Genomic DNA, 56,080 nt, shown 5'->3' on the forward strand with positions numbered 1-56,080 from the left:
CGCCCTCTTGCGATGGTGGCTGCTACGGATACCACTCCTACACACAAACCCCCCCGCGCGGGGGGGCCGGCTGGGGGGGGTGGGGGGGGCCGCCCCCCCCCCCCCCCGCCCCTCTTCGTCTCCGGAGCACCGCCGTTTACCGCGGGCCGCCTCGGGAACCCGTCGCCGATCGGGTACGCCGGGGGACCAGCGGGGAGGGACTCGTGGCCGTGAACCAGCCGCCGCCGGAGCACGTGCGAGCCGGGCCCCTCCGGATCGCGATGGTGGTCCCGCCGTGGCTGTCCGTGCCGCCGCCCGGCTACGGCGGCCTGGAGACCCTGGTGGCCGGGCTGGTCGACGCGTTGATCGACCGCGGGCACGCGGTGACGCTGTTCGGCGCCGGCACCGAGCACGGCACCGCCGCCGAGTTCGTCTCCACCTGCGCCGAGCTGCAGTACGACCGGATGGGCGAGTCGCTGCCCGAACTGGCCCACCTGGCGCACGTGGACCGGCTGGTCGACCCGGCCGACTTCGACCTGGTGCACGACCACACCACCATCGGCCCGCTGGTGGCCGGCCGGCGCCGGGTGCCCACCGTGGCCACGGTGCACGGCAACCCGGTCGGCGAGTACGGCACCGTGCTCAGCAACACCGACCGGGGGGTCGGCCTGATCGCGATCTCGCACGCCCAGCGCCGGGCCAACCCCGGACTGCCGTGGGTCGGCACGGTGCACAACGCGATGCCGCTGCGGGACTTCCCCCGCAAGCGGGCGCCGGGCGCCGGCCCGGTGCTCTGGCTCGCCCGGTTCAGCCCGGACAAGGGGCCCGACGTGGCGATCCGGGCCTGCCGGGCGGCCGGCCTGCCGCTCACCCTGGCGGGCAAGTGCCACGAGCCGGCCGAACGCCGCTATCTCGAACAGGTGGTGGAGCCGCTGCTCGGCGACGACGTCGACCTGGTGGTGAACGCGGACCGCGACACCGTGCTGCGGCTGCTGCTCGACGCCCGCTGCCTGGTCATGCCGATCCAGTGGGCGGAGCCGTTCGGCATGGTGATGGTGGAGGCCATGGCGACCGGCACGCCGGTGGTGGCGCTGCGCCGCGGGGCGGTGCCGGAGCTGGTCCGTCCCGGGATCACCGGGCTGGTCTGCGAGCACGCGGACGAGTTACCGGCGGCGTTGCGCGCGGCGGCCGACCTGGACCCCGCCGACTGTGTCGCGCACGTGGCGCGGAACTTCTCGGTCGAGCGGATGGCCGCCGACCACGAGGCGGTCTACCGGGGGTTCCTGGCCGGACGGGCGACGGCGGACGTTCCCCGGACGGCCGTCCCGCTCGCCGGTTGACAGGCGTCAGGTCTGCCCCGCCACCAGCGCCGCCGCGGCGGCGTCGAGCTGTCGCGCGTACCCGGGGGTGATGCTGCCCTCGCGCCGACGCTCGACGATCTTGCCGCGGAGCCGGTCCACGGCGACGGTCACCGCCCCCTCGTCGGGCGCGGCCACCGCGTTGCGCAGCAGGTTGCGCAGGTCCACCCCGACGTCCTCGCGGATCGCGCCCTCCGCCAGCCCCGCCGCGATCAGCCCGTCCACCCGCTCGGCCGCGTCGGCCGGTTCCCCTGCCGACGCGGTCGGCGCGGCGGTGGCGGGTCCGCCGGTCGGCGCGGCCGGCGCGGCGCCGGTCGGCTCCCCGGCCGGGGACGACGCCCCGGTGGACGCCTCCACCGGCCCGGCGGTGGGCAGCACCCGCGGGTGGCTCGGCCGGTCCGGGGTCAGCACCGGCGCGAGCAGCGCGCCGGCGGCGACAAGCGCCACGCCGGCGCCGGCCAGCACCAGAGCCCGCCGCCGCGCCGGCGTGGCCGTCGCCGGACGGGTCGGCGCGGACGTCAGCGCGGGCAACGTCATCGTCGGCGCCAGCATGGTGGTCGCCTGCGGGTCGGCGGGCAGCAACTGGTCGCGCAGCACGGCCGCCACCCGGTGCGCGCTGGGCCGCTGCCGCGGATCGCGGGACAGGCAGCGCAGGCAGACGTTCGCGACCGGCCGGGGCAGCCCGGGTACGCCGTCCAGCGTGGGCGGCGGGCTCTCCGCCAGCGCGGCGCTGAGCTGCTCCCAGGTGTCCGCCGGGTACGGCGGCTGGCCGGTCAGCGTCTCGAACAGCAGCACGCCCAGCGAGTAGACGTCGGTGGCCGGCTGGGTCGGTGCGCCGTCCAGCCGCTCCGGCGCCACGTACGCCGGGGTGCCGAACGTGCCGCCGTCCTCGTCCTCGTCCGGCGCGCCGACCCGGGTGGCGATGCCGAAGTCGAGCACCTTCGCGCCGACCGGCGTCATCATCACGTTGGCCGGGGTGACGTCGCGGTGCACGATGCCGAGCCGGTGCGCCGCGGCCAGCGCCTCGGCCACCTGCGCGCCCGTCTCCACCGCCGCCGGCCAGGGCAGCGGGCCCTCGGTCAGCCGGTGCTCCAGCTCCTCGCCGCTGAGCAGCTCCATCACCACGAACGAGGTGATCGAGCCGTCCGGGGCGACGGTCTCGCCGTAGTCGTGCACGGCGGTCACGTGCGGGTGGTCGAGTTGGGCGGCGGAGCGGGCCTCCTCGCGCACCATGTCGCGGAACCGGGCGTCGGCGGCGAGCGAGGGGGCGAGGACCTTCACCGCCACGACCCGGTCGAGGACCTCGTCGCGGGCCCGCCAGATCACCGACATGCCGCCGGCGCCGATCCGGTCGATGAGCCGGTACCGCCGGGCCAGCAGGCGGCCGCCCTGGAGTGTCGCCATCACCTCGCACCTGCCCTGGGCTCGGGAGCGCTACCAAGGTTGCGGGAATGTGTCCGGCCTGTCAACGGGCGTCGATCCGCGGTGGCGCTGCGCGCCGCCGCGATGGCACGGCGTGACCGGGCGCCCGGTCCGGTGGCACGGACGGGCCCGACCGCTGCCCGCGTGCCAGGATGAACGACATGGCAGGCGGTCCGGTGGCGTTCGTGCTCGGCGGCGGGGGAGTGCTGGGCGCGGTCGAGGTGGGCATGCTGCGGGCCCTGTTCCGCGCCCGGATCCGCCCCGACCTGGTGCTCGGCACGTCGATCGGCGCGGTCAACGGCGCCCTGGTCGCCGCCGACCCGACCGAGGCGGTCACCGACCGGCTGGTCCGGCTGTGGGCCTCCCCGGAGGCGAGCGAGGTCTACGGCGACTCGGTCGCCCGGCAACTGCGCCGGTTCGCCGCGCGGACCCACCTGCACTCGCCGCGCCCGCTGCGCCGGCTGCTGGAGATCGAGCTGGGCGAGGCGACCACGTTCGCCGACCTGGCCGTGCCGTTCCGCTGCTGCGCGGCGAACATCGAACGCGCCGCCGAACACTGGTTCTCCGCCGGGCCGGTGGTGCCGGCGGTGCTCGCGTCCGCCTCGGTGCCCGGGCTGCTGCCGCCGGCCCAGATCGCCGGCCAGCACTACATCGACGGCGGGGTGGTCAACTCGATCCCGGTGGGCGAGGCGGTGGCCGCCGGGGCGACCCGGATCTTCGTCCTCCAGGTGGGCCGCATCGAACGCGAGCTGAGCCCGCCGCGCCGGCCCTGGGAGATCGCCCAGGTCGCGTTCGAGATCGCCCGGCGGCACCGGTTCGCCCGGGAGATGGCGGCGCTGCCCGACGGCGTCGAGGTGCACGTGCTGCCGACCGGCGGGCTGGACCCGCGCGACGACAGCCCGTGGGCCTACCGGGACATGGCAGCGGTGGGGCGGCGGATCAGCCGGGCGTACACCGCCTCCCGCCGCTACCTGGACACCGCCCTGGACCACTGATGCCGCTGCCACCCCGCTGGGTACGCCGGCTGCTGTTCGCGCCCGGCGTCGTGCTGCTCGCCGTCGCCGTGGTGATCACGCTGCCCGGCTGGGCGCTGCTGGCGCTGGCCGCGTCGCCGCTGGTGCCGGGGCGGCTGCGACCGCTGCGGCTGCTCTGGATCGGCGCCGTCTACCTGGTCTGGGACGCCGCCGCCCTGCTCACCCTCTTCGTGCTCTGGCTGGCCTCCGGGTTCGGCCGGCACAAGCGGTCGCCGGCCTTCCAGCGGGCCCACTACGTGGTCGCCGGCCGATTCCTGCGGGTGCTGTTCTGGCAGGCCCGGTGGACGCTCCGGCTGAGCATCGACGTGGTCGGCACAGACCCGGACACCGCGCTGCCCGGCCGGCCCGAGCTGGTGCTCTGCCGGCACGCCGGGCCGGGCGACTCGTTCATCCTGATCCACGCGCTGGTGAACTGGTTCCACCGCGAGCCCCGGATCGTGCTCAAGGAGAGCCTCCAGTGGGACCCGGCCATCGACGTGCTGCTCAACCGGCTGCCCAACCGGTTCATCGCGCCCGGACCGGACGGCCGGGACTCGGCGGTGCGGCAGATCGGTCACCTGGCCACCGGCCTGGACGACGACGACGCCTTCGTGATCTTCCCGGAGGGCGGCAACTTCACCCCGTCGCGCCGGCTGCGCGCGATCGCCAAGCTGCGCGGGCTCGGCCTGGAGCGGATGGCGCTGCGTGCCGAGCGGATGCAGCACGTGCTCGCGCCGCAGCCGGGCGGGCTGCTCGCCGCGCTCGACGCCGCGCCGGACGCCGGGGTGATCTTCGTGGCGCACACCGGCCTGGACCAGATGCTCACCGTCGCGGACGTGTGGCGGGAACTGCCGATGGACAAGCGGATCGTGATGCGGTTCTGGTCGGTGCCGCCGGAGGAGATCCCGGCCGGCGAGCAGGAACGCATCGACTGGCTGTTCGACTGGTGGGCGCGGATCGACAGGTGGGTCGCGGCGAACCGGGACGGCGCGGCCGACTCCTGAGCGGCTTTCGCGCCCGCTTCCGGCGTGCCGGCCGGGTCGCCGCGTAGGGTGCGCTGGTGGAGCAGATCTGCGTGGTGACGACGGTGGTGGACGCCCGCCGGGTGGCGGACGTGTTGGCGGCCGCGGCCGTCGCCGGCCGCCTGGCGGCGTGTGCCCAGGTCGGCGGGCCGGTGGACAGCACCTACTGGTGGCAGTCGGCGATCCAGACCACCGCCGAGTGGTCGGTACGGTTCAAGACCATGCCGGACCGGGTGGACGCGCTCGTCGACCAGCTCCGCGCCAGCCACCCGTACGAGGTGCCGGAGATCCTGGTCAGCCGGGAGGACAGCGGCAACCCCGACTACACCGCCTGGGTACGCGAGCACACCCGACCCTAGGTACGCCTACTCTGTCCGCCCACCGCGCCGTCGGTGAGGCTGGCGGGGTGGAGAACACCGGCTACCCCTGCCCCGGCTGCGGCGCACCGGCCGACCTCGTGGTCGGCTGCCGCACCTGCGGCCGCCCGCCGTACCCGCCCGCGGCCGAGGTGGTGCGGCTGGACCGGGAGATCACCGCGCTGGCCCCGCGGGTGGACGCGGCCCGGCTCGCGTACCAGGAACTGGCCGGCCGGCTGTCCACGGTCCGGCAGCGGCGGGCGGAGCTGGCCGCGCGGATCCGGGCGGAGATCCCCGCCCCGCGCCCGGCGGCCGTGCCGGTGCCGATGCCGGTGCGTCCGGGGCCGCCGGTGGCCGGGCCGGCGCGCCCGGGCGGCGCGGAGACCTCCGCCCGCGCGGTGCAGGGCCTGCTCTTCGTCCTCGGTGGACTGCTGCTGGGCGCCGCCGCGGTGGTCTTCACCGCGGTCGCCTGGGCCGCGTTCGGGGTGGCCGGCCGGGCGCTGATCCTGCTCGCCGTCACCGTCCTGGCGCTCGCCGCGCCGCTGCTGGCCCGGGCGCGCGGGCTGCGCGGCACCGCCGAGACGATCGCCGCGGTGGGCCTGCTCCTGGTGCTCCTCGACGGGTACGCGGCCTGGTCGGTGAACCTGTTCGGGGTGGCCGGCTGGCCGGGCAGCCGGTACGCGGCGCTGGTCGCGACCGGGAGCGCGGCGGTGGCGGCCGGCTACGCGCGGCTGAGCCGGCTCACCGCGCCGTGGTTCGCGGCGTGGCTGGCCGCGCAGCCCGCGCTGCCGCTGGCCGTGGCGGCGGCCGAACCGACGGCGGCCGGTTGGGCGCTGGTCCTGACCGCGCTGGCGCTGGGCGACCTCGTGGTGGTGGTCGTCCTGCGGCGCCGGGCCACCGGCGGCGCGTCGCGAGGGGGCGACGCGGCGCCGGTGGCGGTGCGGGCCGGGACGGTGCTCGGCTGGCTCGGGTACGGCGTGGCGCTGGCCCTGGCGGCCGGCTGTGCGCTGGTGCCGCTGGCCGTCGGGCGCGCCGCCGGCACCGGGCTGTTGGCCGGCGGCCCGTTGCTGGTGGTGGCGTCGGCTCTGGTGGTGGGCGCGTTCGCGGCCGGTGGCCGGGTGCTCCGCGCGGCGGCCACCGGCCTGCTGGTGCCGGTGCTCGCCGCCGCGCTGGTGCGCCCGGTCGCCGCCGAGCGTCCCGGGCTGCTGCTGGTCGCGGCCGGGCTGGTGGCGGCGACGCTGGCCGGCGCGGTCCGGGCGCTGCCGAGCCGGGTGCGCACCGGGCCCCGGTTCGGGGCGCTCACCGTGGCGGCCGGCCTGGGGGCGGTCGCCACGGTGCTGACCGGCCTGGTCGCCGCCGCGACCGCGATCGCCGCGTTCCCGGCCTGGCAGGGCGGCCGGGCGGTGCCGGCGCCGTCCTGGGGCTGGCAGTTGCCGTCGGCGTTGCTGCTCGTCGCCGCCGCGCTGGTGCTGCTGGCGCCCCGGGCCGCCCGGCCGCTGGTCGGGGCGCTCGCCGCCGGGCTGACCGCGTTCGCCGCGCCGGCCGTGGTGGACACGCCCTGGCCGGTGGTGCTGGTCGTCGACCTCGCGGTGGCCGCCGCGCTGCTGCTGGGCGCCGTGCGCCGGCCGCGCCGGGGCCCGCTCGCGGTGGCGGTCGCCGCGTCCACCGCCGCGCTGCTGACCGGGCACGCGCTGCTTGTCGGCTGCGCCGCGCCGGCCGGGGCCGGTGCCGTGCTCGCGGTGACCGCCGGGCTCGGCGTGACGGCGGCCGCGCTGGGCCGGCGCGGGTCGGGGGCGCAGCCGGTCGTCGCCGGGGTCGCGCTGGCCGTGGCGCTGCTCGCCGTACCGGCGGCCGTGGTCGTCGCGCTGTTCGGCCTGGGCGCGCCGCCCTGGTGGCAGTCGCGGGGCGGGACCGCCGCCGTCGTGCTGCCGGTGATCGCCGTCGTCGCGGTCCGCCGCCGCTGGCCGGACCTGAGCGGGTACGCCTCGGCGGGGCTCGCGGCGGCACTCGCCGGGATCGGCCTCGGGCCGCTGGTCACCTCCGGCGCGGAGCCGGTGGCGCTCTACGCCGTGACCGCCGCGCTGCTGGCGCTGGCCGCCGGTGGCGGGAACCGCCCGCCGGTCGCGCCCCGGGTGGTCGGCGTCGCGTCGGCCGGCCTGGCGGTGCTGGCCGCCGCCCCGGCCGCGCTGGCGGTCCTCGGGAACCTGCCGGTGCGGCCCTGGTCCGGGGCGCCGGGCACGGCGGTTCCGGTGGGGGCGGGCCGCGCGGGACTGGTGCTGGTGCTGCTCGGCGTCGTCGCGGCGGGATACGCCCGTGCGGCGAGGCGGCCGGCCCGGGTGGTGGAGCCGGCTCGGGTCCTGGCTGATCCGGCTCGGGGTGGGGCGGGCGCGACGGCGGTGGTGAGCCCGGCTCGGGAGGTGGCGGGTCGGGTCCGGGCGGGCCGCGGGGCTCCGGCGGACACCCGGGGTTCCGGCTGGTGGTGGCCCGCGCTGCCGTTCGGGGCGGTGGCGCTGCCGGTGCTGCTCGCCGCGGCCGGGGCGCCCTGGCCGGTGGTGCCGGCGGTGGCGTTCGGGACCGGGCTCGCCGCGCTGCTCACCGTCGCGCTGGCGGGCTGGGGGGCGCTCCGGCCGGCGGGCGCGAGCACGCTCGCCTCGTCGACGGGGTCGGGCGGGGTGCCGCCGGTGGCGGCGGCGGTGCTGCTGCCGCTCGGGGCGGTGCTCGGCGGGTTCGGGTTCGCCGGGCTGCTCGCCACCCGGGCCGGGACGCTCGTCGCGCTGGGCGTACTGGTGCTGGCCGGAGTCGTGGTGGGGGCGGCGGGCCGGTCGGTCGCCGTCCGGCTCGCCGGTTGGCTGGGCGGCGTCTCGGCGGCCACCGGCTTCGCGGTCACCGCCCCGCTGGCCGCCGGGCTGCCACTGCGTACCGCCGCGTTCACGGTCCTGGCCGTCGCGACGCTGACCCTGCACGCCGCCCCGACCCTGCGGTCCACCCCTCGCCTCGTCGATCTCGGACGTGTGGTCGGTCGGGAAAGGCGTGATCCCGGCAACCTGGGCGCCACAACTCCCAGATCGACGAGCTGGGGGGTGTTGGAGGGAGTGGCCCAGGCGGGGGCGGTTCTCGCGGTGGTGCTCGCGGGTGGGGCGCTGCGGTATGCGGCGGGAGTCTGCGTGCTGTGGGGACTGGCGGTGGCGGTGCGGGTGCTGCGTCGAGGGGAGACGCCGGCCGGGCGTACCGGTCTGGCGGTGGTCGCGGCGGGCAGCGAACTGCTCGGCGGGTGGCTGCTGCTGGCCGCCGGTCAGGTGGCGGTGCTGGAGGCGTACACGGTGCCGGCGGCGTTGCTCGCCCTCGGCGCCGGCCTGCTGGCGCTGCGTCGCCGACCGGGGCTGACCAGTTGGCTGGCGCTCGGCCCGGGGCTGGGCGCGGCGCTGCTGCCCAGCCTGGTCTCGGTGCTGGCCGCGCCGGACCCGCAACCGGTACGGCGGCTGGCGCTCGGCGCGGTCGCGCTCGGCGCCGTGCTCGGCGGGGCGGTCCGGCGGTGGCAGGCGCCGGTGGTGCTGGGTGCGGCGACGCTGGTGCCGCTGGCGCTGCACGAACTGGCCCGGGGCTGGGACCTGCTGCCCCGCTGGATCTTCCTGGGGCTGGGCGGACTGCTGCTGATCGGCCTGGCGGCCACCTACGAGCGGCGGCGACGGGACCTGGCCCGGCTGCGCTCGGCCGTCGCCCGGCTGAGCTGACACCCGGCCGGCTGAGCCGCCGGGCCGGGCGGCGGGTCCCCGCGTCCGGCGGCCGGGTCAGCTCAGGACGCGGTCGCGGCCGGCTGTCCGGTGCGGTCGGGGGCCGGGCGGCGGGTCAGCACCCGGGGGCCGGCCTCGGTGACCGCGACGGTGTGTTCGGAGTGGGCGGTCCGGGAGCCGTCGGCGGAACGGATGGTCCAGCCGTCGTCGTCGACCCGGATCTCGTCGGTGGAACGGCACAGCCAGGGCTCGATGGCGACGGTGAGGCCGGGGGTCAGCTTCATGCCCCGACCGGGGCGGCCGCTGTTGGCGACGTGCGGCGCCTCGTGCATGGTACGGCCGATGCCGTGGCCGCCGAACTCGCCGTTGACGCGGTAGCCGTAGGAGTGGGCGACCTCGCCGATCGCGGCGGAGACGTCACCGAGCCGACCGCCGGGTCGGGCGGCGGCGATGCCGGCCTCCAGCGCGACCTCGGTGGCCTCGATCAGCGTCAGGTCTGCCGGGTCGGGGGTGCCGACGACGAAGGAGAGCGCCGAGTCGGCGGCCCAGCCGTCGATGGTGACCGCCATGTCGATGCTGAGCAGGTCGCCGTCGCGCAGCACGTAGTCGTGCGGCAGGCCGTGCAGCACCGCGTCGTTGACCGACAGGCAGAGCACGTTGCGGAACGGACCGCGGCCGAACGAGGGGGAGTAGTCCCAGTAGCAGGACTCGGCGCCGCGTTCGGCGATCCGCCGGCGGGCGTGGTGCTCGATGTCCATCAGGTTGACGCCGACCGCGGCGACGCCGCTCAGTTCGGCGAGCAGTTCCCCGACGAACTGGCCGGTCACCGCCATGCGGTCGATCTCGTTGGTGGACTTGAGCTCAATCACGGTATTTTTATACCACGCCCGGTCGGGGCGCCCCGGAGGGAATATCCTGCTGCCATGGTTCGCCAGCCACTGACGCCCGAACAGATCGCCGCCGGCCGGCGTCTCGGCACCGCCCTGCGGTCCGCGCGGGCCGGCCGCAGCCTCGTCGAGGTGGCGCTGGCGGCCGGCATCTCCCCGGAGACGCTGCGCAAGATCGAGGCGGGTCGGCTGCCCGCGCCGGCGTTCGGCACCGTGGTCGGCCTCAGCCGGGCCCTAGACGTCCCGCTCGCCGAGCTGGCCGACGTCTGGTCGGCCGAGGCACCCGCCCGCCAGGCGTCCTGACCGCGGCGGTAGGGGCAGCACCACCCCGAACGCGGGGGCTGGCGGGATTACCCAGCGCTATCCAGATTGCCAAGATTGGTGACGGAGAGTCGCCTACCGGAGCGCGGCTCGCGGCCCCGGGGGCGACATGAGTTCATCGACGTTGACGGCACCGAACGCCCGGCGCGGCAGTGACTACGCGCGCCTGTCCCGCCGGGTCGCCGAGGCGGGGTTGTTCGACAGGCGGCCCGGCCGCTACGCGGTCCGCATCGCGCTCACCCTGGGCGCCTTCCTGGCCGGGTGGGCGCTGGTGGCGGCCGTCGGCGACTCCTGGTGGCAGCTCCCGCTGGCGGTCGTGATGGCGGTGGCCACCACCCAGGTCGCGTTCCTCGGGCACGACGCCGGGCACCGGCAGATGTTCCGCCGGCGCGGCCCGAGCGAGGCGGCCGGCCTGGTGGCCGGCAACCTCGCCGTCGGGCTCAGCTACGGCTGGTGGGTGGACAAGCACAACCGGCACCACGCCAACCCGAACCACGCCGACGAGGACCCGGACGTCGGCGCCGGCGCGCTGGTCTGGACGTACGAGCAGGCGCGGGCGACCCGGGGGCTGAGCCGGTGGGTGGCCCGCAGGCAGGCCTGGCTGTTCTTCCCGATGCTGCTGCTGGAGGGGCTGGCGCTGCACGTGGCGAGCGTCCGGGCGTTGACCGGCCGGGAGCCGGACGGCCGGTGGCGCGTCCCGATGCGGCACCGGGCCGTGGAGGCGGTGCTGCTCGCGGCGCACGTCGTCGGCTACGTCGGCCTGCTGCTGGCGGTGATGTCGCCGGGCAGGGCGCTGCTCTTCGCCGCCGTGCACCAGGGACTCTTCGGCCTCTACATGGGCTGCGCGTTCGCCCCCAACCACAAGGGCATGCCGATGCCCACCGCCGACGACCAGCTCGACTACCTGCGCAAGCAGGTGCTCACCGCCCGCAACGTGCGGGGTGGCCGGTTCGTCGACCTGGCGTTGGGCGGCCTCAACTACCAGATCGAGCACCACCTGTTCCCGAACCTGCCCCGCGCCAACCTGCGCCGGGCCCAGCCGCTGGTCCGGGCGTACTGCGCCGAGCAGGGCGTCCCGTACGCGGAGACCGGGCTTGTCGAGTCGTACCGGCAGGCGCTGGCGCACCTGCACGACGTGGGGCGACCGCTGCGCGCGGGGTGAGCGCGGCGGGCCGGGCGGGGGCGTCGGGGGGCGTCCCCGCCCGGTGTGGGTGTGCGCCGGAGGCCGCCGGCGGGGGCGGCCGGTAGGGTCGTCGCATGGTGGACGGGCACGACATGGTGCGGAGCGCGGCATGAGATTCGAGATCAGCAAGGTGCTGGACGCCATCGAGGGACGGGTCTGCACCGACCCCTCGCTGGCCCGGGCCGTGGTCGACTTGGCCGAGGTGATCCGGTGGCAGAACCTGGACGGCGGCCGGCCGGCCAGCCTTTTGCGGCTCGGCATGGTGATCGACGCGCTGTCCCGGCAGATCGGTGAGGACAGCGTCCAGGTCTACGCGATCGTGCACCGGGCGCTGCTCTCCGACGCCGACCTGACCTCCAACGAGCGGATGGTGGTCCGCCGCTGGGCCGACGACGGCCTGGTCGAGGTGCTCGACCAGCCGGGGGACCGGATGCTGGAGGTGGCCGACCTGCTCGGCCTGCCGGTGCTCACCCGGGCGAGGCTCGACGGGCTGGTCGGCCGCTATCCGTGGGTCGGCCAGGCCGGCCGGGTGCTCGCCCCGGTCCCCGGCGCCGGCGGGCCGGTCTTCATCGCGCACGTCGGCGGCGGCCAGGACCCGGTCACCGGCAGCCGCTCGCCGGCCGGCGTCAAGCTGCTCTCCCGGCAGTGGCGCTGCCCGGAGCCGGGCTGCGCGCTCTTCGGCGGCGGCGGGGGCGGTGGCGCCTTCGCCGACCTGGCCGGGATCGACCGGGCGCCGTCCGAGCAGCCGCCGCCCACGCTGCGCACCGGCGCGCCGACCTGCCCCCGGCACGGCGCGCGTCTCTCCGACGCCGGCCAGCGCCCGCGCAGCGAGGTGCTGGCGGTGCGCATCGGCGGCCTGGTGCGGCGGCGGTTCGTGCTCACCGAGACCGAGCCGGTGGCGGTCGGCCGGGCACCGGACGGGCCCGGCGGGGTGCAGCTCGGCCAGTGGCTCAACGACGAGGCGCGGCGCTGGGTGAGCCGCAGCCACGTCCGCTTCGACCTGGGCCGCGCGGGCGAGGTGGTGGTCACCGACACCAGCACCAACGGCTCCGGCGTACGCCCGGGCGGGTCGATGGTCGAGACGGAGCGGATCCCGCTGCCGCCGCAGCAGTCCCGGACGCTCGGCGAGGGCGACCTGATCGAGCTCTACCCGGGCGTGCAGATCGGGCGGGCCGCCGACACGACGAGCGACGCGACGTACACCCCGAACTCGGTGATGGCCGAGGCGCCGACCATGGCGATGCGGCTGCCGCGTCCCTGACCGCACACGCGAGAGGGCGCCGGGACCGTCGTGGTCCCGGCGCCCTTCTTCGGGTACGGCGTCAGCCGGCCAGCACGGCGGCGAGCTGCGCGACCGCGTGGTCGATCTCGTCCTCGGTGATCACCAGCGGCGGGGCGAGCCGGATGGTCGAGCCGTGGGTGTCCTTGGCCAGCACACCGCGCTCCATCAGCCGCTCGCAGGCCTGCCGGCCGCTCATCAGCGCCGGGTCGATGTCGACGCCGGCCCAGAGGCCGCGGACCCGGACGGCGACGAGGCCCTTGCCGAGCAGCGCCTCCAGGCCGGCCTTCAGCCGCTCGCCCAGCTCGGCCGAGCGGCGCTGGAACTCGCCGGTCGCCAGCAGCCGGACCACCTCGGTGGCGACGGCGCAGGCCAGCGGGTTGCCGCCGAACGTCGAGCCGTGCTGGCCCGGCTGGAGCACGCCGAGCACGTCGGCGTTCGCGGCCACCGCGGAGACCGGCACGATGCCGCCGCCGAGCGCCTTGCCCAGCAGGTACATGTCCGGGACGACGTTCTCCAGGTCGCAGGCGAACGTCGCGCCGGTGCGGCCCAGGCCGGACTGGATCTCGTCGGCGATGAACAGCACGTTCCGCTCGGTGCAGACCTCGCGCACGCCGGGCAGGTAGCCCTCCGGCGGTACGACGACGCCCTGCTCGCCCTGGATCGGCTCCAGCAGCACGGCCACCGTGTTCTCGTCGATCGCGGCGGCCAGCGCGTCCAGGTCGCCGTAGGGGACCACGGTGAAGCCCGGCGTGTACGGCCCGAAGTCGGCCCGCGCGTCCTCGTCGGTGGAGAAGCTGACGATGGTGGTGGTGCGGCCGTGGAAGTTGCCCTCCGCCACCACGATGTTGGCCTGGCCCGGGGCCACGCCCTTGACCTGGTAGCCCCACTTGCGGGCGACCTTGATGCCGGTCTCCACCGCCTCGGCGCCGGTGTTCATCGGCAGCACGAGCTCCTTGCCGCAGAGCGCGGCCAGCTCCCGGCAGAAGTCGGCGAACTGGTCGTGGATGAACGCGCGGCTGGTCAGCGTGAGCCGGTCGAGCTGCGCGTGCGCGGCCTCGATCAGCTTCGGGTGCCGGTGGCCGAAGTTCAGCGCCGAGTAGCCCGCCAGGCAGTCCAGGTAGCGGCGGCCGTCCACGTCGGTGAGCCAGGCGCCCTCGGCCGACGAGATCACCACGGGCAGCGGGTGGTAGTTGTGCGCCGTGTGGCGCTCCGCGTCCCGGACCGCGGAGGGCGTCCGCAGCATGTCGTCGATGATCACTTGAATGCCTTTCCCTGACGGAGTCGCAACGTGCAGCACTTCGGTCCGCCGCCGGCCTTGCGCAGCTCGGACAGGTCGATCCCGATTGTCTCGTAGCCCCGGTCGCGCAGCTTCGCGGCCAGGTCGGTGGCCTGCGCCGGCAGCACCACGTGCCGGCCGTCGCTCACCGCGTTCAGGCCCAGCACCTCGGCGTCGGCCATGGTGGCGTGGATCGCGTCCGGGAAGAGCCGGCGCAGCACCGCCTGGCTGCCCGGGGAGAACGCCTCAGGCAGGTAGGCCACGGTCCGCTCGTCGAGCACGGTGAGCGCGGTGTCCAGGTGGTAGAAGCGGGGGTCGACCAGTTGCATGGTCACCACCGGGTAGCCGAACACCTCCTGGAGCTGCGCGTGCGAGGCGTGCGCGGTGCGGAACCCGGTGCCGGCGAGCAGGTGGTCGCCGACCAGCAGGACGTCGCCCTCACCCTCGTTGACGTGCTTCGGGTCGTACATCTCGAAGCCGGCGGCCTCGAACCAGGCGCGGTAGGCGGGTGCCTCGTCGGCGCGCTGCGGGTCGCGGAACTGCACCGCCATCGCCTTGCCGTCGATCACCGTGCCGCCGTTGGCCGCGAAGACCATGTCCGGCAGGCCGGGGACCGGGTCGATCAGTTCGACCTCGTGGCCCAGGTCGACGTACGTCTGGCGGAGCTGCTCCCACTGCCGGATCGCCAGGTCGGGGTCGACCGGGGCGGTGGGGTCCATCCACGGGTTGATCGCGTAGTCGACGGCGAAGTACGTCGGCCGGCACATCAGGATGCGCTGGCGGGTGGCGTCCATCGTCATGTGGTGCTCCCAGGGTCGGGCGCGCCCGGCCACGGTCGGCCCACGGGCTGGCGCCGTGCCTCAACCGTATGCGGCCCGGTGCGTCGACTTCCACCGTGGGAACTTGCGTTCAGCAGCGGATCGTTGCGTCTGGGGACCGGTAGCCGAAGGATCGTTGTGTCGACCCCGGGAAACACTTCGGGGGGCGGCGAATCGCCGCCCCCCGAAAGGGTGTTGCCCGGCCGGTGAACCACCGGAACTGCCCGGTGAACCACCGGAGCTTGATCGGGCTGCCGGTCGCTGCCGGCGAATCGGAAAGTGCCCTCAGAATCGATCGACAAACTGTGAGTCAAGCCACTCGCGGAACCGGCTCACCCACTCGCCGTCCGTGGTCGGCCAGTCGAACTGCCCGGTCATCGCCACCACGCCCAGCACCACGGCGGCGAGACCGACCGCGATGCCGATCAGCGCGTCCGACTTGCCGGCCACGTGCCGGCGGCGGGTGGCCATCAGACCGAGCACGGCGAGCACCGCGCCGGCCGCGCCGAGCCCGATGCCGTAGCCGGCGAGCGTGCCGGAGAGCACGAAGAGCGCGCCGACCACGGAGACGATCAGACCGAGCGTGGCGAGCAGGCTCGCCCGCGGCTTCCTGGTCAGCTCCGGGTCGACTGCCCCGTCCGGACGGCCGTCCCGGTCCAGGTCGACCGGTCGGTCCGCGTGGCCGTCCCGGTCCAGGTCGACCGGGCGGTCCGGTCGGCCGTCCCGGTCGAGGTCGGCGGCGCGGTCCGGTCGGCCGTCCCCGTTCAGGTCGACGGTGCGGTCCTGGGTCGGTTCCGGGTCGACGGGCCGCACGTTCCGGTCCACCGGCCGGCTGGTCGCCGCCCGGGCCGAGGCGGCCCGCTGCGCCGCCCGCCGCTCCGCCTCACCGGTCCGTGGCACGGTCTCGACGTGCCCGTCGGCGACGGGTCCGGTCCCACCGGCCGGCCCGTCCGCGGGCACTCGTCCGGCGTCGGTCACCGGCCCGGTCTCGCCGGCCCGCCCGTCCACGGGCCGCCCGGCGTCGGCGGCACGCTCCGCCTCGGTGGCGGTGGCGTCGCTGCGGTACGTGGTCCGCGCCGCGTCGCGGTCGGTCACCACCGGTCGGCCGGCCGTTCCGTCCGCGACCGGGTTCTCGTCGCGGGCGTCCACGACTCCGTCGCCGTTCACATCGGTACTGCGCGCCGGAGAGTTCCGGCGGGACAGAATGTTCACCTCGGTACCTCCTGATGCAGGCGCGGAGGCCGCGCATGACGGTCAGGGAGGTACCCAGACGCGGGGAATTCGACACCCGTCGACGGGAGCGCGGGCCCCCCCCCCCCGGCGGGGGGCGCCGCCCCGCGCCCCGCCGCGGTGGGGGTCGGCGGCCACGGGGGTGGGGGGGGAGGCCCTCTTGGTGTTTGTGTGGTTCCCACTGGGGGGGTTTTGCCACCCGCCGCGGGGGGCGGCCGCCCCCGCGGGGGCGGGGCCCCCCCCGCTCCGGTCCGCCGTCAGGACTGGGTACGCGACCACTGCTGGTTGGTGCCGCTGCCACAGGTGAACTGCTGGACGTCCGCGCCGTCGCCGGTGCCGGCGTTGACCACGTCGAGGCACTTGCCGCTGTGCCGGGCCCGGAGCTGGAACCAGCCGCCGGTCGCGGCCCACTGCCACTGCTGGTTGGCGCCGGCGCCGCAGGCGTACTGGATGATGTTGGCGCCGTCGGCGGTGGATGCGCCCGCGACGTCCAGACACTTGCCGCTGTTGGCGTTGACGAGCCGGAACCCGCCGCCGCCGGCGTCCTGGAACTCCCACCGCTGGTTGTCGCCGCCGTTCCACGCCCACTGCTTGACCTCGGCGTTGTTGGCGGTGGAGTGATCCATCACGTCCAGCACCCGGCCGCTGTGCCGGGCGGTGATCCGGTAGCGGGTGGGTGAGCTGCCGACGACAGTTCCGGCGGCCGCGTCGATGGTGACCGTCGGATACCAGGTCAGGCTCATGCTGGTGGCGGTCGGGAAGGTGATCGGCAGCCACACGTACTGCGAGTCGTTGACCGGGCCGCCCCACGCGCCCGCCCAACGGTCACCCAGGTAGAGGTAGCTGGTGGTGGACGTGCCCTGGATCGGCAGCACGAAGGCCGGCTGGGAGGCGAACGTGGTGCCGTTGCCCACGTCGGTCCAGCCGGTCCACGGCCCCGAGACGCTCGGCGCGGTGGCGTACCGGGCCTGGTTCGGGCTCCAGCCCGTCGCCGCCGAGGTCAGCAGGAAGTAGGTGCCGCCCCGCTTGAACATCGCGGGCGCCTCGCGGGTCGCGCCGGGCCAGAAGTTGCCCACCAGGCCGGCGACGTTCAGGTAGTCCGCGGTGAGCCGGTAGATGTTCAGGTCACGGTTCTCGTTGGCGGCCGAGATCATGTACGCGGTGCCGTTGTCGTCGTAGAGCGTGATGTCCCGCGACATGTGCTGCCCGAGCGGCCGGAAGCTGCCGTGGTAGGTGTAGGCGCCGTCCACGGTCGCCGACGAGGCGACCGCGGCCCGCGCCTCGTTGTAGTCGGACCCGTTCTCGTTGTGCATCCACATCACGAACCGGCCGGTGCCGGCGTTGTAGACGACCTTGGGCCGCTCGATGTTGGCCCGTTGCAGCTCGCTTGCCGACGCCTGGGTGAGCACGTTGTTGCGGAACTCCCAGGTGCGCAGGTCGGTGGAGCGGTAGACGGAGACCGCCCGGAACGTGTTGTCCGGGTTCCGGTTCTCGCCGAACCAGTAGTAGTAGTTGTCGACCTTGAGGACGCCGCCGCCGTGCGCGTGCACCACGGCGCCGCTCGTGTCGACGAACTGCGTGCCGTTGGTGACGGTCACCGGCGCGGCCAGCGCGCCCGAGCCCGGCGCGACCACCGTCGCGAGGGCCACGGTCAGCGCCGCCAGGCCCGCCAGCACACGTCCGCGCCCGCCCGTCCGATCCCCCGGGAAACGCATGCCGCTCACCGGCCGCAGATCGGCGTGATGCCGGCGGACGCGCTGCTGGCCGCCACGAGTACGCCGAACGTCGTCGAGGCGCCCGGCGGCAGCGTCCCGTTCCAGGAGGCGTTGCGGACCGTGACGTTCTCGCCGGCGCGCTCGGCCACCCCGCCCCAGATCGACTCGATGCGTTCGTCAGCGGTCCAGCGCCAGGAGACGCGCCAACCGCCGGTCGGCTCCGTGCCGGTGTTGCGCACGGTGACGGTGGCGACGAAGCCGCCGTACCACCGACTGTCGATCCGGACCGTCGCGGCGCACGTCGACGTCGACGCCGTCCGCGCCGGCCCGCCGATGATGTACGGATCCCGATGGCCCTGGGTGTCGCTGAACCGGAACCAGTAGTCGGTGTCGGGCGTCAGCCCCGTGACGGTCACCGCCCCGTATCGCTCCGGCCCGGAGACGGCCTCGGCCGCCGGGTCGCGCCACCCCGTGGCGTCCTCGCGGCTGGTGAAGAGCGTGACGACCATCGGTGGGTCGTAGCCGCAGGGCGGGCTGAGCAGGATCGAGTAGCTGACGGTCAGGCTGGTGGCTGTGGTCCCGGTCACCTGGCCGCTGACCGGCAGCGCCGGCGGGCACGCCAGCGTGGGCGTCGGGGTGGGCGCGGGTGTCATGGCGGGGGTGACGGGCGACTGGGCGGCCCCGGCCGAGGTGGCGAGGCCGGTGAGGGCGAGGGCGGCGGTCAGAGCTACGCCGAGGGTACGGATCATCCTGCGCTCCTGCACTGAGCTGCGGGCCCCGCGACGGCGGTGGGCGGCGTTCGGCCGCCCGGGCGGCGTCACGGCGGCACGGCGGACTGCCGGAGAGGACTGCCCGGCACCGGGCGCCGGAGCGCCCCGCGCGTCGCTCTCCTGCTGGGATCGAACGGCTCGCACCGGCTCCCGGGCGCGGCTGGACACAGTCTGTCAGTCGACAACCGTCGATTCAACGACGTCCCGCGCTGCGGTCGGACCGCCTGGCTACCCTTGGTACCCGTGCCAGAGGGACACAGCATCCACCGCCTCGCCGCCCGCCACGCCGAGCTGTTCGCCGGCGACAAGGTGCACGCGGACAGCCCGCAGGGGCGCTTCGCCGAGGGCGCCGCGCGCCTCACCGGCACCGTCCTGGACGACACCGAGGCGTACGGCAAGCACCTGCTGCACCACTACGCCGGTGAGCTGACCCTGCACGTCCACCTCGGGCTCTACGGGAAGTTCGCCGACGGGTCGGGGGAGCCGCCGGACCCGGTCGGCCAGGTGCGGCTGCGCCTGCACAGCGACCGCAACTGGCTGGAGCTGCGCGGCCCGACCGCCTGCGAGCTGCTCACCCCGCCCGAGGTGGCGGCGCTGCGCGGCCGGCTCGGCCCCGACCCGCTGCGCGCCGACGCCGAACCCGATCGGGCGTACGCGCGGATCCGGCGCAGCCCCACCCCGCTCGCCGCGCTGCTGCTCGACCAGTCCGTGGTGGCCGGCGCCGGGCTGATCTTCGTGACCGAGGCGCTGTTCCGGGCCGGGTTGCCACCGCTGCTGCCCGGCCGGGAGCTGACCCCGGCGGGCTGGGCGGAACTCTGGGCGGACCTGGTGGCGCTGATGACCGTCGCGGTCGAGCGCGGCCGGATCGACACCGTCCGCGACGCCGACCTGCCGGAGGCGACCGGCCGGGCGCCGCGCGTCGACAGGCACGGCGGCGAGGTGTACGTCTACCGCCGCCCCGGCGCGCCGTGCCACGTCTGCGGCACCGAGGTGAGCCGGGGCGTGCTGGCCGGGCGCAACCTCTACTGGTGTCCCACCTGCCAGGCCGGCTGACTCACCTCGCGTCGAGCAGCCAGCGGGCCGCCTCGACGTTGCCGGGGAAGACCTGGTCGCCGCCGACGCTCCAGGCCAGCGTCTGCCCGACCGCCCAGCCGCGCACCCGTTCCCGGTCCAGCCCCAGCTCGGCGCTGAGCCGGTCCAGCCGGTGCCGTACCGCCGTCGGGGAGTGACCCAGCTCCGCGCCGCGCACCAGCGGGACGACCGCGAACTCGCGCTCGCCGACGAGCGGCTTCGGGTCGATCACCAGCCACGGCTCCCGGCCGGCGGCGAGCACGTTGCCGGCGTGCAGGTCCTGGTTGACCAGCACCTGCTCACCCTGGTCGGGCGCGAGGTCGGCGAGGAACCCGAGCGCGGCGTCGAGGAGTCGCCGCTCGTACGGTCGGTTGGTCCGCCGCCAGTTCCCGGGCATCCGCTCCGCCCAGCCGGCCGCCTCCTCGGCGAGCGGCGTGAACGGCGCACCGGCCGGCACCCCGAGCCGGGGCAGCAGGTCCACCGCCGCGTCGAGCGCGGCGTCGGCCGGCAGCGTGTGCAGCGGGGTACCCGGGTCGCAGCGTTCGACGAGCAGCGCGCGGTGTTCGGCGTGGTGGGCGAGCAGCCGGATCGCGCCCCGGCCTGCCCAGTGCGCCAGCGCGGTGGCCTCGTGGATGCTGTCGTCGTCCGGGTACTGCAGCTTGAGCACCGCCCGCGTGCCGTCCGGCAGCTCGGCCGGCAGGGCCAGCGAGGCGAACGCGTAGGCGAACGGCGGGCCGACGGCGGTCAGCTCCCACCGCGCGACGATCTCGGCCAGCCGCGTCGGCAGCTCCGCCAGCCACGCCCGCCCGACCGGCGTCCGCTCGACCCACCGCAGTCCGTCCGGAATCTCCCACCGCATCCGGTCATCCTGACCGAACCGGGTGATCGGCGCCGCCCCGCCCGGTCACGGCGTCCGGTCACGCCCGACGGTCGCCGGCCGGGGTCGCCCGGTGTGGCCGCCTCGCGCGGCCGTCCCGGTGTGGCCGCCTCGCGTCGCCGTCCCGGCGTGGTCGCCCGCCCCGGTGTTCCCGCCCGGCGTCAGGCCGGGCCGTCCGCCGGGGTGACGTCGTGGCGTCGCCGGGCCAGCAGCATCAGGCCGGCGCCGACGAACAGCAGGGCCGCCGCGCCGCCGACCAGCGACGGAACCGCCGGACCGGTGATCGGCAGCGTGCCGGAACCACCGCCGGACCCCGCACCGGGCGGCGTGGCGCCGCCCGCCACCACCCGCACCGTGACGGTCTCGGAGACGCCCATCAGGGCCGGATCGTCGTTGAGGGTCACCACCCGGTAGCGGACGGAGCCGGGCGTCGTCGGCCTGGTGGAGAGGGTGTAGGTGACGTCGATCGACGCGCCGGTCACCTTCCGCCAGGTGCCGTCCCGCAACTGCTGGAGCTCGACCCGGTATCCGCTGCTGCCGGCGGGCTTGACGGCCCCGGTGAAGGTGACCTTCTTGCCCGGCGCCACGGTGGTGCTGCTCGCCTTGATGGTGACGGCGGGCCGGACCCGTGGGAAGTTACCGGTGCCGACGATGAACGACGGGGCGATGCTGACGTTCGAGGGCCGCAGGATGCCGACGCAGTGCAGCACCCCGAGGCCCTTCGGGTAGACCCGGGAGAAGGTGCCGTCCGCCCGGGTGGTGCCGTTGGGCGGGCTGGGGTATTCCACGCAGAGGTTGTCCTGGCCGAAGTAGATCGGCTGGTCGCCGATGCCCTTGCCGGTGTCCTGGTAGTAGAACCGGCCCTCGACCGTCAACGGGCCGTCACCGACCAGCGGATCGGGGACGAAACGCATGGTGACCGCCGGCTTGTGGGTGCCGGTGACGGTGAGCTTCGAGTCCGTCGACGGGGCGACGTCGAGGCGGTTGGAGGCTCCGTCCACCGCCACCAGCCGGCTGACCCTCCACTCGCCGTCCCAGGTGGACGGGACCTGGACCGTCGCGCTCCAGGTGCCGTCCTGCGGCGTGCCGGAGGTGAGCGCCAGCTCGACGCCCTGGGTGGAGTCCTCGCCGCCACCGGCGCGCTGGAGGGTGACCGCCGGCAGGTTGCTGCCGTCCATCTCACCGGACCGCTCGACCCCGGTCTCGTCGGTCAGGTGCGCGGACACGGTCACCGGCACCAGATCCACCCCGGACACGGAGACCGCGTCGGGCGAGACGGTGATGCCGACCAGGACGGGCGGCGCCTGGTCAGCCGCCGCGCTCGCGGCCGGGGCGCCGACGACGATGCCGCCGGGCAGCAGGAGGAGAGTCGCCGCAGCCGTTCGCCACCACCGCATGTCAGGTGCCCTTTCCGGATCGACACGACGGATGTCGCCGTCTGGGCACCGTACTGCGTTCCGCACCGTCCCCGCTGCCCTGTCCAGGGCCACGATCCGGCAGATCCGTACAACCGATCCGGGCCGGACCCCGTCTGAATGGGTGGGACGACGGAGGTTGCCGCATGCCGGACGCATCGGAACAGGAATACATCGAGTACGTCAGCGCCCGCCTGCCCGCCCTGCACCGCCTCGCGTACGGCTTGAGCGGCGACCTGCACCAGGCGGACGACCTGGTGCAGGAGACCGTCACCCGGCTGTTCCAGCGCTGGTCGCGGGTGGCCCGGGCCGAGCACCGGGACGCGTACGTCCACTCGGTCGTGGTGCGGCTGTTCCTCGACGGCCGGCGCAAGGGCTGGTGGCGGGTACGGCTGTTCGGGTCGCCACCCGACGTCAGCTCGTTCGAGGACCGGGGCGCCGACGACCGGACGGTGCTGCGCGCCGCGCTTGCCCGGGTGCCACCGCGCCAGCGGGCCGTGCTGGTGCTGCGCTTCCTGCACGACCTGCCGGTCGAGGAGGTGGCCCGGATCATGAACTGCTCCCCGGGCACGGTGAAGAGCCAGACCGCGCACGGTCTGGCCGCGATGCGCCGGCTGCTGGCAGAGGCAGCGCCGGCCGGGACGACGGGAGTGTCGCGATGACGTGGAACGAGGATCGGATCACCCTGCTCCTGCGCGAGGTCGGGGACGAGCCGCCCCGGGGCCCGAGGGTGGACCTGCTCGGCGCCCTGCGCGAGGGCCGCCGACGCCGCCGTCGGCACCGGACCGCCGTGGTGGGCGGGGCGGCGCTGGCCACCGTGCTGGTGGTCGGCGCGATACCACTGATCCTCCGGCCCGCCCCACCTGTCGTACCGCCCGCCGCGTCGCCACCGACGGCGTGCGACGTCGCGTCCCTGCCGCTGCCCGAGGGCGCGGACGGCGGCGCGGTGAGCGGCGGCGACCGGACCGGCCGGTGGCTGATCGGCTCCGCCGCCCGACGCGGTTCTCCCCAGCAGACGGCGGTGCTCTGGCACGACGACCGGGTGACCGAGCTGCCGGGCGCGCTGCGGCACGGGGTGGCGGCGGCCGTCAACTCGGCCGGCACGGTGGTCGGGACCGCCGACGACCGGGCGTACGTCGTGCGGGACGGCCGCGTCGAGCGACTCCCCGGAGGCGACGGTCTCCGGCCGACAGCGGTGGACGACGCGGGCCGGGTGGTGGGGGAGCGGCAGCAGCCGGTCGGACGGCGTACCCGGCCGGTCCCGGTCCTTTGGGCCTCGCCCACGAGCGAGCCGGGGGACCTCGCGCTGCCCGGGGTGGGGTGGGAGGGCACGGCGATCGGCATCGCCGAAGACGGCACGGTCATCGGTGTGGTGAGCGCCGGCGGTCTTGATCTGGTCGATGGGTACGGGCCGAACCTTAACCGGGGCTACCGGTGGCGGCCGGACGGGACCGGCGAGTTCCTCCCGATGCCGGCCACGGCGGGCGACGGGGCGGGCGGATTCTGGCCCCGGTCGGTCGGGGGGACCTGGGTGCTCGGGCACACCCCACGCGAGCAGCCGCGCGAGCTGTACGCGCCGGCGCTGCTCGACCTGCGGACCGATGCTTTCGTTGCGCCGCCCGCGATCGCCGGGTTCGGTCCGGTCTCGGTCAACTCCCGGGGCTGGACCGTGGGCACGTACGGCCGAATGGAGGCGGGTCAGATCGGCGGCGCCCTGCTGACCGACGCCGGGTTGCTCCGCCTGCCGGACCCGGTACCGGGTGCGGGCCTGCGGCACCCGGTGCCGGGGGTGGTGAGCGACGACGGGCGCGTCATCGCGGGTGAACAGCTCGCCGACACGGACGCCGACCCGTCGGCGGTGGGACGGCCGATCCGCTGGCTCTGCCGGTGAGCCGGAGCCGCGGGCGTTAACAAGGGCCCCCACCTCTACCGAGTGCGTTAAGCGGGGGCCCCTCCTTACCTCGCGAGGGCGTCGACGGCCTTGCGGGCGGCGATCAGCACCGGGTCCCACACCGGGGCGTAGGGGGGTGCGTAGCCCAGGTCGAGCGCGGTCATCTCGTCCACCGTCATGCCGTTCCACAGGGCCACGGCCAGCGCGTCGATCCGCTTCGCCGCCTCGGACCAGCCGACGATCTGCGCGCCCAGCAACCGCCCGCTGGGCCGCTCGGCGATCAGCTTCACGGTCATCTGCCGGGCGCCCGGGTAGTAGCCGGCCCGGTTCGTCGACTCGGCGGTCACCGTGACGAACTCGAAGCCGGACTCGGTGGCGTCCCGCTCGCGCAGGCCGGTGCGCCCCACCTCCAGCTCGCAGACCTTGGTGACCGCGGTGCCGATGACGCCGGGGAAGGTGGCGTAGCCGCCGCCGATGTTGATCCCGGCGACCCGGCCCTGCTTGTTGGCGTGCGTGCCGAGCGGCACGTGCACCGGCATGCCGCTGACCCGGTGCAGGGACTCCACGCAGTCGCCGGCCGCCCACACGCCGGGCACGCCTGTCACCCGCATCCGGCGGTCCACCCGGATTCCGCCGGACGGCCCGAGCGGCAGGCCGGCGGCCTCGGCGAGCGCGGTGTTGGGGTGTACGCCGAGACCCAGCACCACGACGTCGGCCGGGATCGGCCCCTCCTCGGTGACCACGGCGGCGATCCGGCCGTCCCGTTCGTCGAGACCGGTGACCGTCGTGCCGGTGCGGATGCTGATCCCGACCCGGCGCATCGCCTCGGCGACCAGCTCGCCCATGTCCGGGTCGACGGTGGCCATCGGCTGGTCGGCCTGCTCGACCAGGTGGACCGAGAGCCCGCGCTGCACCAGCGCCTCGGCCATCTCGACGCCGACGTAGCCGCCGCCGACCACCACCGCGTGCCGGGGTCGGGGCTCCCGTTCCAGCCAGTCGAGCAGCGCCGCGCCGTCGTCCAGCGTCTGCACGCCGAACACCCCGGCCACCTCGTCGCGCGCCCACTCCGGCTGCACGGGGGCGGCGCCGGCGGCGTAGACCAACGTGTCGAAGCCGGCGCGGACCTCGCCGCCGCCGTCCAGGTCCCGGGCGACGACCTCGCGACGGTCCAGGTCGACGGCGGTGACCTCGTGGCGGGTGCGCACGTCGATGTCGTACTCGTCGCGGAAGGCGCCCGGGGTGCGGGCGACGAGCTGGTCGCGTTCCGGCACCAGGCCGCTGATCCAGTAGGGGATGCCGCAGGCCGAGTAGGAGGTGAAGTGCCCCCGCTCGAACGCGACGATGTCCAGCTCGGCCCGGCCCCGGCGTCGCCGCGCCTGGGAGGCCGCCGACATGCCGGCGGCGTCTCCGCCGATGACGATCATCCGTTCCGCCACGCCGCTCATCCTGTCACGCCCGCCGCCCACGGCGGGGCAGCTCAGCCACGGGTCTGTCGCGCCACGTCCGCGACCACGTCGACCAGCTTGCCGGTACGCGCGAAGACCTCCCGCTGCCGCGCCGCGCCGCTCCCGTGCCGGCGCAGCCCGCCCAGCAGCTCGGTCACCCGGTCGAGGTCGCCGTGCCTGTCGAGTTCGGGGCGGATCCGGTCGACCAGCCGGTCCAGCAGTTCCCACGCCGGGCGCAGCTCGCCGTCGGTCAGGTCGACGCCCTGGCCCTCCAGCCCGTCGTGGGCGGCCCGCCAGTGCGCCGCGACCAGCAGGTGGTGGTCGGTGTTGACGGCCCGCCGGCCGGCCTCGACGTCGGTGAGCGCGGTCGCGACCAGGCCGCGCACCAGCGCGGCCACCAGCACCGCGTCGTCCACGGACGGGCAGACGTCACCGATCCGCAGCTCCACCGTGGGGTACTTGGCGGAGAGCCGGGCGTACCAGTAGAGCATTCCCTCGTCGAGCATCACACCGCTGGCGATGAGCTGCCGGATCAGCCGCTGGTAGTGCTCGTGCGACTCCAGGAACGGGGTGGGCGCGACGGACGGCCAGCGTTCCCACTCGATCGAGCGCCAGCTCGCGTAGCCGGTGTCCTCGCCCCTCGAGAACGGGGAGTTGGTGGTGACCGCCTGCAGGATCGGCAGCCAGGGCCGGACGTGGTTGAGCACCTGCACGCCGGTGTCCGGGTCGGGCACGCCGACGTGCACGTGCATGCCGTTGTTGCCGGGGCCGGGCACCAGCAGCCGGAACCGCTCGATCATCCGGTCGAAGCGGGGCTTGTCCACCACCGGGGGGACCGGCCCGTTGACCGGGCCGGTGCCGATCGCCAGCAGCCGTACGCCGGCCCGCTCGGCCGCGTCGGACAGCTCGGCGCGGAGCATGCCCAGCGAGTGCCGGATCGAGGACAGGTCCAGCCCGGGCGGGCTGCCGATCTCGATCTGGCTGGTCTGGAACTCGCGTTCCACCTGACCCCGCAGCTCGGCCGGCACCTGGTCCATGACCAGCTCGACGGCGGGCACGGCGGTGCCGGTGTGCGGATCGGCGAGCAGGAACTCCTCCTCGACGCCGACCGTCAGCAGGTCCGTCCCGCCCGGCGGGGCGTTCCGTTCCCGCTCCGCCACTGGACCGCTCATCGTCACCACCGTCTCCTCCCGACCGGCCACGGCACCGTGCCGGGTGGTCGACGCCCTGTTACCCACCGTGTCGACGCCCGGAAACGCACCGGACGGCGTGTCGGCCCGATTCGCCCGCCCGCCCGGTCCCGCCGGGTGGCCGCCGAGGGCCGTCGCGCGAGGGGAACCCAGGTCTACGATGAGCCGGCCCGGCGGGCCCCCGCCGGCTGCGGAGGAGGTCGCGGTGACGGCGAACGGCACGTCGCGGACGGTGACCGGGGTGCGAGCCCAGGTCCCGCGCGGGTTCGCGATCCTGCTCGCGGTGGTCGCCGCGGTCTGCGCGCTCGCGGCGTTGAGCAGCGCGGTGGCCGCCGACGTGCAGCCGGTCCGCACCGCGATCGACGCGCTGCTGGTGCCGGCGCCGGCCAACCTGGCGTACGCGGTGTTCCTCGGCGTCCTGGCCGCAGCGGCCCGGCGGCGCAAGCGGCTGGCCTGGTGGGTGCTGCTCGTCTACTTCAGCCTCACGCTCGTGGTCGGGCTGGCGGCCGGCGGGCTGCTGCTGATGGTGGGCGCCAACCGGCTCAACCACGCCGCCGGCCAGCGGCTCTTCGGCACCCTGGAGACGATCGGCGTCTGGGTCGGCATCGCGTTCGCCGCCGCCGCGGTGGTGCTGCTCGTCGCCGCCCGGCGCGAGTTCTACGCCCGGGTCCGGCCGGGCAGCACCTGGCGCGCGCTGGGCGTCCTCGCCGGCCTGGCCGCCGCCTTCGTCGGCCTGGGCTACCTGCTGCTCCTGGTCGAGCCGGGCAGCCTGCACACCTGGTCGGACCGGCTGGGCTACGCGGTGGAGAAGGTCTTCGGCGGGGCCGTCACACTGGACGTGACCCGGCGCGGGCAGGCGCCCGGCTGGGTCAACCTGCTGCTCGGCGCGTTCGGCGCGACCGCGTTCCTGGCCGCCCTGTTCACCCTGGTCCGCTCGCAGCGGGCCAACGCGGTGCTGCACCCCGGCGAGGAGGAGCGGATCCGGGAGCTGCTGGCCCGGCACGGCGAGCGGGACTCGCTCGGCTACTTCGCCACCCGGCGGGACAAGGCGGCCGTCTTCTCGGCCAGCGGCAAGGCGGCGCTGACCTACCGGGTGGTCAACGGCGTCAGCCTGGCCAGCGGCGATCCGGTCGGCGACCCGGAGGCGTGGGGCCCGGCCATCGAGGCGTGGCTGGAGCACTCCCGGGCCTACGCCTGGACGCCCGCGGTGCTCGGGGCCAGCGAGGCCGGCGCGCGGGCCTACCGCCGGCACGGGCTCAAGGTGCTCCAGCTCGGCGACGAGGCGATCCTGCTGACCCGGGAGTTCGACCTGGACGGGCGGGACATGCGGCCGGTCCGCCAGGCGGTGCACCGGGTCGAGCGGGCCGGCTACACCGCGCTCGTGCGCCGGCACGCCGAGATCCCGCCGGAGGAGATGGCCCAGGTGGCCGCGCTGGCCACGTCGTGGCGGGACACCGGGCACGAGCGCGGCTTCTCGATGGCGCTGGGCCGCCTCGGCGACCCGGCCGACGGCGACTGCGTGCTCGTCGAGGCGCGCGACGGCGACGGGCGGGTGCGCGGGCTGCTGTCGTTCAGCCCGTGGGGCACCCACGGGGTGTCGCTGGACCTGATGCGCCGCGACCGGACCGCCGACAACGGGGTCACCGAGTTCATGGTGGCCGCGTTGCTCGCCGCCGGCGGGCGCCTCGGCGTCGACCGGGTGTCGCTCAACTTCGCCGCGTTCCGCTCGGTGTTCGAGCAGGGCGCGCGGATCGGCGCCGGGCCGGTCATCCGGGCCTGGCGGCACACCCTGCTGTTCTTCTCCCGCTGGTGGCAACTGGAGTCGCTCTACCTCTCCAACGCGAAGTACCAGCCGCACTGGACCCCGCGTTACCTCTGCTTCGCCGAGCGCCGGGAGCTGGCCCGGGTCGGTCTCGCGGCGGCCGCCGCCGAGGGCTTCCTGGCCCTGCCCGGTGGCCGGCCCACCCCGCTGCACGGGGTGCCGCCGGCCGGCGGCGGCGTCGGCTACGTGCCGCCGGCCGCCGCGGCGGTCCGGGCGGTTCCGCCGGAGCCGCCCGCCGCGCGCCAGCCGGAGCAGATCCGGGTACGCCTGGCCAAGCTCGACCGGCTGCGCGCCGACGGCGTCGAGGCGTACCCGGTGGGCTATCCGCGCACCGCGAGCTGTGCGGCGGTGCGGGAACGGCACGCCGGGCTGGCCCCGGACACCGGCGCCGGCGAGACGGTGGGGGTGGCCGGCCGGGTGCTGCTGGTCCGCGACCACGGCCGGCTGCTCTTCGTCACCGTGCGGGACGGCAGCGGCGACCTCCAGCTCCTGCTGGAGCACGACCTGGACCGGTGGCGGTCGACAGTCGACATCGGCGACCACGTCGGCGCGACGGGCGAGGTCTACGCGACCCGGCGCGGCGAGGTGTCGGTGCGGGTGGCGAGCTGGGAGCTGACCGCGAAGTGCCTGCGCCCGCTGCCGGACAAGCACCACGGGCTGGCCGACCCGGAGGCGCGGGTCCGGCAGCGCTACCTCGACCTGGCGCTGGACCCGGCGGCCCGGGAGATGGTGCGGGCGCGCGGCGCGACGCTGCACAGCCTGCGCGCCGGGCTGGCCGGCCGGGAGTTCCTGGAGGTCGAGACGCCGATCCTGCAACGGGTGCACGGCGGCGCCAACGCCCGCCCGTTCGTCACCCACATCAACGCCTACGACCTGCGGCTGAGCCTGCGCATCGCGCCGGAGCTGTATCTGAAGCGGCTCGCGGTCGGCGGGATCGAGCGCGTCTACGAGCTGGGCCGGGCGTTCCGCAACGAGGGCGTGGACGCCACCCACAATCCCGAGTTCACCGTGCTGGAGGCCTACCAGGCGTACGCCGACTACCACGACATGCGTGAGCTGGCCCGGGAGCTGATCGTGGCGGCGGCCACCGCGGTGCACGGCGCGCCGGTGGCCCGCCGGCCCGGCGGCGAGCTGGTCGACCTGGGGGGCGCGTGGCCGGCGGTCACGGTGCACGAGGCGATCTCGGCCGCGCTGGGCGAGGAGGTCACCGCCGACACCGAGCTGGCGACCCTGCGCAAGCACTGCGACGCGGCCGGGGTGCCGTACGACCCGCGCTGGGCGTCCGGCGCGGTGCTGCTGGAGCTGTACGAGCGGTTGGTCGAGGCGCGCACCGAGGCGCCCACCTTCTACCTGGACTTCCCGACCGAGGTCTCGCCGCTGACCCGCCAGCACCGGCGCGACCCGCGGTTGGCCGAGCGCTGGGACCTGGTGGCGTACGGGATGGAGCTGGGCACCGCCTACACCGAGCTGGTGGACCCGACCGAGCAGCGGCGACGGCTGACCGCGCAGTCGTTGCAGGCGGCCGGCGGCGACGCGGAGGCGATGGAGCTGGACGAGGACTTCCTCACCGCGCTGGAATACGCGATGCCGCCGACCGGCGGGCTGGGGCTGGGCGTGGACCGGCTGGTGATGCTGCTGACCGGCCGGTCGATCCGGGAGACGCTGCCCTTCCCGCTGGTCCGCGAGTCGTCCTGACCGCCGGGCGTGACACGGGGTTCTAGGGTGGGCGTGTGGTGGGGATGCTGGGGTTGCTGACCGGGACGTGGGCGTACGCCCTCGCCCTGGTCGCGGACCGGCCGGCCGGGTTGCTGGCCGGCGCGGCGGTCGCCGCCGCGCTGCTGCTGGCCACGGTGCTCGCGCTGCGGGTGCGGGCGCTGCCCGCGCCGCCGGTCACCCGGCACGCCGCCTCGGTGCGCGCCCGCGCCCGGAGCCGGCGGATGCCCCGGCAGGTCGACCCGGACGCGGCGGGCCGTCCGCGTCCCCGCGCGCCCGGCCTGAGCCCCTCGGCCGCCTAGCCACGCCCGTCGGAGCACGCCCCCAGGGGCGGTCCGAGTGGCCGCGCGGTCGATTCCGTCGTCATCAGTCCCGTTGTGCCGCGCCGTCGCGCGCCCGGGGCGTCCGGAATCCTCCGAGGGGTCTGCCCATGCTCGCCTTCGCACCGTTGCACGCCGCGGCCTCGGCCGCCGCGTCCGTCGTCACCTGGCTCGCCGACGCGCTCGTCCCGCTCGCCGGCGGCGCCGCGACGGCCGCCGCCATCGTCCTGTTCACCGTCGGGGTGCGGCTGTTGATCTCGCCGCTCACGCTGGCCCAGGTCCGCGGGGAGCGGCGCCGCGCGGCGCTCGCCCCCGAGGTGCGGGAACTCCGGCGCCGGTACGCCGACGATCCGACCACGCTGCAGAGCGAGCTGTTCGCGCTCTACCGGCGGGCCGGGGCCAGCCCGGTCGCGGGTTGCCTGCCGGCGCTGGTGCAGGCGCCGTTCTTCCTGGTCATGTACCGCGTCTTCGCGACCGGGGACGGCGCGCCGGAGCTGCTGGGGCAGCGCCTGGCCGGCGTACCGCTGGGGTGGCACCTCGGCGACGGGCTGACCGGCGCCGTGCCCGTGGTGTTCGGGGTGCTGCTGGCCGCGCTGCTGGCGCTGGCCTGGTGGTCGTCGCGGCGGGCGCGCCGGCTGGCGGCCGCCACCGGCACGGTCGGCGGCGCGCCGGACGACGGGCCGGGCGCGGCGGTGCTGGGCCGGCTGCTGCCGCTGCTGCCGTTCGGGACCGTGCTGGTGGCGCTCGTGGTGCCGCTCGCGGCGGTGCTCTACCTGGTCACCACCACCGCGTGGACGGCGCTGGAGCAGGGCCTGCTGCGCCGCCCGACGCCGGCAGCCATCGACAAGCGTTGACAAATGCGGGGGCGGGCGCGTAGAAATCGCTCTCAGAGAGCGCTCTCCGCCCCGTCCCCGCAGAGAGGCACCCCGAATGGACCCGATCCCGGCGGCTGCGGCCGCCCCCACCACCACGTCCCGGTCCCGCCGGCTCGGCCTGGCCGCGGCCCTGGTCGCCGCCACCACCGCGCTCGCCGGCGTCTCGATGACCGCGCAGGCCGCCGTCCCCGCCCCGCCCAGCGGGTGGAGCCTGGTGTGGAGCGACGACTTCACCGGCGCGTCCGGCACGCTGCCCTCGTCGGCCAACTGGATCGTCGACACCGGCACCAGCTATCCGGGCGGCCCGGCCAACTGGGGCACCGGCGAAATCCAGACCTACACCTCCAGCACCGCCAACCTCGCCCAGGACGGCGTCGGCAACCTGCGCATCACCCCGCTCAAGGACGGCGCCGGCCGCTGGACCTCGGCCCGGATCGAGACGGTACGCAGCAACTTCAAGCCGCCGAGCGGCGGCGTGCTGGCGATCGAGGGCCGGATCCAGATGCCCAACGTCACCGGCGCGGCGGCGGCCGGCTACTGGCCGGCGTTCTGGGCGCTCGGCTCGCCCTACCGGGGCAACTACCAGAACTGGCCGGGCATCGGCGAGTTCGACGTGATGGAGAACGTCAACGGGATCAACTCGGTCTGGGGCGTGCTGCACTGCGGCGTCGCGCCGGGCGGCCCGTGCGACGAGTTCAACGGCCGCGGCGCGTCCCGGGCCTGCCCCGGCAGCACCTGCCAGTCGGCGTTCCACACCTACCGGTTCGAGTGGGACACCTCGGTGAGCCCGCAGCAACTGCGCTGGTACGTCGACGGGCAGCAGTTCCACACCGTCACGCAGAGCCAGGTCGGCGAGCCGTACTGGACGCAGATGACCAGCCACGCCGGCTACTTCCTGCTGCTCAACGTGGCGATGGGCGGTGGCTTCCCGAACGGGGTGGCCGGCTCGACCACGCCCACCGCGTCGACCGTGTCCGGCCGGCCGATGCTCGTCGACTACGTGGCGGTCTACTCCCGGGGCGGCGGGGGCAACCCGTCGCCGACGCCCACCACCCCGCCGCCGGGCGGCGTGCGCAACGCGTACGCGACGATCGAGGCCGAGTCGTTCAACGGCCAGAACGGCGTGCAGGTGGAAGCGTGCGCCGAGGGCGGGCAGGACATCGGCTTCCTGGCCAACGGCGACTGGGCCCGCTACGACAACGTGGACTTCGGCTCGACGCCGCCACGTGACTTCGTGGCCCGGGTCGCCTCCGGCGCGGCGGCCGGGGTGAGCGGCCTGGTGGAGGTGCGGGTGGACAGCCCGACCGCGACCCCGATCGGCAGCTTCGCGGTCGGCGACACCGGCGGCTGGCAGAGCTGGCGCTCGGTGCCCGGCAACGTCGGCGCGGTGACCGGCCGGCACACGGTCTATCTCACGTTCAGCAGCGGCCAGCCGGCCGACTTCGTCAACGTCAACTGGTTCACGTTCCGCCGCTGAGCCGACGCGGTCAGCGCCCGGTGGTCACCGACTGCCGGGCGCGCCGACGGCGTACCTTCTTCGCCACCCAGCTCACGATCATCACGCCGAAGACGGCGAAGATCGCGTAGTTGAACCACTGGCTGTAGCGGTCGACGTCCTCCCAGCGCGAACCGAGCAGGAAGCCGGCGCCCACGATCAGCGTGTTCCACACGCCGCTGCCGAGCGTGGTGAGCAGGATGAACTCGCCCAGCGGCATGCGGTTCGCGCCGGCCGGGATCGATACCAGGCTGCGCACCACAGGCACCACCCGGCCGATCAGCACCGCCCAGCGGCCGTGCCGCTCGAACCAGCGGTCCGCCTTCTCCAGGTCCTCCAGGTCCACCAGCGGGATGTGGTCCAGCCAGCGCTTGAGCCGGTCCTCGCCGAGCGCCGCGCCGAGCCAGTAGAGCACCAGCGCGCCGAGCAGCGAGCCGGCGGTCGCGGCCAGCACGATCACCACCACGTTGAACCGGCCCTCGGCGGAGAGGTAGCCGGCCATCGCCAGCACGATCTCGCTCGGGATCGGCGGGATGATGCTCTCCAGCGCCACCAGCAGCGCCACGCCCACCGCGCCCAGCGAGTCGATCACGCTCGCCACCCACCCGGTCAGCCCGGTGAACTGGTTCGGATCGACGTTCTGGGCCAGGGCCATGGGCGGTCCTTCCACACGGGGGCCGGGGATCCGGCACTAGTACCCGTGCGAGCGGTGCTCACACCCGGCGGTGACCCGGCTAACCCTCCGGGTGCAGCGCCGCGTCGGCCGGCCCACGCCGCCAACCGGTGAAGCGGACCAGCAGGCCACCGTGGCTGGGCGAGCAGCAGTAGGGCCCGGCCGTCGCCTCCGCCGCCGGGTCCAGCGGGGCGACCCGCACCAGTCGCCACGGCTCGTCGTCCACCCGGGCCCGGACGGTCAGCGCGTCGCCGGCCCGGCTCACCCGGACCGTCACCTCCCGCCCCGACCAGTCCGGCACCGGCGCCACCGACCAGTCGGAGAACTCGTCGGTCACCACGGCGCCGACCTGCGGCGACCCGTCGCTGACCTCGACGCCGGCCTTGGTCCACCGCCGCTCGTCCACCCGCACCAGCACGCCGGCCTGGTCGAACTGGGCGGCGTAGTCGAGCCGGAAGGACACCTCGACGGCGGTGTCCACCGCGAACGGCGCGAGCAGCGCCGAGCCGTCGTCGTGCACGAAGCCGTAGCTGGTGCGCCGCCAGAAGTCGCTGCCGCCACGCGGCTCGACAAGCAGCCCGCCGTCGACGGCGTCCGCCCGCTCCGGCGGGTTCAGCCAGTCGCCGGCGGACCAGTCGGAAGCCTCCTCGCTCATGGGGGCACCGTACCGGGTTTGCCGACGGGCGCGGCCGGAGAAGTAGTCGTCGCATGGGTGACAGGTGGTATCAGGAGGCGGTCGTCTACTGCCTCGACGTCGACACGTACGCGGACTCCGACGGCGACGGGGTGGGTGACTTCCAGGGGCTGATCGGCCGGCTCGACTATCTGGCCCGGCTGGGGGTGACCTGCATCTGGCTCAACCCGATCCATCCCTCGCCCAACAAGGACGACGGATACGACGCGACCGACTTCTACAACGTCGACCCGCGACTCGGGACCCTCGGCGACTTCGCCGAGCTGCTGCACCAGGCGCAGAACCACGGCATCCGGGTGATCATCGACCTGGTCGTCAACCACACCTCCGACCAGCACCCGTGGTTCCAGTCCGCCCGCTCCTCGCCCGACTCGCCGTACCGCGACTGGTACGTCTGGTCCGACCACGAGCCGGCCGACCGCCACCAGGGCATGGTCTTCCCCGGCGAGCAGCACGAGACCTGGTCCTACGACCGCACCGCGAAGGCCTGGTTCTACCACCGGTTCTACAAGTTCCAGCCGGACCTCAACATCGAGAACCCGAAGGTCCGCGCGGAGATCAAGAAGATCACCTCGTTCTGGCTCCAGCTCGGCGTCTCCGGCTTCCGGATGGACGCGGTGCCGTTCATCATCGAGAAGACCGAGCCGGGCAACCCGAACGCGCCGAAGGACTTCGACTACCTCACCGACCTGCGCCAGCACGTGCAGTGGCGGCGCGGCGACGCGGTCCTGCTGGCCGAGGCGAACGTCGAGCCCGACCAGTTGCCCGTCTACTTCGGCGACGGCAGCGGCTCCGGCAACCGGATCCACATGCTCTTCGACTTCATGCTCAACGGTCGGCTGATGCTGGCGTTCGCCCGGGAGGACCCGGAGGCGATCATCGACGCGCTGCGGGACACCCCGAAGCTGCCCACCGGCGGCCAGTGGGCCACGTTCCTGCGCAACCACGACGAGATCGACCTGTCCCGGCTCACCGCCGACCAGCGCAACGACGTGCTGGCGAAGTTCGGGCCGGACGAGAACATGCAGCTCTACGGCCGGGGCATCCGCCGCCGGCTCGCCCCGATGCTGGGCAACGACCGCCGGCACATCGAGCTGGCGTACGCGTTGCAGTTCTCGCTGCGCGGCACGCCGGTGCTGCGCTACGGCGAGGAGATCGGCATGGGGGAGGACCTGTCGCTGAAGGGGCGCGACGCGATCCGCACCCCGATGCAGTGGTCCTACAAGGACAACGCCGGCTTCTCCACCGCCGAGCCGGAGAAGCTGGTCCGCCCGGTCATCGACAAGGGCGACTACGGCTACCAGCAGGTCAACGTCACCGCGCAACGCAAGGACCCGCGCTCGCTGCTGGGCTGGTTCGAGCGGATGATCCGTACCCTCCGGGAGGCTCCGGAGGTCGGCTCCGGCAGCACCACGCACATCGACGTGCCGGTGCCGGCCGGCGTGCTCGCGCACCGCGCCGACGGACGGACCGGGACCATGGTCTTCCTGCACAACCTCGGCACCGAGGACGTGGAGGTGGACCTGAGCACGCTGGCCCCCGAGGCGGACCTGCCGATCGACGTGCTGACCGACCGCAACTACGAGGACGTGGGCAAGCTCGACCGGCTCAAGCTGGCCGGCCACGGCTACCGGTGGATCCGGCTCTGCCGGGGCGGGGCCCTGTAGGCGGACGCGGCGGCGGGTTAGGCTCCTTCGATCGAGCCCAAGTTACCGGGAGGTAATCATGTCGGAGGAGCCCCGCGTCGCCATCGTGACCGGAGCCGCGCGCGGCATCGGCGCGGCCACCGCCCGGCGGCTGGCGGCCGACGGCATGGCCGTCGCCGTGGTCGACATCGACGAGTCCGCCACCAAGGAGACCGTCGACGCCATCGCCGCCGCCGGCGGCCAGGCGCTCGGCGTGGGCGCCGACGTGGCCGACCGGACCCAGGTGGAAGCCGCCGTCGAACGGGTCGCCGCCGAGCTGGGCGCGCCGACAGTGCTCGTCAACAACGCCGGCGTGCTCCGTGACAACCTGCTGTTCAAGATGGCCGACGCCGACTGGGACACGGTCATGGCCGTGCACCTGCGCGGCGCGTTCCTGTTCAGCCAGGCCGCGCAGAAGCACATGGTCGAGCGGAAGTGGGGCCGGATCGTCAACCTCTCCAGCACCTCGGCGTTGGGCAACCGGGGGCAGGCGAACTACGCCGCCGCCAAGGCCGGCCTCCAGGGCTTCACCAAGACGCTCGCCATCGAGCTGGGCCCGTACGGGGTGACCGTGAACGCGGTAGCGCCCGGCTTCATCGTCACCGACATGACGGCGGCCACGGCGGCCCGGATGAAGGTCGACTTCGCCGCGCTCCAAGAGCACGCCGCCGCGGAGATCCCGGTGCGCCGCACCGGCCGGCCGGAGGACGTCGCGCACACCATCTCGTTCCTGGCGAGCGAGGGCGCCTCCTTCGTCTCCGGCCAGGTCATCTACGTCGCCGGCGGCCCGAAGGACTGACCGCTGCCCGCCGCGACCCCGCTCAGGCGGGGTCGCGGCGGGTGCGCCAGAGCCAGAGCAGGCCGAGCACCGGCAGCACCAGCGGCACGTAGCCGTAGCCGCTGCCGAAGTCGGACCAGACCGTCTCGTCCGGGAACAGCTCCTTGTCGGCGATGCTCAGCACGCCCACCGCGAGCACCCCGACCAGCTCGACCGAGCAGCACGCCAGCGCGACCCGGCGGCCGGCGTGCCCGGCCCGGGCCAGCCCGACCGCCGCCACGATGTAGATCAGCGCGGCGAGCGCGGAGAGCAGGTACGCCACCGGCGCCTTGTCGAACTTCGTGGCGATCTGCAAGCCGGCCCGCGAGGTCGCGGCGATGGCGAACAGGATGTAGACCGCGATCAGCAGCCGGCCGGGCCCTCGGTTGGTGGCGCGCTCCGGCGTCCGCGTCTCAGCCACCGACGACCTCCCAGGTCTGCTGCAACCGCACCACCACGACGGGGGTGACCAGGCAGATCGCACAGACGATCGCGGACCCCCACCGGGTCGGCTCCATCCGGGCCAGCACCCAGGCCAGCGGCGGCAGGCACACGAGCGTCACCAGGTAGCCGAAGAACGCCCCCGGCTCGCCGGGCCGGTCGCCGCCGCCGAGCGCGACGAGCGCCACCACGGTCAGCGCCAGCAGCGCCACCTCCACCAGGGCCAGACCGGCGAACTGGACCCGGTCCGGCGGGCGGTGCCGCACCGCCGCCACCAGCGCCCAGACCGCCACCGCCAGCGAGAGCACGATCGCGAGCGTGGCGAGCCACCCGTCCACCGGCGACCCGGCCGCCGCCGCGCTGGTCATCGACGCAGTGTCGTTCACCGGCCCAGCCTACTAATCCGCGTAGTAGTGACGCCGCGCGCGGGTCGGGGCGCGCCGGGCGGGCCGGGCGACTAGCGTGGATCACGGTCCCGGCGTACGCCGGCGGCCGACGACGACGGCAGGGGGTCGCGGTGCGGTTCGGGTTGTTCGGCACCGGTCACTGGGCGGCGGAGACGCACGCCGCCGCCATCGACGCCCACCCGCGGGCCCGGCTCGCAGGCGTCTGGGGGCGGAACCCGGCGAAGGCGGAGGCGCTGGCCCAGCGGCACGGCGTGCCGGCCTTCACCGACGTGGACGCGCTGCTCGACGCGTCCGACGCGGTCGCCGTGGCGCTCCCGCCGGACGTGCAGGCCGACATCGCGGTGCGGGCCGCCACCGCCGGGCGGCACCTGCTGCTGGACAAGCCGCTGGCGTTGAGCCTCGCCGACGCCGACCGGGTGGTCGACGCGGCCCAGGCGTCCGGGGTGGCCTCGGTGGTGTTCTTCACCCAGCGCTTCCACCCGAACGTCACAGGCTTCCTCGCCTCGACCGCGGCGGCCGGCGGCTGGCAGCACGCCCGCGCCACCATGTTCGCCTCGATCTACCAGCCCGGAAACCCGTACGGCGACTCGCAGTGGCGGCGGGACCGGGGCGCGTTGTGGGACATCGGCCCGCACGCGTTGTCGCTGATCCTGCCGGTGCTCGGCCGGGTCACCCGGGTCGCCGCCATGGACGGGCCGAGCGGCCTGGTGCACCTGCTGCTCACCCACGACGGCGGCGCGACGAGCGCGCTCTCGCTCACCCTCGACGCGCCGGCCGAGGCGGTCACCCGGGACTTCGTCTTCTTCGGCGAGAACGGCACCGAGAGCGCGCCGCCCGGCGACGGCAGCGTGCTCCAGGCGTTCGGCGCCGCGCTCGACCAGTTGCTGGAGGAGGTCGACGGGGGCACCCGTGACCACCGCTGCGACGTCCGGTTCGGCCGCGAGGTGGTGGCGGTGCTCGACGCCGCCGAGTCCGCCCGCACCCAGGGGCGCACCGTCGACCTCCGGTAATTCCGTCGCGGGCCCGGCGTCCCGCCGCTAGCCTGGCCGGCATGTTCACGCATGCCCTGATCGACGCGGCCGTCGCGCCGGCCGCGCGCGGGCTCCTCCTGGTCGCCCGCCCGCGGTTCCGGCGCCCGGCCCTGGCCGGCCGGGACGCCCGCCGCGCCTGACGCCCCGCGTCCCACCTTCCAGGGTCGTCCGAGTCCCGATCCGCTCGGACCGCCCGCCCGTCCGCACGACCACGTCGGCCCCCGGCCGGCGTGGCGGTGACACCTGCGCAGCGGTCCGTACCCGTCGCCACCCCGGCGACAGACAGGACGAACCCGTGGCGCCCCGCCGACCCACCGCACGCGACCGGTCCCGTCGCGTACTGTCCCAGAACTTCCTCGCCGACCCGGCCGCCGTCGCCCGGATGGTCGCCGCCGTCCGCGCCGGCCGGGACGACCTGCTGCTGGAGGTGGGCGCCGGACGTGGCCGGCTGACCCGGCCGCTCGCCGCGCGCTGCCGCCGGCTGATCGCGTACGAGATCGACCCGGCGGTGCTGCCGGAGCTGGCCGCCGCCTGCGCGCCGCTGCCTGCGGTCGAGGTGCGGGCGGTCGACTTCCTCGCCGCGCCCCCGCCCGGCGAGCCGTTCTCCGTCGCCGGCAACATCCCCTGGTCGCTGACCGCGGCGGTGGTCCGCTGGTGCCTGGCGGCTCCCTCGCTGCGCGCGGCTACGCTGCTCACCCAGCTCGACTACGCCCGCAAGCGCACCGGCGACCACGGCCGGTGGAGCCGGCTCACGGTGCTCACCTGGCCGGAGCACCACTGGCGGCTGGCCGGCCGGGTGCCCCGGGCGGCGTTCCGGCCGGTGCCGGCCGCCGACGGCGGCATCCTGCGCCTGGAGCGCCGGACCGAGCCGCTGCTGGCGCCGGCCGCGCTGCCGGCGTACCGGAGGATGGTGGAGTTGGGCTTCGGCGGCGTCGGCGGCTCGCTCGCGGCCTCGCTGCGCGCCGCCCACCCGGGCCGGCGGGTCGACGGCGCGCTGCGCGCCGCGCGGATCGCGCCGGACACCCCGGTCGGGCTGGTCTGGCCCGAGCAGTGGCTGGTGCTGTTCCGGCTGCTGCACGCCGGGGATCCCGGACGGGCCGGAAAATCGCGGCCATCCGGGGCGGCGCCGGCGCCGAATGCCTACCGTGCTGGCAGAGGGAGCGGGCGGAAGGCGGGACCGGATGACCCACGGCGACAGCGCCGGTGACGTGCCGGGGCGGTCGAGGCTGCACGCCGTGCCCTCGGCCGCCCCGGACCAGCGGGCGGAGACCGACGACCTGCTGCGGGCGGTGGCGCGCGGCGACGAGGCGGCGTTCGAGCGGCTCTACGGCCTCGTCTCGCCGCGCGTCTACGGCCTGGCGCGGCGGGTGCTGCGCGACCCGGCCCAGGCCGAGGAGGTCGCCCAGGAGGTGCTGGTCGAGGTATGGCGCACCGCCGCCCGGTTCGACCCGGCGAAGGGCTCGGCCACCTCCTGGATCTTCACCATCGCCCACCGCCGAGCGGTCGACCGGGTCCGGTCCGAGCAGGCCGGCGCCGAACGCACCCGCCGGGTCGCCGCCGGCTCCTCGGAGACGCCGTACGACGAGGTGGCCGAGGAGGCGGCGGCCCGGCTGGAACGGCAGCAGGTGCGCCACTGCCTGGGCGCGCTCACCGAGGTGCAGCGCGAGGCGATCACGCTCGCCTACTACGGCGGGCACAGCTACCGCGAGGTGGCCGGCCTGCTGGACACCGCGCTGCCGACCGTCAAGACCCGCATGCGGGACGGGCTGATCCGTCTGCGCGACTGCCTGGGAGTGGAGCTGACCCGATGACCGACATCCACGCGCTCGCCGGGGCGTACGTGCTCGACGCGGTGGACGACGTCGAGCGGGCCGCCTTCGCCAGGCACCTGGACGGCTGCGAGAGCTGTGCGCTGGAGCTGGCCGAGTTCCGCGAGACGGCCGCCCGGCTGGCCGACTCGACCTGGTCGGTGCCCCCGCCCGCGCTGCGCGAGGCGGTGCTGGCCGAGATCCGGCGTACCCCGCAGGAACGGCCGCGCCCGGCGGGCCGGTCCGGTTCGGGCCGTGCCGGGGCCTGGCGGCGCCGGTTCGCGGTCGCGGCCGCCGCCGTGCTGCTGGCCGGTGGCGCGGGCGCGGCCACCTGGGTGACCCAGGAACAGCGGGTACGCGACGCGCGCACCGAGGCCGGCGCGGCCCGGGACGAGGCGGGCCGGATCCGGGCGGTGCTGGCCGCCCCGGACGCGGTCGTCCGCACCGGCGCCGCGCCGGCCGGCGGCCGGGTCACCGTGGTGGCGTCCGCCAGCCGGGACGAGGGGGTGGCGCTGGTGGACGGGCTGGCCGCACCCGCACCGGGGCGGGCCTACCAGCTCTGGCTGATCCAGGGCGGCACGGCCACCTCGGCCGGGCTGCTGCCGGCCGGTCAGGGCGGCGGCACGAAGCTGCTCTCGGGCGTGCGCGGCAAGGGCCTGTTCGGGGTCACCGAGGAGCCGGCGGGCGGCTCGGCGCAGCCGACCATGACGCCGCTTGTGGCGTTCGCGCTCACCTGATCTTTTTCGGCGGGCGACCCATCCGGACGGCGGTGAGCACCGAATCCCCTTCAGACCGACAGTTCACCACTTGAAGGGATTTACTCGATGCGCCCCATGAAGCTCACCGCCGTCGCCCTCGCCGCCACGCTCGGCCTCGGGCTCGCCGCCTGCGGCGGGAACGGCGACGACGGCGACGCCGCCGCGCCGGCCAGCAGCGCCCCGATGAGTTCCGCGCCGGCCAGCAGCGCGCCCGCGATGGCCGACGGCCAGTTCGGCCCCGGCTGCGCGGCGGTGCCCACCGACGCGTCGAACCCCGGCAGCTTCGCCGCCATGGCCCAGGTGCCGGTGGCCACCGCCGCCTCCGGCAACCCGCTGCTCAGCACGCTGGTCACCGCCGTCAAGCAGGCCGGGCTCGTCGACTCGCTCAACAGCTCCCCGGGGCTGACCGTGTTCGCGCCCACCAACGACGCGTTCGGCAAGCTGCCCAAGGCCGACCTGGACAAGGTCCTCGCCGACAAGAAGATGCTCACCGACGTGCTGACCTACCACGTGGTGGAGGGCAAGCTCGGCCCGGACCAGCTCGCCGGCGCGCACAAGACGCTCCAGGGCGGCGAGGTGACGGTCGCCGGCAGCGGCACCGAGTTCACCGTGAACGGCAACTCCATGGTCGTCTGCGGCAACGTGCAGACCGCCAACGCGACCGTCTACATCGTCGACTCGGTCCTGATGCCGAAGTCCTGACGTCGCCACCGCCGGTGAGAGGAGGAACCGATGACCCGCCGTACCCTGGCGGCCGCCGGAACGGGCCTGCTCGCGGCGGCCGCCGGGGTGGCGGTCGCGGAGCTGCTCGCCACCGCCGTCCACCCGCAGGCGGCACCACTTGTCGCGGTCGGGGGCGCCGTCGTGGACGGCGCGCCCACCGCGGTCAAGGAATGGGCGGTGCGCACGTTCGGCACCTACGACAAGCCGTTGCTGCTGGGCGGCATCGCGCTGGTGCTGGCGCTGCTGGCCGCGCTGACCGGGCCCGCCGCCCGCCGCCGCCCGGCGCTGGGCCTGCTCGGGCCCGCGGTGCTCGGGGTGGCCGGCGTCGCCGCCGCGCTGACCCGCCCCGACGCCCGCCCGGCCGACGCCCTGCCGGCCCTGGCCGGCGCCGCCGTGGCCGCCGCCCTCCTGCGCTGGCTGCCCCTGCCCGGCCTGCCGGCCGCCGCCCCGGATCTCCCGGACGCCGCCCCCGACCCGGTGGGGGTGGGCCGGGCGGCGTCCGGGACCGGCGGTTCGGAATCGGCGGGTGGGGCGACGCGGCGGGCGGTGGTGCGCAACGCGGCGCTGGTGGCGGCCGGCACCGCGCTGGCCGGCGTCGGCGCGGCGACGCTGCGCCGGCTCGACGTGGCCGACGCGGCCCGCTCCCGGGAGGCCGTCCGGCTGCCCGCGCCGGCCTCGCCGGCCCGGCCCACACCGGCCGGGGTGGCGCCCGGGTTCCGCACCCCGACCGCGGACTTCTACCGGGTCGACACCGCGCTCACCGTGCCCCGGCTGGACGTGGACGCCTGGCGGCTGCGGCTGCACGGCCTGGTCGAACGGCCGGTCGAGCTGAGCTTCGCCGACCTGCTCGACCGCGACCTGATCGAGCGGGACGTCACGCTGAGCTGCGTGTCCAACGAGGTCGGCGGCCCGTACGTGGGGACCGCCCGGTGGCTCGGCGCGCCGCTCGCCCCGCTGCTGCGCGACGCCGGCATCCGGGCCGGCGCCGACCAACTGGTGGCCCGCTCGGACGAGGGCATGACCATCGGCACGCCGATCGCGACGCTCCTCGACGGACGGGACGCCATGCTCGCGGTCGGCATGGACGGCGCGCCGCTGCCGTTCACGCACGGCTTCCCGGTCCGGATGCTGACCCCCGGCTTGTACGGGTACGCCGGCGCGTGCAAGTGGGTCACCGAGCTGGAGGTGACCACGTTCGACGCCTTCGACGCGTACTGGGTGCGGCGGGGGTGGGCGCGGGAGGCGCCGGTGAAGACGGCGTCCCGGATCGACCGGCCCGCGCCGTTCGCCAGGCCTCCCGCCGGACGGGTCACCGTGGCAGGGGTGGCCTGGGCGCAGCACCGGGGCGTCGCGGCGGTGGAGGTCTCGGTGGACGGTGGCCCGTGGCGGGCCGCCGAGCTGCTGCCCACCGCCTCGGTCGACACCTGGGTCCAGTGGCGGTACGCGTGGACCGCTCCGCCGGGCCCGCACAGCCTGCGGGTACGCGCCACCGACGGCACCGGCGCGGTGCAGCCCGAGCAGCGCCGTCCCCCGTTCCCCGACGGCGCCACCGGCCACCACACCATCACCGTGACGGTGAAAGGAGGGGCCCCCGCTTAACGCCTGGGGTAGAGGAGGGGGCCCCGCTTAACACCTCTGGTCGGCTAACCGGTGACGGTGACCAGGGCCTCGCCCAGCTCAGCGGGGGTGTCGAACTCCTCGGCCGGCAACGTCCGGAGCGCCTGGAGCGCCTCGGTGCTGGCACCGTTCTCCTGCCCCCAGCGGACCAGGTCCTCCCGGGAGACCGGATAGTCGAGCCCGGCCAGGAACTCCTGCAACTGCGCGCCGGTGACGGTCATGCCGCGCGGCTACCCGCTGCCCGGCAAGCCATGCCCGTACGGCTGCGGTTTGCCCCGGCGGGTCCCGGGTAGCCGCCCCCATGCTCGTACAGCGGCTCGGCGCGCCGAGCGACTTCGACCCGTTGCTGGAACGCGTTCGGGACGCCCGGATCGTGATGATCGGCGAGGCGACGCACGGCAGCTACGACTACTACCGGCTGCGGGAGCAGTTGACCCGACGGCTCATCGCCGAGCAGGGCTTCGACTTCGTCGCGGTGGAGGGGGACTGGCCGGACTGCGACCGGGTGCACCGTTCGGTGGTGGGCGCGCCGGGCGGGGCGGCGGACCCGCTGACCGCGCTGGAACGGTTCGAACGCTGGCCCACCTGGATGTGGGCGAACGCCGAGGTGGCCCGGTTCTGCCGCTGGCTGCGGGCCTGGAACCTGGACCGCGCCGAGGGCGGACGCGCCGGCTTCCACGGACTCGACGTCTACTCGCTGTGGGAGTCGATGCAGGCCATCTTCGACTATCTGGGCGAGGAGGACCCGGCCTCGCTGGAGGCGGCCCAGGAGGCCTACCGCTGCTTCGAGCCCTACGGCAAGCAGGTCGAGGAGTACGGGATGGCCAGCCGGTTCGTCTCCGCCAGGTGCGAGGAGGAGGTGGTGCGGCTGTTGGCGCGTACCCGGGAACAGGCCGCCGCGGACGGCCCGGACCGCTTCGCGGCCTGGCAGAACGCGGAGGTGGTGGCCGGCGCGGAGCGCTACTACCGGGCGATGGTCGGCGGCGGACCGGAGTCCTGGAACGTCCGCGACGTGCACATGGCCGACACGCTGGACCGGTTGCTCGACCGCTACGGGCCCGACGCGCGGGGCGTCGTGTGGGCGCACAACACGCACGTCGGCGACGCGCGTGCCACCGAGATGGCGGCGGACGGCATGGTCAACATCGGGCAGCTCGCCCGGGATCGGCACGGCCGGGACGCGGTGGCGCTGATCGGCCTCGGCGGTTACCGCGGGACGGTGATCGCCGCGCCGCGCTGGGGCTCCCCGGCGGAGACGATGGTGGTGCCGCCGGCCCGGGACGGGTCGCTGGAGCACCTGTTGCACGAGCTGATGCCGGACCGGGCGGTGCTGGTCTTCGGCGGTCCGGACGAGCCGGACTGGGTGACCGGCGAGGTGGACCACCGGGCCGTCGGCGTGGTGTACGACCCGAGCTTCGAGTCGTGGGGCAACTACGTGCCGACCCGGCTGGGGGAGCGGTACGACGCGTTCCTCTGGTGCGACGAGACGACCGCCCTGCACCCGTTGCCGGCGCTGGTGACGCCCGGCGAGATGGAGACGTACCCGGCCGGGGTGTGAGGTGGGTGGTTTGGCGGGGCCCCCTGTTATGCGCCAGGCGTTAACAGGGGGCCCCGCCTTTCACTTCACCTGCGCGGGCTCGCGCGCGGCGAGGTGGGCGCGGAGGCCCTCGCCCTCCACGTCCACGTTGGGCAGGATCCTGTTCAGCCAGCGGGGCAGCCACCAGGCGGCGTTGTTCAGCAGCGACATCACCGCCGGCACGATGGTCATCCGGACCACGAACGCGTCGATGGCGACACCGATCGCGAGCGCGAAGCCCATCGACTTGATGATCGGGTCGTCCAGGAAGACGAAGCCGCCGAACACCGAGATCATGATGAGCGCCGCCGCGGTGACCACGCGGGCGCCGTGGCCCATGCCGTTGATGGTGGCCTGGCGGGCGGTGTCCCCGTGCACGAAGTCCTCCCGCATCCGGGAGACCAGGAAGACCTCGTAGTCCATGGCCAGGCCGAACAGGATGCCGATGAGCAGGATCGGCAGGAAGCTGACCAGCGGGGCCGGCGTGTCCACGCCGAGCAGGCCGGCCAGGTGGCCCTGCTGGAACACCGCGACAGTGATGCCGAACGTGGCGGCCACGGTGAGCAGGAAGCCCAGCGCGGCCTTGACCGGCACCAGAATCGACCGGAACACCAGCATCAGCAGCAGCACGGAGAGGCCGACCACCAGCAGCAGGTAGACCGGGAGCGCGTCGGACAGCTTCTCCGACACGTCGATGCCGATCGCGGTGACGCCGGTGAGCAGGACCTCGGCGTTGCCGATGCCGCCGACCTGCCGGCGGATGTCGTGCACCAGCTCCTCGGTCTTCTCGTCGGTCGGCCCGGTCTTCGGGATGACGCCGAGCAGCGCGGTGCGGCCGGACGGGTCGAGCTGCGGCGGGGCCACCGCCAGCACCCCGTCGGTCTTCTGGATCAGCGCGGCGACCTGCGGCACGGCGGCCTGGGTGGCCTGCGGCGAGTCGGCGGTGACGACGACCGCGAGCCGGCCGGTGAAGCCGGGGCCGAAGCCCTCGCGGATGAGGTCGTTGCTGACCCGGGCCGGGGTGCCCTCGGCGGCGGTGGAGGCGTCCGGCAGCGCCAGGCGCATGTCCTGGGACGGGATGGCGAGCAGGCCGAGGCCGAGCAGGCCGACCAGGATCACCGGGATGCGGAACCGGGTCACCCAGTGCGCCCAGCGGAACCCGAAGCCGGAGCGGTCCTCCGAGCCGGTGCCCGGGTCGGCGACCGCCTCCCGGTTGCGCAGCTTGCGCGGCAGCACCTTGCGGCCGGCGAAGCCGAGCAGCGCCGGGGCCAGCGTGATCGCCACCAGCACGGCCACGGTGACGGTGCCGGCGGCGGCCAGGCCCATCACGGTGAGGAACGGGATGCCCACCACGGCCAGTCCGGCCAGCGCCACCACCACCGTCGCGCCGGCGAAGACCACGGCGGAGCCGGCGGTGCCGACCGCGCGGCCGACCGCCTCCTCGGGGGAGAGCCCGTCGAGCAGGTTCTGCCGGTGCCGGGAGGTGATGAACAGCGAGTAGTCGATGCCGACCGCGAGCCCGAGCATCAGCGCCAGGATCGGCGCCGTGCTGGTCAGCTCGACCGTGCCGCTGAGCGCGAACAGGCCGGCCATGCCGACGCCGACGCCGATCAGCGCGTTCAGCATGGTCATCCCGGCCGCCACCAGGGAGCCGAACGTGATGACCAGGACGATCGCCGCGACCAGCACGCCGAGCGCCTCGGTGGAGCCGACCTCCGGCTCGCCGTTGAGCACCTCGCCGCCGGGCGCGATCTGCCAGCCCTGCGTCGCGGCCTGCTGACCGACCTTCTCGTACGCGTCGCGCTGCTCGGTGGTGACGTCGTCGGCGCGGCCGGCGAACTGCACCTGGATCAGCGCGTACCGGCCGTCCGGGGTGAGCGCCTGCGCCTGGTAGGGGTCGATCGCGCCGACCACGCCGGGCAGCGTGGCCGCCTCCTGGGTGACCTGCTTGACCACCGCCTGGCCGGCCGGCGTGGTGAGCGCGCCGTCCTGCGGCGCCTTGACCGCGATGGTGCCGGTGGCGCCGCTGGCCGCCGGGAACCGGTCGGCGAGGAGGTCGATCGCCTTCTGCGACTCGGTGCCGGGCATGGTGAAGTTGCTCGCCGTCGGGCCGCGCAGCGTGGCCGCGGCCAGACCGAGACCGACGAGTACGACGAGCCAGACGACGGCGACGAGTCGCCGCCGGCGCAGGGATGCCCGGCCGAGCCGGTACAGCAGGGTCGCCATGGACCTTCCTTCGTCCTCGGGATTGCGACAGTGGGATCAGGTGGTGGGTTCGAGCGCGCGGTGCGCCACGGCGAGCAGCGCGGGTCGCAGCTCCTCGTCGGGGATGTCCAGGAACTCGCCGCAGGTCTCGGCGATGCCGGCCAGGACGACGAGCGCCGCGATGCGGGCCGGCGGGCGGTCGGAGAAGCCGGCGAACGCGGCGATCAGCCGTTCGGAGATCTGTTGGATGTGCGCGAACGCCGGCTGCTGGAGCAGGTCGGGGAACTCGCCGCGGAGCAGCGCGATCTCCCGGCGGAACCGGACCGCCAGGTCGACGAAGCCCTCGGCGGCGACGCGTTGGGCCTCGGCGCCGGTGAGGTCGGCGAGCCGGGCGTCGAGTTGCTCCAGCACCGCGATGGCGGGCGCCATCAGCTCGCAGAGCAGGGTGTCCTTGCTGGCGAAGTGGTAGAGCACGGTGGCCTTGGAGCAGCCCACCTCGCGGGCGATGTCCTGCAGCGAGGTGCCCTTGTAACCGGTGACGGCGAACCGACGGGCCGCCGCGGAGAGCAGCTCGTCGTGGGTGGCCGGGGTAGCGCGCGCCATGCCCTCCAGCATGCCTGACCGATCGGTCAGCACCTGACCGATCGGTCAGATGGATTGCGTGGGCTTCGCCACAGACTGCTCCCGGTCGTACGCCTCCCGGGCCGCGCTGATCGCCTCGCGGTGCCGTTCCGCCCAGCGGGTGAGCGCGACGAGCGACTCGTACAGCTCGCGGGCCATCGGGGTGGCGGTGTACTCGACCTTCGGCGGCACGGTGGCGTGCACGCGCCGGACCAGCAGGCCGTCGCGCTCCAGGTTGCGCAGGGTCAGCGTGAGCATCCGCCGGCTGATCCCCTCCACCCGCCGCTCCAGCTCGGTGAAACGGACCGGCCCGGTCGAGGCGGCGATCAGGATGCCGATGCTCCACTTCCCGCCGACCCGGTCCAGCGCCTCCCGCACCGTGCAGGCCCGCGCCTGCTCCGCCGCGCCGGGCACACACCGGTCCGCCTGTTCCTCACGCACGGACTCATCGTCACAGGCCGAGGGCCCGGTGACAAAGCCCGCCGGGCGGGCGGCGCCCCGCGGCGAAACGGACGTACGGTCGGGAATCCACCGGCAGAGGGAGGGACCGTGACGTATCCGCCGCCGCGCTACACCGGGGACCGGGGCGAGAGTCGGGCCCGGCCCCGCACTTCCACGCGCCCCGGGAGGGCTACTTCGAAGGGCTGCGAGACCTCGCCGACCGCAGCGAGGAGGAACGGGCGGAGTTCTTCCTGCGACACGACACGTTCTGGGTGTGACCGCCGGTGACCGTGTCGGGGTTGCCGCGGCGCGCCGGGGCCGGGAAGGTGGGCGGATGGGCGCCGCTGACGAGACCCGGGACGGGGTTCCGCTGACCAACCTGGACCAGCCGCTGTTCGACGGCGCCGGCGCGACCAAACGCGACCTGGTCGACTACCTCGACGCGGTGCACGGCCGGATCCTGCCGGAGCTGCGCGACCGGCCGCTGTCGGTGCTGCGGGTCCGGCCCGGCCAGGAGCCGTTCATGCAGAAGAACCTGCCGAAGTACACGCCGGACTGGGTGCGCCGCACCGAGGTCTGGGCGGAGGCGTCGCACCGGCGCATCTCGTACGCGCTCTGCGACGACCGGCGGACGCTGCTCTGGTTCGCCAACCAGCGGGCGGTGGAGTATCACGCCACACTGGCCCGCGCCGGGCAGCCGGAACACCCGACCCACCTGGTGCTCGACCTGGACCCGCCGGAAGGCGACTCGTTCGGCGCGGCGGTGCGCGTGGCGCTGCTGGTGCGGCAGGCGCTCACCGACGCCGGGCTGGCCGGCGCGGTCAAGACCAGCGGGGCGAAGGGCCTGCACGTGATCGTGCCGGTGGCGTCGCCGACCACGGCCGAGGAGGCCGCCGCCGCGACCCGGGCGCTCGCGGCCCGCGCCGAACGGCTCGACCCGGCGCTGGCCACCACCGCGTTCATCGTGGCCGACCGGGGCGGCCGGGTCTTCGTCGACTCCACCCGGGCGTACGGGGCGACGGTGGTGGCCGCGTACAGCCCCCGGATCAGGCCCGGCACGCCGGTGTCGTACCCGGTCGGCTGGGCCGACCTGGAGTCGGCGACCCCGGCCGACTTCACCGTGCGGACCGTGCCCGCGCTGCTGGGGGAGCGGGACCCGTGGGCGGAGGCGCTGCCCGATCCGCAGTCGCTGCCGGCGGAGCTGGTCGAGGAGGGCCGCGGCATCCCGGTGGCCCGGGTGCAGGCGATGCACGAGGGCAAGCGGCGGGCGAGGGCGCGTCGCGAGGCCGGCTGAGCCGACGCGAAAGCCCGGGCACGAGCCGCACACCGATGAGGTTTCCGCGCAGCTCCCGTCTGGATGTATGAGACGACCGACGAGAGGCTGGCATGATGCGGAAACTGACCTTTGCCATGAATGTGACCTTGGACGGCTACATCGCCGCGCCCGGCGACGACCTCGGCTGGAGTGGGGGTGAGGGTGAGGGACCGGACTCGTCGTCGAGCGACGAGCTGTTCCAGTGGTGGTCCGACCGGGTGGCCGCGACGGGCCTGGCGCTGTATGGGCGCAAGGTGTGGGAGGCGATGAGTTCCTGGCCGACCGCCGACCAGCGGCCCGACGCGACCCGGGCGGAGGTCGAGTTCGCCCGCCGCTGGCGGGACATGCCGAAGGTGGTCTTCTCCTCGACGGTCGACAAGGTCGACTGGAACACCCGCCTGGTGACCGGCGACGCGGTCGCCGAGATCACCCGGCTCAAGGCCGAGGACGGCGGCTCGATGGACATCGTCGGCGCCACGCTCGCCGGGGCGGCCATGCGCGCCGGGCTGATCGACGAGTACGTGCTGGTCACCCACCCGGTGCTGGTGGGCGGCGGCACACCGTTCTTCGCGGCCCTGGACGGCTGGGTGAACCTGAACCTGGTGGAGACGCGGACGTTTCCCGGCGGCATGTTGCTGGCCCGATACGAGACGAGGCGATGAGCGCGGGCCGGATGCTCGGCTCGTGCGGCCAGGTCGAAACTCTTCCTGACGTTCTTCGGGCATCGAGCTGCCCCCGCCGGCAGCCCGGCGGGGGCAGGTCTGATCACAGTGTCGGAGGCAGGTCCAGCCATGGTTTGTCGGTGGCGTCGAATCCGGTGAGTTCGGCGATCTTCCCGTCGACGACGTGCAGGACCGCGATGGTGAACAACCGGTGCTCCGGGTGGTCGGGGGCGCGGAGGTACAGCGCGGCGGCGGGCATGCGGTTGACCGTCGTGGCGATAGCGCGCCAGTCGTCGTAGCCGGGCTCGAAGAGCCCGTTGGAGGCCCAGCCGTCCACCGCGTCCCTGGCCGTGACGGCCGAGGTGCCCGCCTCGGGCAGCATCACGAAGCGCAGGTCGTCGCGGAGCAGGGACATCAGCCCGTCGAGGTCGTTGCGCTCATGGGCGTCGATGTAAGACTTCACCACGCCGCGCTCGTCGTTCGACAGCTCGTGGGCGGCCGGGCTCCGCCAGTCGAGGCGGCGGCCCGGCAGTTGCTCGCGCATCGTCACGCGCGCCCGCTGCAGCGCGCTGGTCACCGATGCGATGGTCAGATCGAGTGCGTCGGCGGCCTTCGACGCCGGCCAGCCGACGACGTCGCGCAGGATGAACACCGCCCGCTGCCGCGGCGGCAGGTGCTGGACGGCGACGATGAACGCCAGCTCGATGGTCTCCCGCGCCACCACCGATTCCTGCGGGTCCTCGGGGAGCATCCGGTCGGGGTACGGCTGCAGATACAGCACCTCGGAGCAGCCCGGCAGCCCGGACGGTACGGGTGTGCGGTCATTGCGCTTCGCCAGGAAGTCAAGGCAGACGTTCGTCGCGATCCGGTACAGCCAGGTCCGCAGCGCGGCGTGGCCCCTGAACGACTCCCGCTTGTTCCACGCTCGCAGGAACGTCTCCTGCGTCATGTCCTGGGCGTCCTGGTAGTTCGCAAGCATCCGGTAGCAGTGCACCTGCAGCTCACGCCGGTGGCGCTCCGTGATGAGCGCGAACCGCGCCGGATCGCCCGAGCGGGCCAACGCGATGAACGAGGCCTCGTCAGTGCCCAGCGGTCTCACGTCGGTCATGGTCACCAATCCTTCCACCGGTGCGAGGGAGCTACCGGAACCGACGACCCGACGGAAGAATTCTGATCGGTGACGCCGTGGCGACAGGAGTGATCCGAAGCCTGGGCGGGCTGCGGTCGTACCGCCGGTCAACGCGAGGATGCCCCCGGCCGCTGGGCCGGGGGCATCCTCGAACGTCTACTCGAACGCGAATCTGGCTTCCACGATCAGTGATCGGACCGTCGGGACTCGCGTTTGCAGTTTTGTGATGTGCCCCCGGCAGGATTCGAACCTGCGCCCCCGCCTCCGGAGGGTGACGTCCCACCTCGCGTAGAGCGGTCGTTGAGCTGGGTGGACGCCATCCGGGCTCGATGAGCGTGAGCTACTTGGGCACATATTAGGCACAGGTGCAGGTACGGCGGGCCGTGCTGGGTCGCGCTAGGGGGAGGGCTTGAGAGGAAGGTTTGGTAAGTCTGTCGACGTCCGTCACTTCAGGCGCTCGTTTGCGCGCTACCTTGACGGCTTGCCATCGTGGCGACTCGCCGTTGTCAGACGCGGGCCCCAGGGTCGTCAGACGCTTCGCCCAGCATCAAGACGAGCGCCTGTTGCCGTCCTGCAAAGAATTGCCACAGACTGCGATATTGACAAATGTGCATTAGGATGTTAGCTGCTCCATCGACTTGAATAGTCCTTCAAATCGGTTCTGTGTGGCGGTCCTTTTTCAGGCGGTTTAGGGAATTTATTCCATTCATAACTTGCGCCTGAATTGTCGCCCAAATTCATGGCGCAAGCGCCCCCTCGCGGACCGAGGTAAGAGGTAGGATGATGCGGAGCGATTCAACTATTCACACCCCGGGGAGTAGCTTTGCGAAGACGAGCAGTGGCCATCGCCGCCACGATCACTACCGCCGCCTCACTGGCGATGGCCAGCCCAGCCTTGGCTGATTTCACGACTAATATGAAAAATGCTAACGGCAAGTGCTTAAGCCTCTCCGGTGGCGTCTTCGCGAACAATACCAAAGCAGTTCAATGGACTTGCGGTGGCGGCTTGGACCAGTTATGGAGCGATATTGACGAAGGCAATCCCAATGATGGCCTATACTATGAACTGAACCCTAGCTTCTATCCCACTAAGTGCCTTGGGGTGGCGGCGGACTCCACGGCCACAAACGCACAAATTGTCATTTATGACTGCATTGGAGTGTCCAACCAGCGCTGGAGGAAGGAGAGCACGAGCCGGCCGGGTTATTACAGGTACAAGAACCTGAGGTCAGGCTACTACCTTTCGGTTTCGGGCGGGAATACTGGGACCAATGTTAGCATTGTGCAATGGCCGTGGAATGGCGGAAACGACCAGCACTGGAAATACCTTTCCTGAGAGTCGACAGTAGTTCTACCCCTGCATGTTCTGGCGACATCCTCGGGTTTCGGCCTGTCGATCTTGAGGCGGCCATCGCGTGTTTTCATGGGTTCCGGCGGATAGCCGGAAGGCACGCGGTGGCCGTTCGCCAATATGTGACGGAGGGCCTTGCGCCATAGAAGGCGCAAGGCCTCGTTTTCTGTTGCGGCAACACGCATAAGACGTGGGATTATCTAGTAGGCCATGCATTCCATGCGTCCGAAAGGATGTCGGTGAGCTTGGACCTTGTGGGGGCCCATCGAAGGAGGGCTTGAGCGCGGCTGATGTTTGCGATCAGGTTTGGCGGCTCCGGCTTGGGTGGCTGGCGATGGACGGTTACCGGATGGCCGGTGATCTGCTCGGCGGTGGCTACCACGGCGGCCATGCGCGTTCCAGTGCCGGAGCCGAGGTTGATGGTCGAGCAGGCGCCGGGGGCGCAGGCGGCGAGGCTTTGCCGGATGGCAGTAGCGACGTCGGCGACGTGGACGAAGTCTCGGACTGCCAATCCATCGCCGTTGAGGGTGACGTGGTCGAGCTGGCCGGTGATCGCACGGAAGATGTTCGGGATGATCCGTGTTCGGTCGGTGTCGGTGACCCCGTCGACGGCTCCGGCGATGTTGAAGGGGCGCACGATGATTGCCCCGATTGCCCCGGTCGCCGCATAGGCAGCGACCATGTTCTCAGCGGCGACCTTCGAAGCCGCGTATGGGTTCTCGGGGTGCGGGGGGAGGTCTTCGGAGAGCGCGCCGTGGTGCTGCGACCCGTAGACGATATTGGTGGAGGCGAAGACCATGGCTGGTGGAGCGGCGGTCGTCCGCTCCGCGTCAAGAGCCATGAGTAGGTTCAGGGTGCCTATCTCGTTGACGTCGAAGTAGCTCAGCGGGTCGGCGAACGAGTCCCGGCCGCTGGTCAACGCGGCCAGGTGGACGACTCCGTCATAGCCGCCTTCCTCGACGATCTGGGCGACCCGTGCGCGGTCTCGGATGTCTCCCGTCACGATCGTGACGTCTCGGGGCGGGTGGCGGTCACCGCGGCCCCGGCTGATGACGGTGACCCGGTGCCCGCTGGCGAGCAGATCGCGGGTGACGGCGCGGCCGAGAAATCCCAGTCCACCGGTTACGAGTACGTGCACCTCAGCCTCTCCCCAGGATCGTGCGGCGGTGCTCCCACGCGAGCTGGATGCAGCCGGCCGCCGCCGGAGCCAGCCGCCCGCTGGCGGTCAGTTCATCGATGGTGTGACGGGTGAATGGCAGTGCCGACGTGGGCCGCACCCGCCCCGTCTTCACCACGGTCCCCTCATCGTTGGCGCTGACCATGTCGGCGAATAGGCGGTCATAGGTGGGGCCATCGAACACCGCCACGGTCAAGATTTCGCCCCAGAGCGTGAGCGCGTCGAGCGCGGCGCCCAGGCAGAAGACTCGTATCCCACCCGCCGCGTAGGCGCTTTGGAAGGATGCCAGCGGCTCGGCGGTGTAGTCCGCCGGCTCACCGTCGCCGCCGTGCTCGGCCGTGCCGAGAAATTCCTCGCTGTACTCCCGCATCATGTTGCGCCACAGATCGAAGTCCGCCGCCAGGGCGGCAGGCAGGACGCTCGACGGTTGGAAGACACCCGCCGGCATGATGTGCAGCATTCCCCCGGCCACGGCTACATTGCCGGCCGCCCGGTTGTGCAGCACGAAGGACACTCCATCGTCGTCCACTCGCAGGGTGAGCGTGTCGGTTGACGGTGCTGTCGGCCGCCGGCTCGGTGCGAACGGGTCACCGACAAGCCGCCGAAAACTCAGGTTCCGCCAGGATGCCGGCAGGATGCCGCTCCCGTCGCCGGCAACGTGGTACATCGCCATCTCGTGCGCGAGTGCTTCCGAGACATCGACGCCCCCGAAGTATGTGCCGGTAGTGAAGGTGAGTGCTCGGTCGGGCTGGCTCCAGTCGACTCCCGCGAGGTGCCAGGCGAGCCGGTTCTCAAAGAGCCGGGGCTGTTCGACGTCGCGCAGAGCGAGGCTGTAGCGCTGGTGGCGCCGTCCGTCCGACGCCAACGGTCGTACGCAGGCTGATGCGTCTTCGGTACCGGTGACGACGGGGGCGGTTCCTTCCGGCGCCAGACCGATGCCGAACTGCGTCAACTCGATGGGGGTCAACGGCCTCCATTCCGGTGGCGCGATCAGGCCAGTGTCGCCTACGCGATCCTTCGCGTCGTAGAGCCGCGCTGCCTCCCGCGCGAGCTGCACCCGATGGATGTTCAACTTCCGGCGGACAGCCCGCCACTCTTCCTGGCTTTCCTCGGCGTGCGGGTGAGGCTCGGGTCCCTGGTGGATCGTGAAACCTCCGGAGTCGTTCTCGGGACTGTCGCGTTGCTGCGGCGTGACGCGCTGCCGGGTCAGGCCGAGATCCTGCACCGATACGCCGAAGTGCTCGGCGAGAAGCTGCCGGTAGAGCGCTGACGGGAACGTGATTCCCCGCTCCCACCTGCTCACCTGGTTGGCGGTGATGGCCAGCCGCTTCCCGCGCCCCGCCCCAAGGCGATTCAGCCCGTCCGCCACGTCTTGCTGAGTCTCACCCGCCGCGTCGCGGAGGTTGTAGAGCGTGAAATTCGGGGTGGCATCTCTGGCACGAGCAGGCACGGGCGGCCCTCCTTTGCTGGCGTAGGCGCCGGGAGATGCGCACCACCCGTGCCTAGTTGATGCCTAGTGAACGGCGCTTACTCGCCTTTTGAACGGCGTTCGGATGCGCGCCTGGAGCTGGTGTCCTTATCGCCATGACCGACATCCACCGCGATTCGCTCGACCGCATCCGCGAGCCGCCGCACCTCGGCGTGGAGCTGATCCAGCCGCGCGAGTACCAACGAGGAACTGTCCACCCGTCCTGCCTTCCCGCTGCCGCCCGGGGGAGTGCCCCCGGTCAGCACGGCACGGAGGTAGTCGTCCGGCCAGCCAAGAGCCTGAGAGATCGCGGCGAGCGTGCGAGCAGACCGCTTCCGAGTCGCGGTCGCGTATTGCAGCTCACGCAGGGTTGCAACCGAAACCTTCGATCGCTCGGCCAACTCCTGTTGGGTCATCGGCAACTCGGTCATCCGGCTGTTCATGGCACTGGCTACCGCCTGCCAATCCTCCACCGACTGCCTCCCTGTCTGACTGCCTGATCCGCTGATCCTAGTTCCTCCACCCTCGTTGACACCGCACAACATCAGCGCTAATTTTAGCGCTGAAATCAGCTACACCGCCGGTTGGTGTCGGGGAAGGCAGCGCTTCGCGGCGCTGCGCGCCTACGAGCCACCCGCGCACTTGGTCATTGAGAACTGAACAGCAGAAGCGCCGCGTGGATCCGTCTGCGGCATCCCTGCCTTGAGCCATACGTGGCCGACCTCGGTGACTTCCCGAGCGAGCGGGGCGAGCGGGCCGGATCTCGGCACGCGGCTTCGGCTTCTGCAACTTGCACAAACGTCCCGGATGTGGCCGCCCGGCTGACGCACAAACACGGCAACCACATCCCCCTACTTCAACAACTTCTCCGGAGGTTTCCTGTGAGGAAGCACTTTGTCGCCGTGGCCACCGTGCCGACCGCCGCCGACCTGGCCGCGATCGACACGGAGTGGCCGCTGATCGCCGCCGAGCTGGACGTGCTCGACGCCGAGATCACGATGCTC

Annotated in this window: 49 protein-coding genes and 2 pseudogenes (1 of these 51 only partly in view); 28 read left to right on the forward strand and 23 right to left on the reverse strand. The window is 73.9% G+C overall.

Going from position 1 to position 56,080, the window contains the following annotated elements; all coding sequences use genetic code 11:
* Positions 1-260 precede the first annotated feature (260 nt).
* The gene (locus ACIA5A_RS02810; RefSeq protein WP_396755851.1) at positions 261-1,319 is read left to right on the forward strand and encodes a glycosyltransferase family 4 protein; all 1,059 of its coding nucleotides are present in this window, start codon (positions 261-263) and stop codon (positions 1,317-1,319) included.
* Between the two features lie 6 nt (positions 1,320-1,325).
* On the opposite strand, the gene ACIA5A_RS02815 is transcribed toward ACIA5A_RS02810, so the two are convergent.
* Entirely contained in the window at positions 1,326-2,741 is a 1,416-nt protein-coding gene (locus ACIA5A_RS02815; protein WP_396755718.1) for a protein kinase, read from the reverse strand.
* Positions 2,742-2,920: 179 nt separating this feature from the next.
* Here ACIA5A_RS02815 and ACIA5A_RS02820 point away from each other — a divergent pair, with 179 nt between their 5' ends.
* The 4 genes from ACIA5A_RS02820 to ACIA5A_RS02835 are packed head-to-tail and all read left to right on the forward strand — an operon-like array spanning position 2,921 to position 8,881.
* Positions 2,921-3,754 carry a patatin-like phospholipase family protein gene (locus ACIA5A_RS02820; RefSeq protein WP_396755720.1) on the forward strand — a complete coding sequence of 278 codons (834 nt, stop codon included), beginning with the start codon at positions 2,921-2,923 and terminating at the stop codon, positions 3,752-3,754.
* Positions 3,754-4,776, forward strand: a complete 1,023-nt coding sequence (locus tag ACIA5A_RS02825; protein ID WP_396755722.1) for a 1-acyl-sn-glycerol-3-phosphate acyltransferase — start codon at positions 3,754-3,756, stop codon at positions 4,774-4,776. Before ACIA5A_RS02820 ends, ACIA5A_RS02825 begins: the two co-directional genes overlap by 1 nt.
* Positions 4,777-4,832: 56 nt before the next feature.
* Positions 4,833-5,153, forward strand: a complete 321-nt coding sequence (gene cutA, locus ACIA5A_RS02830) for a divalent-cation tolerance protein CutA (RefSeq protein ID WP_396755724.1) — start codon at positions 4,833-4,835, stop codon at positions 5,151-5,153.
* Between the two features lie 47 nt (positions 5,154-5,200).
* A complete protein-coding gene (locus tag ACIA5A_RS02835; RefSeq protein WP_396755726.1) occupies positions 5,201-8,881 on the forward strand; it encodes an SCO7613 C-terminal domain-containing membrane protein in 3,681 nt (1,226 codons plus the stop codon).
* A 62-nt stretch (positions 8,882-8,943) separates the two neighbouring features.
* On the opposite strand, the gene map is transcribed toward ACIA5A_RS02835, so the two are convergent.
* Complete coding sequence (gene map, locus ACIA5A_RS02840) at positions 8,944-9,750, reverse strand: type I methionyl aminopeptidase (RefSeq protein ID WP_396755728.1); 807 nt, start codon at positions 9,748-9,750, stop codon at positions 8,944-8,946.
* A 54-nt stretch (positions 9,751-9,804) separates the two neighbouring features.
* Here map and ACIA5A_RS02845 point away from each other — a divergent pair, with 54 nt between their 5' ends.
* The 3 genes from ACIA5A_RS02845 to ACIA5A_RS02855 all read left to right on the forward strand — a co-directional run bounded on the left by ACIA5A_RS02845 (position 9,805) and on the right by ACIA5A_RS02855 (position 12,533).
* A complete protein-coding gene (locus ACIA5A_RS02845) occupies positions 9,805-10,071 on the forward strand; it encodes a helix-turn-helix domain-containing protein (protein ID WP_396755730.1) in 267 nt (88 codons plus the stop codon).
* 127 nt (positions 10,072-10,198) lie between these two features.
* Positions 10,199-11,251: a fatty acid desaturase family protein gene (locus ACIA5A_RS02850; protein ID WP_396755732.1), complete on the forward strand. Its 1,053-nt coding sequence runs from the start codon at positions 10,199-10,201 to the stop codon at positions 11,249-11,251.
* A gap of 130 nt (positions 11,252-11,381) precedes the next feature.
* Positions 11,382-12,533 (forward strand): FHA domain-containing protein, encoded by a 1,152-nt coding sequence (locus ACIA5A_RS02855; RefSeq protein WP_396755734.1) that lies wholly within the window; start codon positions 11,382-11,384, stop codon positions 12,531-12,533.
* Positions 12,534-12,594: 61 nt separating this feature from the next.
* Here ACIA5A_RS02855 and rocD read toward each other — a convergent pair whose 3' ends face one another.
* The 5 genes from rocD to ACIA5A_RS02880 form a co-directional block, all read right to left on the reverse strand.
* A complete protein-coding gene (gene rocD, locus ACIA5A_RS02860; RefSeq protein ID WP_396755852.1) occupies positions 12,595-13,809 on the reverse strand; it encodes an ornithine--oxo-acid transaminase in 1,215 nt (404 codons plus the stop codon).
* Positions 13,809-14,624: a dimethylargininase gene (gene ddaH / locus ACIA5A_RS02865; protein WP_396755854.1), complete on the reverse strand. Its 816-nt coding sequence runs from the start codon at positions 14,622-14,624 to the stop codon at positions 13,809-13,811. Before ddaH ends, rocD begins: the two co-directional genes overlap by 1 nt.
* A gap of 309 nt (positions 14,625-14,933) precedes the next feature.
* Positions 14,934-15,815: a thrombospondin gene (locus ACIA5A_RS02870; protein ID WP_396755736.1), complete on the reverse strand. Its 882-nt coding sequence runs from the start codon at positions 15,813-15,815 to the stop codon at positions 14,934-14,936.
* A 320-nt stretch (positions 15,816-16,135) separates the two neighbouring features.
* The gene (locus ACIA5A_RS02875) at positions 16,136-17,593 is read right to left on the reverse strand and encodes an RICIN domain-containing protein (RefSeq protein WP_396755738.1); all 1,458 of its coding nucleotides are present in this window, start codon (positions 17,591-17,593) and stop codon (positions 16,136-16,138) included.
* A gap of 5 nt (positions 17,594-17,598) precedes the next feature.
* The gene (locus ACIA5A_RS02880; RefSeq protein WP_396755739.1) at positions 17,599-18,342 is read right to left on the reverse strand and encodes a cellulose binding domain-containing protein; all 744 of its coding nucleotides are present in this window, start codon (positions 18,340-18,342) and stop codon (positions 17,599-17,601) included.
* Between the two features lie 264 nt (positions 18,343-18,606).
* Here ACIA5A_RS02880 and ACIA5A_RS02885 point away from each other — a divergent pair, with 264 nt between their 5' ends.
* Complete coding sequence (locus ACIA5A_RS02885) at positions 18,607-19,416, forward strand: Fpg/Nei family DNA glycosylase (RefSeq protein ID WP_396755741.1); 810 nt, start codon at positions 18,607-18,609, stop codon at positions 19,414-19,416.
* 1 nt (position 19,417) lies between these two features.
* Here the strand turns inward: ACIA5A_RS02885 and ACIA5A_RS02890 are convergent, their stop codons facing one another.
* Positions 19,418-20,293 (reverse strand): aminoglycoside phosphotransferase family protein, encoded by an 876-nt coding sequence (locus ACIA5A_RS02890; RefSeq protein ID WP_396755743.1) that lies wholly within the window; start codon positions 20,291-20,293, stop codon positions 19,418-19,420.
* A 179-nt stretch (positions 20,294-20,472) separates the two neighbouring features.
* Entirely contained in the window at positions 20,473-21,708 is a 1,236-nt protein-coding gene (locus ACIA5A_RS02895) for a hypothetical protein (protein WP_396755745.1), read from the reverse strand.
* A 164-nt stretch (positions 21,709-21,872) separates the two neighbouring features.
* On the opposite strand from ACIA5A_RS02895, the gene ACIA5A_RS02900 reads away from it, so the two are divergent.
* Positions 21,873-22,388, forward strand: coding sequence for a SigE family RNA polymerase sigma factor (locus tag ACIA5A_RS02900; protein ID WP_396755747.1), 516 nt, complete (start codon positions 21,873-21,875; stop codon positions 22,386-22,388).
* Positions 22,385-23,617, forward strand: coding sequence for a hypothetical protein (locus tag ACIA5A_RS02905; RefSeq protein WP_396755749.1), 1,233 nt, complete (start codon positions 22,385-22,387; stop codon positions 23,615-23,617). The genes ACIA5A_RS02900 and ACIA5A_RS02905 overlap by 4 nt, the downstream gene beginning before the upstream one ends.
* Before the next feature lie 65 nt (positions 23,618-23,682).
* Here the strand turns inward: ACIA5A_RS02905 and ACIA5A_RS02910 are convergent, their stop codons facing one another.
* Both ACIA5A_RS02910 and ACIA5A_RS02915 read right to left on the reverse strand, forming a co-directional pair.
* Positions 23,683-25,053, reverse strand: a complete 1,371-nt coding sequence (locus ACIA5A_RS02910; protein ID WP_396755751.1) for an FAD-dependent oxidoreductase — start codon at positions 25,051-25,053, stop codon at positions 23,683-23,685.
* A gap of 41 nt (positions 25,054-25,094) precedes the next feature.
* On the reverse strand, positions 25,095-26,243 hold the full coding sequence (locus ACIA5A_RS02915; protein ID WP_396755753.1) for a glutamate--cysteine ligase: 1,149 nt from the start codon (positions 26,241-26,243) through the stop codon (positions 25,095-25,097).
* A gap of 214 nt (positions 26,244-26,457) precedes the next feature.
* Here ACIA5A_RS02915 and lysX point away from each other — a divergent pair, with 214 nt between their 5' ends.
* The 4 genes from lysX (at position 26,458) to ACIA5A_RS02935 (ending at position 32,459) form a co-directional block, all read left to right on the forward strand.
* Entirely contained in the window at positions 26,458-29,769 is a 3,312-nt protein-coding gene (gene lysX / locus ACIA5A_RS02920) for a bifunctional lysylphosphatidylglycerol synthetase/lysine--tRNA ligase LysX (protein ID WP_396755755.1), read from the forward strand.
* Positions 29,770-29,813: 44 nt separating this feature from the next.
* On the forward strand, positions 29,814-30,089 hold the full coding sequence (locus tag ACIA5A_RS02925; protein WP_396755856.1) for a DUF6412 domain-containing protein: 276 nt from the start codon (positions 29,814-29,816) through the stop codon (positions 30,087-30,089).
* 128 nt (positions 30,090-30,217) lie between these two features.
* Positions 30,218-30,961: a YidC/Oxa1 family membrane protein insertase gene (locus tag ACIA5A_RS02930; protein ID WP_396755757.1), complete on the forward strand. Its 744-nt coding sequence runs from the start codon at positions 30,218-30,220 to the stop codon at positions 30,959-30,961.
* A gap of 76 nt (positions 30,962-31,037) precedes the next feature.
* A complete protein-coding gene (locus tag ACIA5A_RS02935) occupies positions 31,038-32,459 on the forward strand; it encodes a carbohydrate-binding protein (RefSeq protein ID WP_396755759.1) in 1,422 nt (473 codons plus the stop codon).
* Between the two features lie 10 nt (positions 32,460-32,469).
* On the opposite strand, the gene ACIA5A_RS02940 is transcribed toward ACIA5A_RS02935, so the two are convergent.
* Together ACIA5A_RS02940 and ACIA5A_RS02945 are read right to left on the reverse strand one after the other, a co-directional pair.
* Positions 32,470-33,132 carry a DedA family protein gene (locus ACIA5A_RS02940; RefSeq protein WP_396755761.1) on the reverse strand — a complete coding sequence of 221 codons (663 nt, stop codon included), beginning with the start codon at positions 33,130-33,132 and terminating at the stop codon, positions 32,470-32,472.
* Positions 33,133-33,211: 79 nt separating this feature from the next.
* Positions 33,212-33,805 (reverse strand): DUF1349 domain-containing protein, encoded by a 594-nt coding sequence (locus ACIA5A_RS02945; RefSeq protein ID WP_396755763.1) that lies wholly within the window; start codon positions 33,803-33,805, stop codon positions 33,212-33,214.
* 53 nt (positions 33,806-33,858) lie between these two features.
* Between ACIA5A_RS02945 and ACIA5A_RS02950 the strand changes: the two genes are divergently transcribed.
* Together ACIA5A_RS02950 and fabG are read left to right on the forward strand one after the other, a co-directional pair.
* Positions 33,859-35,511 (forward strand): alpha-amylase family protein, encoded by a 1,653-nt coding sequence (locus ACIA5A_RS02950; RefSeq protein ID WP_396755765.1) that lies wholly within the window; start codon positions 33,859-33,861, stop codon positions 35,509-35,511.
* 58 nt (positions 35,512-35,569) lie between these two features.
* Entirely contained in the window at positions 35,570-36,328 is a 759-nt protein-coding gene (gene fabG / locus ACIA5A_RS02955; protein WP_396755767.1) for a 3-oxoacyl-ACP reductase FabG, read from the forward strand.
* Here fabG and ACIA5A_RS02960 read toward each other — a convergent pair.
* Positions 36,301-36,767, reverse strand: a pseudogene (locus tag ACIA5A_RS02960) (hypothetical protein). The gene fabG and the pseudogene ACIA5A_RS02960 sit on opposite strands and share 28 nt — an antisense overlap.
* A complete protein-coding gene (locus tag ACIA5A_RS02965) occupies positions 36,760-37,155 on the reverse strand; it encodes a hypothetical protein (RefSeq protein WP_396755857.1) in 396 nt (131 codons plus the stop codon). Before ACIA5A_RS02965 ends, ACIA5A_RS02960 begins: the two are co-directional and overlap by 8 nt.
* A 149-nt stretch (positions 37,156-37,304) precedes the next feature.
* Here ACIA5A_RS02965 and ACIA5A_RS02970 point away from each other — a divergent pair, with 149 nt between their 5' ends.
* From ACIA5A_RS02970 to ACIA5A_RS02995, 6 genes and pseudogenes are all read left to right on the forward strand, one after another.
* A complete protein-coding gene (locus ACIA5A_RS02970) occupies positions 37,305-38,204 on the forward strand; it encodes a Gfo/Idh/MocA family protein (RefSeq protein WP_396755769.1) in 900 nt (299 codons plus the stop codon).
* Positions 38,205-38,520: 316 nt separating this feature from the next.
* Positions 38,521-39,306 (forward strand): annotated as a pseudogene (gene erm / locus ACIA5A_RS02975) (ErmE/ErmH/ErmO/ErmR family 23S rRNA (adenine(2058)-N(6))-methyltransferase); the annotation flags it as partial.
* A gap of 100 nt (positions 39,307-39,406) precedes the next feature.
* Positions 39,407-40,036, forward strand: a complete 630-nt coding sequence (gene sigK / locus ACIA5A_RS02980; RefSeq protein ID WP_396755771.1) for an ECF RNA polymerase sigma factor SigK — start codon at positions 39,407-39,409, stop codon at positions 40,034-40,036.
* Positions 40,033-40,770 carry an anti-sigma factor domain-containing protein gene (locus ACIA5A_RS02985; protein WP_396755773.1) on the forward strand — a complete coding sequence of 246 codons (738 nt, stop codon included), beginning with the start codon at positions 40,033-40,035 and terminating at the stop codon, positions 40,768-40,770. The genes sigK and ACIA5A_RS02985 overlap by 4 nt, the downstream gene beginning before the upstream one ends.
* 87 nt (positions 40,771-40,857) lie before the next feature.
* Positions 40,858-41,493, forward strand: a complete 636-nt coding sequence (locus ACIA5A_RS02990) for a fasciclin domain-containing protein (protein ID WP_396755775.1) — start codon at positions 40,858-40,860, stop codon at positions 41,491-41,493.
* A 30-nt stretch (positions 41,494-41,523) separates the two neighbouring features.
* On the forward strand, positions 41,524-43,113 hold the full coding sequence (locus ACIA5A_RS02995) for a molybdopterin-dependent oxidoreductase (RefSeq protein WP_396755777.1): 1,590 nt from the start codon (positions 41,524-41,526) through the stop codon (positions 43,111-43,113).
* 44 nt (positions 43,114-43,157) lie between these two features.
* On the opposite strand, the gene ACIA5A_RS03000 is transcribed toward ACIA5A_RS02995, so the two are convergent.
* On the reverse strand, positions 43,158-43,352 hold the full coding sequence (locus ACIA5A_RS03000; protein ID WP_278109721.1) for a DUF2795 domain-containing protein: 195 nt from the start codon (positions 43,350-43,352) through the stop codon (positions 43,158-43,160).
* An 80-nt stretch (positions 43,353-43,432) separates the two neighbouring features.
* Between ACIA5A_RS03000 and ACIA5A_RS03005 the strand changes: the two genes are divergently transcribed.
* Entirely contained in the window at positions 43,433-44,689 is a 1,257-nt protein-coding gene (locus tag ACIA5A_RS03005; RefSeq protein ID WP_396755779.1) for an erythromycin esterase family protein, read from the forward strand.
* 60 nt (positions 44,690-44,749) lie between these two features.
* Here the strand turns inward: ACIA5A_RS03005 and ACIA5A_RS03010 are convergent, their stop codons facing one another.
* The 3 genes from ACIA5A_RS03010 to ACIA5A_RS03020 are packed head-to-tail and all read right to left on the reverse strand — an operon-like array spanning position 44,750 to position 47,974.
* Entirely contained in the window at positions 44,750-46,933 is a 2,184-nt protein-coding gene (locus ACIA5A_RS03010) for an MMPL family transporter (protein WP_396755781.1), read from the reverse strand.
* 36 nt (positions 46,934-46,969) lie between these two features.
* Positions 46,970-47,515, reverse strand: a complete 546-nt coding sequence (locus ACIA5A_RS03015) for a TetR/AcrR family transcriptional regulator (RefSeq protein WP_396755783.1) — start codon at positions 47,513-47,515, stop codon at positions 46,970-46,972.
* 45 nt (positions 47,516-47,560) lie between these two features.
* Entirely contained in the window at positions 47,561-47,974 is a 414-nt protein-coding gene (locus ACIA5A_RS03020; protein WP_396755785.1) for a winged helix-turn-helix transcriptional regulator, read from the reverse strand.
* Between the two features lie 334 nt (positions 47,975-48,308).
* On the opposite strand from ACIA5A_RS03020, the gene ligD reads away from it, so the two are divergent.
* Complete coding sequence (gene ligD, locus ACIA5A_RS03025) at positions 48,309-49,268, forward strand: non-homologous end-joining DNA ligase (RefSeq protein WP_396755787.1); 960 nt, start codon at positions 48,309-48,311, stop codon at positions 49,266-49,268.
* Between the two features lie 116 nt (positions 49,269-49,384).
* Entirely contained in the window at positions 49,385-49,951 is a 567-nt protein-coding gene (locus tag ACIA5A_RS03030; protein WP_396755789.1) for a dihydrofolate reductase family protein, read from the forward strand.
* A gap of 103 nt (positions 49,952-50,054) precedes the next feature.
* On the opposite strand, the gene ACIA5A_RS03035 is transcribed toward ACIA5A_RS03030, so the two are convergent.
* Positions 50,055-51,059, reverse strand: a complete 1,005-nt coding sequence (locus ACIA5A_RS03035; RefSeq protein WP_396755791.1) for an RNA polymerase subunit sigma-70 — start codon at positions 51,057-51,059, stop codon at positions 50,055-50,057.
* Between the two features lie 859 nt (positions 51,060-51,918).
* Here ACIA5A_RS03035 and ACIA5A_RS03040 point away from each other — a divergent pair.
* Positions 51,919-52,416: an RICIN domain-containing protein gene (locus ACIA5A_RS03040; RefSeq protein ID WP_396755793.1), complete on the forward strand. Its 498-nt coding sequence runs from the start codon at positions 51,919-51,921 to the stop codon at positions 52,414-52,416.
* Positions 52,417-52,627: 211 nt separating this feature from the next.
* Here ACIA5A_RS03040 and ACIA5A_RS03045 read toward each other — a convergent pair whose 3' ends face one another.
* The 3 genes from ACIA5A_RS03045 to ACIA5A_RS03055 form a co-directional block, all read right to left on the reverse strand.
* Complete coding sequence (locus ACIA5A_RS03045) at positions 52,628-53,569, reverse strand: NAD-dependent epimerase/dehydratase family protein (protein WP_396755795.1); 942 nt, start codon at positions 53,567-53,569, stop codon at positions 52,628-52,630.
* A 1-nt stretch (position 53,570) separates the two neighbouring features.
* Entirely contained in the window at positions 53,571-55,058 is a 1,488-nt protein-coding gene (locus tag ACIA5A_RS03050) for a helix-turn-helix domain-containing protein (protein ID WP_396755797.1), read from the reverse strand.
* Between the two features lie 77 nt (positions 55,059-55,135).
* On the reverse strand, positions 55,136-55,549 hold the full coding sequence (locus ACIA5A_RS03055) for a hypothetical protein (protein WP_396755799.1): 414 nt from the start codon (positions 55,547-55,549) through the stop codon (positions 55,136-55,138).
* 408 nt (positions 55,550-55,957) lie between these two features.
* On the opposite strand from ACIA5A_RS03055, the gene ACIA5A_RS03060 reads away from it, so the two are divergent.
* A protein-coding gene (locus ACIA5A_RS03060) for a DUF6284 family protein (RefSeq protein ID WP_396755801.1) crosses the window boundary here: on the forward strand, positions 55,958-56,080 show its beginning. The gene runs 123 nt beyond the window's last position; 123 of the gene's 246 nt are visible here — the first part of the coding sequence; its start codon is at positions 55,958-55,960; its stop codon lies off the right edge, out of view.

This window comes from Micromonospora sp. NPDC051300 (assembly GCF_044455315.1).
Taxonomy (GTDB): domain Bacteria; phylum Actinomycetota; class Actinomycetes; order Mycobacteriales; family Micromonosporaceae; genus Micromonospora; species Micromonospora robiginosa.

Bases quoted from the DNA above. Each gene is read 5' to 3' on its own strand.
- ACIA5A_RS02855 (WP_396755734.1), top strand. From the start codon at position 11,382: ATGAGATTCGAGATCAGCAAGGTGCTGGACGCCATCGAGGGACGGGTC.
- ACIA5A_RS02815 (WP_396755718.1), bottom strand. From the start codon at position 2,741: ATGGCGACACTCCAGGGCGGCCGCCTGCTGGCCCGGCGGTACCGGCTC.
- ACIA5A_RS03010 (WP_396755781.1), bottom strand. From the start codon at position 46,933: ATGGCGACCCTGCTGTACCGGCTCGGCCGGGCATCCCTGCGCCGGCGG.
- ACIA5A_RS03015 (WP_396755783.1), bottom strand. From the start codon at position 47,515: ATGGCGCGCGCTACCCCGGCCACCCACGACGAGCTGCTCTCCGCGGCG.
- ACIA5A_RS02810 (WP_396755851.1), top strand. From the start codon at position 261: ATGGTGGTCCCGCCGTGGCTGTCCGTGCCGCCGCCCGGCTACGGCGGC.
- ACIA5A_RS02845 (WP_396755730.1), top strand. From the start codon at position 9,805: ATGGTTCGCCAGCCACTGACGCCCGAACAGATCGCCGCCGGCCGGCGT.
- ACIA5A_RS02925 (WP_396755856.1), top strand. From the start codon at position 29,814: ATGCTGGGGTTGCTGACCGGGACGTGGGCGTACGCCCTCGCCCTGGTC.
- ACIA5A_RS02995 (WP_396755777.1), top strand. From the start codon at position 41,524: ATGACCCGCCGTACCCTGGCGGCCGCCGGAACGGGCCTGCTCGCGGCG.
- ACIA5A_RS02900 (WP_396755747.1), top strand. From the start codon at position 21,873: ATGCCGGACGCATCGGAACAGGAATACATCGAGTACGTCAGCGCCCGC.
- ACIA5A_RS02985 (WP_396755773.1), top strand. From the start codon at position 40,033: ATGACCGACATCCACGCGCTCGCCGGGGCGTACGTGCTCGACGCGGTG.
- ddaH (WP_396755854.1), bottom strand. From the start codon at position 14,624: ATGGACGCCACCCGCCAGCGCATCCTGATGTGCCGGCCGACGTACTTC.
- ACIA5A_RS02935 (WP_396755759.1), top strand. From the start codon at position 31,038: ATGGACCCGATCCCGGCGGCTGCGGCCGCCCCCACCACCACGTCCCGG.
- ACIA5A_RS02940 (WP_396755761.1), bottom strand. From the start codon at position 33,132: ATGGCCCTGGCCCAGAACGTCGATCCGAACCAGTTCACCGGGCTGACC.
- ACIA5A_RS02895 (WP_396755745.1), bottom strand. From the start codon at position 21,708: ATGCGGTGGTGGCGAACGGCTGCGGCGACTCTCCTCCTGCTGCCCGGC.
- ACIA5A_RS02965 (WP_396755857.1), bottom strand. From the start codon at position 37,155: ATGACCAGCGCGGCGGCGGCCGGGTCGCCGGTGGACGGGTGGCTCGCC.
- ACIA5A_RS03005 (WP_396755779.1), top strand. From the start codon at position 43,433: ATGCTCGTACAGCGGCTCGGCGCGCCGAGCGACTTCGACCCGTTGCTG.
- ACIA5A_RS02825 (WP_396755722.1), top strand. From the start codon at position 3,754: ATGCCGCTGCCACCCCGCTGGGTACGCCGGCTGCTGTTCGCGCCCGGC.
- ACIA5A_RS03030 (WP_396755789.1), top strand. From the start codon at position 49,385: ATGAATGTGACCTTGGACGGCTACATCGCCGCGCCCGGCGACGACCTC.
- ACIA5A_RS02950 (WP_396755765.1), top strand. From the start codon at position 33,859: ATGGGTGACAGGTGGTATCAGGAGGCGGTCGTCTACTGCCTCGACGTC.
- ACIA5A_RS03035 (WP_396755791.1), bottom strand. From the start codon at position 51,059: ATGACCGACGTGAGACCGCTGGGCACTGACGAGGCCTCGTTCATCGCG.
- ACIA5A_RS02880 (WP_396755739.1), bottom strand. From the start codon at position 18,342: ATGATCCGTACCCTCGGCGTAGCTCTGACCGCCGCCCTCGCCCTCACC.
- sigK (WP_396755771.1), top strand. From the start codon at position 39,407: ATGACCCACGGCGACAGCGCCGGTGACGTGCCGGGGCGGTCGAGGCTG.
- ACIA5A_RS02945 (WP_396755763.1), bottom strand. From the start codon at position 33,805: ATGAGCGAGGAGGCTTCCGACTGGTCCGCCGGCGACTGGCTGAACCCG.
- ACIA5A_RS02850 (WP_396755732.1), top strand. From the start codon at position 10,199: ATGAGTTCATCGACGTTGACGGCACCGAACGCCCGGCGCGGCAGTGAC.
- ACIA5A_RS02875 (WP_396755738.1), bottom strand. From the start codon at position 17,593: ATGCGTTTCCCGGGGGATCGGACGGGCGGGCGCGGACGTGTGCTGGCG.
- fabG (WP_396755767.1), top strand. From the start codon at position 35,570: ATGTCGGAGGAGCCCCGCGTCGCCATCGTGACCGGAGCCGCGCGCGGC.
- ACIA5A_RS02820 (WP_396755720.1), top strand. From the start codon at position 2,921: ATGGCAGGCGGTCCGGTGGCGTTCGTGCTCGGCGGCGGGGGAGTGCTG.
- ACIA5A_RS02930 (WP_396755757.1), top strand. From the start codon at position 30,218: ATGCTCGCCTTCGCACCGTTGCACGCCGCGGCCTCGGCCGCCGCGTCC.
- ligD (WP_396755787.1), top strand. From the start codon at position 48,309: ATGGGCGCCGCTGACGAGACCCGGGACGGGGTTCCGCTGACCAACCTG.
- ACIA5A_RS02890 (WP_396755743.1), bottom strand. From the start codon at position 20,293: ATGCGGTGGGAGATTCCGGACGGACTGCGGTGGGTCGAGCGGACGCCG.
- ACIA5A_RS02905 (WP_396755749.1), top strand. From the start codon at position 22,385: ATGACGTGGAACGAGGATCGGATCACCCTGCTCCTGCGCGAGGTCGGG.
- ACIA5A_RS03000 (WP_278109721.1), bottom strand. From the start codon at position 43,352: ATGACCGTCACCGGCGCGCAGTTGCAGGAGTTCCTGGCCGGGCTCGAC.
- ACIA5A_RS02990 (WP_396755775.1), top strand. From the start codon at position 40,858: ATGCGCCCCATGAAGCTCACCGCCGTCGCCCTCGCCGCCACGCTCGGC.